At 64.2% G+C, this 57,671-nt stretch carries 48 protein-coding genes, 1 tRNA gene and 1 pseudogene (2 of these 50 cut by a window edge); 32 read left to right on the forward strand and 18 right to left on the reverse strand.

The annotated features are described in order from the left end of the window. Together F6B93_RS02235 and F6B93_RS02240 are read left to right on the forward strand one after the other, a co-directional pair. Nucleotides 1-1,066, forward strand: the 3' portion of a protein-coding gene (locus tag F6B93_RS02235; RefSeq protein ID WP_211697537.1) for an MFS transporter. Its footprint begins 269 nt before the window's first position; only the last 1,066 of its 1,335 coding nucleotides appear in the window; the start codon falls outside the window, past its left edge; its stop codon occupies nucleotides 1,064-1,066. A gap of 23 nt (nucleotides 1,067-1,089) precedes the next feature. After that, the gene (locus F6B93_RS02240; RefSeq protein WP_211697538.1) at nucleotides 1,090-1,704 is read left to right on the forward strand and encodes a muconolactone Delta-isomerase family protein; all 615 of its coding nucleotides are present in this window, start codon (nucleotides 1,090-1,092) and stop codon (nucleotides 1,702-1,704) included. Between the two features lie 32 nt (nucleotides 1,705-1,736). Here F6B93_RS02240 and F6B93_RS02245 read toward each other — a convergent pair whose 3' ends face one another. Then, entirely contained in the window at nucleotides 1,737-2,531 is a 795-nt protein-coding gene (locus F6B93_RS02245; protein WP_211697539.1) for a glycerophosphodiester phosphodiesterase family protein, read from the reverse strand. Nucleotides 2,532-2,688: 157 nt separating this feature from the next. On the opposite strand from F6B93_RS02245, the gene F6B93_RS02250 reads away from it, so the two are divergent. The 4 genes from F6B93_RS02250 to F6B93_RS02265 all read left to right on the forward strand — a co-directional run bounded on the left by F6B93_RS02250 (nucleotide 2,689) and on the right by F6B93_RS02265 (nucleotide 7,152). Continuing rightward, nucleotides 2,689-3,357, forward strand: coding sequence for a flavodoxin family protein (locus tag F6B93_RS02250; protein WP_211697540.1), 669 nt, complete (start codon nucleotides 2,689-2,691; stop codon nucleotides 3,355-3,357). A 386-nt stretch (nucleotides 3,358-3,743) separates the two neighbouring features. Further along, nucleotides 3,744-5,981 carry an MMPL family transporter gene (locus F6B93_RS02255; protein ID WP_211697541.1) on the forward strand — a complete coding sequence of 746 codons (2,238 nt, stop codon included), beginning with the start codon at nucleotides 3,744-3,746 and terminating at the stop codon, nucleotides 5,979-5,981. A gap of 124 nt (nucleotides 5,982-6,105) precedes the next feature. Beyond that, entirely contained in the window at nucleotides 6,106-6,504 is a 399-nt protein-coding gene (locus F6B93_RS02260) for a nuclear transport factor 2 family protein (protein ID WP_211697542.1), read from the forward strand. A 225-nt stretch (nucleotides 6,505-6,729) separates the two neighbouring features. Further along, nucleotides 6,730-7,152 carry an SRPBCC family protein gene (locus F6B93_RS02265; RefSeq protein ID WP_246541078.1) on the forward strand — a complete coding sequence of 141 codons (423 nt, stop codon included), beginning with the start codon at nucleotides 6,730-6,732 and terminating at the stop codon, nucleotides 7,150-7,152. Nucleotides 7,153-7,210: 58 nt separating this feature from the next. Here the strand turns inward: F6B93_RS02265 and F6B93_RS02270 are convergent. Both F6B93_RS02270 and F6B93_RS02275 read right to left on the reverse strand, forming a co-directional pair. Further along, a tRNA-Gly gene (locus tag F6B93_RS02270) sits at nucleotides 7,211-7,284 on the reverse strand. Between the two features lie 28 nt (nucleotides 7,285-7,312). Then, nucleotides 7,313-8,071, reverse strand: a complete 759-nt coding sequence (locus F6B93_RS02275) for a ZIP family metal transporter (RefSeq protein ID WP_211699223.1) — start codon at nucleotides 8,069-8,071, stop codon at nucleotides 7,313-7,315. Nucleotides 8,072-8,283: 212 nt separating this feature from the next. On the opposite strand from F6B93_RS02275, the gene pcp reads away from it, so the two are divergent. Together pcp and F6B93_RS02285 are read left to right on the forward strand one after the other, a co-directional pair. Continuing rightward, entirely contained in the window at nucleotides 8,284-8,952 is a 669-nt protein-coding gene (gene pcp / locus F6B93_RS02280) for a pyroglutamyl-peptidase I (RefSeq protein WP_211697544.1), read from the forward strand. A 54-nt stretch (nucleotides 8,953-9,006) separates the two neighbouring features. Further along, a complete protein-coding gene (locus F6B93_RS02285) occupies nucleotides 9,007-10,257 on the forward strand; it encodes an HNH endonuclease signature motif containing protein (protein ID WP_211697545.1) in 1,251 nt (416 codons plus the stop codon). Nucleotides 10,258-10,299: 42 nt separating this feature from the next. Here F6B93_RS02285 and F6B93_RS02290 read toward each other — a convergent pair whose 3' ends face one another. Then, nucleotides 10,300-11,370 carry an LLM class flavin-dependent oxidoreductase gene (locus F6B93_RS02290; protein ID WP_246540973.1) on the reverse strand — a complete coding sequence of 357 codons (1,071 nt, stop codon included), beginning with the start codon at nucleotides 11,368-11,370 and terminating at the stop codon, nucleotides 10,300-10,302. Between the two features lie 172 nt (nucleotides 11,371-11,542). Between F6B93_RS02290 and F6B93_RS02295 the strand changes: the two genes are divergently transcribed. From F6B93_RS02295 to F6B93_RS02305, 3 genes are all read left to right on the forward strand, one after another. After that, the gene (locus F6B93_RS02295) at nucleotides 11,543-12,205 is read left to right on the forward strand and encodes a VldE C-terminal domain-containing protein (protein ID WP_211697546.1); all 663 of its coding nucleotides are present in this window, start codon (nucleotides 11,543-11,545) and stop codon (nucleotides 12,203-12,205) included. 32 nt (nucleotides 12,206-12,237) lie between these two features. After that, nucleotides 12,238-12,810: a dCTP deaminase gene (gene dcd, locus F6B93_RS02300; RefSeq protein ID WP_211697547.1), complete on the forward strand. Its 573-nt coding sequence runs from the start codon at nucleotides 12,238-12,240 to the stop codon at nucleotides 12,808-12,810. Between the two features lie 157 nt (nucleotides 12,811-12,967). Then, nucleotides 12,968-14,299: a UDP-glucose dehydrogenase family protein gene (locus tag F6B93_RS02305; protein WP_211697548.1), complete on the forward strand. Its 1,332-nt coding sequence runs from the start codon at nucleotides 12,968-12,970 to the stop codon at nucleotides 14,297-14,299. Nucleotides 14,300-14,366: 67 nt separating this feature from the next. Here F6B93_RS02305 and F6B93_RS02310 read toward each other — a convergent pair whose 3' ends face one another. Then, nucleotides 14,367-15,707 (reverse strand): cytochrome P450, encoded by a 1,341-nt coding sequence (locus F6B93_RS02310; RefSeq protein ID WP_211697549.1) that lies wholly within the window; start codon nucleotides 15,705-15,707, stop codon nucleotides 14,367-14,369. Nucleotides 15,708-15,766: 59 nt separating this feature from the next. On the opposite strand from F6B93_RS02310, the gene F6B93_RS02315 reads away from it, so the two are divergent. From F6B93_RS02315 to rfbA, 11 genes are all read left to right on the forward strand, one after another. Continuing rightward, a complete protein-coding gene (locus F6B93_RS02315; RefSeq protein ID WP_211697550.1) occupies nucleotides 15,767-16,378 on the forward strand; it encodes a TetR/AcrR family transcriptional regulator in 612 nt (203 codons plus the stop codon). A gap of 461 nt (nucleotides 16,379-16,839) precedes the next feature. After that, on the forward strand, nucleotides 16,840-17,643 hold the full coding sequence (locus tag F6B93_RS02320) for a nucleoside phosphorylase (RefSeq protein WP_211697551.1): 804 nt from the start codon (nucleotides 16,840-16,842) through the stop codon (nucleotides 17,641-17,643). A 400-nt stretch (nucleotides 17,644-18,043) separates the two neighbouring features. After that, entirely contained in the window at nucleotides 18,044-21,721 is a 3,678-nt protein-coding gene (locus F6B93_RS02325) for a nitrate reductase subunit alpha (RefSeq protein WP_211697552.1), read from the forward strand. 2 nt (nucleotides 21,722-21,723) lie between these two features. Further along, nucleotides 21,724-23,343, forward strand: coding sequence for a nitrate reductase subunit beta (narH, locus tag F6B93_RS02330; protein WP_246540974.1), 1,620 nt, complete (start codon nucleotides 21,724-21,726; stop codon nucleotides 23,341-23,343). 18 nt (nucleotides 23,344-23,361) lie between these two features. Then, entirely contained in the window at nucleotides 23,362-24,036 is a 675-nt protein-coding gene (narJ, locus tag F6B93_RS02335) for a nitrate reductase molybdenum cofactor assembly chaperone (RefSeq protein WP_211697553.1), read from the forward strand. Next, nucleotides 24,033-24,776: a respiratory nitrate reductase subunit gamma gene (gene narI / locus F6B93_RS02340; RefSeq protein WP_211697554.1), complete on the forward strand. Its 744-nt coding sequence runs from the start codon at nucleotides 24,033-24,035 to the stop codon at nucleotides 24,774-24,776. The genes narJ and narI overlap by 4 nt, the downstream gene beginning before the upstream one ends. A 272-nt stretch (nucleotides 24,777-25,048) precedes the next feature. Next, on the forward strand, nucleotides 25,049-26,194 hold the full coding sequence (locus tag F6B93_RS02345) for an LLM class flavin-dependent oxidoreductase (RefSeq protein WP_211697555.1): 1,146 nt from the start codon (nucleotides 25,049-25,051) through the stop codon (nucleotides 26,192-26,194). A 5-nt stretch (nucleotides 26,195-26,199) separates the two neighbouring features. Continuing rightward, on the forward strand, nucleotides 26,200-27,528 hold the full coding sequence (locus F6B93_RS02350; RefSeq protein WP_211697556.1) for an MFS transporter: 1,329 nt from the start codon (nucleotides 26,200-26,202) through the stop codon (nucleotides 27,526-27,528). A gap of 81 nt (nucleotides 27,529-27,609) precedes the next feature. Then, nucleotides 27,610-28,365, forward strand: a complete 756-nt coding sequence (locus F6B93_RS02355) for a maleylpyruvate isomerase family mycothiol-dependent enzyme (RefSeq protein ID WP_211697557.1) — start codon at nucleotides 27,610-27,612, stop codon at nucleotides 28,363-28,365. A 40-nt stretch (nucleotides 28,366-28,405) separates the two neighbouring features. After that, nucleotides 28,406-28,780, forward strand: coding sequence for a nuclear transport factor 2 family protein (locus F6B93_RS02360; RefSeq protein ID WP_211697558.1), 375 nt, complete (start codon nucleotides 28,406-28,408; stop codon nucleotides 28,778-28,780). A gap of 25 nt (nucleotides 28,781-28,805) precedes the next feature. Next, a complete protein-coding gene (gene rfbA, locus F6B93_RS02365) occupies nucleotides 28,806-29,672 on the forward strand; it encodes a glucose-1-phosphate thymidylyltransferase RfbA (RefSeq protein ID WP_211697559.1) in 867 nt (288 codons plus the stop codon). A 45-nt stretch (nucleotides 29,673-29,717) separates the two neighbouring features. Here rfbA and F6B93_RS02370 read toward each other — a convergent pair whose 3' ends face one another. The 13 genes from F6B93_RS02370 to F6B93_RS02430 all read right to left on the reverse strand — a co-directional run bounded on the left by F6B93_RS02370 (nucleotide 29,718) and on the right by F6B93_RS02430 (nucleotide 46,135). Continuing rightward, on the reverse strand, nucleotides 29,718-31,007 hold the full coding sequence (locus tag F6B93_RS02370; RefSeq protein WP_211699226.1) for a pyridoxal phosphate-dependent aminotransferase: 1,290 nt from the start codon (nucleotides 31,005-31,007) through the stop codon (nucleotides 29,718-29,720). Nucleotides 31,008-31,037: 30 nt separating this feature from the next. Beyond that, nucleotides 31,038-33,983, reverse strand: a complete 2,946-nt coding sequence (locus tag F6B93_RS02375; protein ID WP_211697560.1) for a (Fe-S)-binding protein — start codon at nucleotides 33,981-33,983, stop codon at nucleotides 31,038-31,040. Between the two features lie 223 nt (nucleotides 33,984-34,206). Continuing rightward, a complete protein-coding gene (locus F6B93_RS02380; RefSeq protein ID WP_211699227.1) occupies nucleotides 34,207-34,971 on the reverse strand; it encodes an enoyl-CoA hydratase-related protein in 765 nt (254 codons plus the stop codon). A gap of 129 nt (nucleotides 34,972-35,100) precedes the next feature. Continuing rightward, nucleotides 35,101-35,670: a carboxymuconolactone decarboxylase family protein gene (locus F6B93_RS02385; protein ID WP_211697561.1), complete on the reverse strand. Its 570-nt coding sequence runs from the start codon at nucleotides 35,668-35,670 to the stop codon at nucleotides 35,101-35,103. Beyond that, on the reverse strand, nucleotides 35,670-37,379 hold the full coding sequence (locus F6B93_RS02390; RefSeq protein ID WP_211697562.1) for a thiamine pyrophosphate-binding protein: 1,710 nt from the start codon (nucleotides 37,377-37,379) through the stop codon (nucleotides 35,670-35,672). Before F6B93_RS02390 ends, F6B93_RS02385 begins: the two co-directional genes overlap by 1 nt. Before the next feature lie 75 nt (nucleotides 37,380-37,454). Continuing rightward, nucleotides 37,455-38,759, reverse strand: coding sequence for an MFS transporter (locus tag F6B93_RS02395; protein ID WP_211699228.1), 1,305 nt, complete (start codon nucleotides 38,757-38,759; stop codon nucleotides 37,455-37,457). A 135-nt stretch (nucleotides 38,760-38,894) separates the two neighbouring features. Beyond that, nucleotides 38,895-40,760 (reverse strand): Hsp70 family protein, encoded by a 1,866-nt coding sequence (locus F6B93_RS02400; RefSeq protein ID WP_211697563.1) that lies wholly within the window; start codon nucleotides 40,758-40,760, stop codon nucleotides 38,895-38,897. A gap of 46 nt (nucleotides 40,761-40,806) precedes the next feature. Further along, nucleotides 40,807-41,328 (reverse strand): hypothetical protein, encoded by a 522-nt coding sequence (locus F6B93_RS02405; RefSeq protein WP_211697564.1) that lies wholly within the window; start codon nucleotides 41,326-41,328, stop codon nucleotides 40,807-40,809. Nucleotides 41,329-41,364: 36 nt separating this feature from the next. Beyond that, entirely contained in the window at nucleotides 41,365-41,940 is a 576-nt protein-coding gene (locus F6B93_RS02410; protein ID WP_211697565.1) for a hypothetical protein, read from the reverse strand. Between the two features lie 115 nt (nucleotides 41,941-42,055). Continuing rightward, nucleotides 42,056-42,769, reverse strand: a complete 714-nt coding sequence (locus F6B93_RS02415) for an oxygen-binding di-iron domain-containing protein (RefSeq protein WP_211699229.1) — start codon at nucleotides 42,767-42,769, stop codon at nucleotides 42,056-42,058. Between the two features lie 65 nt (nucleotides 42,770-42,834). Further along, complete coding sequence (locus tag F6B93_RS02420; RefSeq protein WP_211697566.1) at nucleotides 42,835-44,301, reverse strand: amino acid permease; 1,467 nt, start codon at nucleotides 44,299-44,301, stop codon at nucleotides 42,835-42,837. 704 nt (nucleotides 44,302-45,005) lie between these two features. Beyond that, on the reverse strand, nucleotides 45,006-45,443 hold the full coding sequence (locus F6B93_RS02425) for a lipocalin-like domain-containing protein (protein WP_211697567.1): 438 nt from the start codon (nucleotides 45,441-45,443) through the stop codon (nucleotides 45,006-45,008). Continuing rightward, nucleotides 45,443-46,135 (reverse strand): TetR/AcrR family transcriptional regulator, encoded by a 693-nt coding sequence (locus F6B93_RS02430; protein ID WP_343232717.1) that lies wholly within the window; start codon nucleotides 46,133-46,135, stop codon nucleotides 45,443-45,445. Before F6B93_RS02430 ends, F6B93_RS02425 begins: the two co-directional genes overlap by 1 nt. A gap of 390 nt (nucleotides 46,136-46,525) precedes the next feature. On the opposite strand from F6B93_RS02430, the gene F6B93_RS02435 reads away from it, so the two are divergent. The 10 genes and pseudogenes from F6B93_RS02435 to dnaK all read left to right on the forward strand — a co-directional run. After that, a complete protein-coding gene (locus F6B93_RS02435; RefSeq protein ID WP_211697569.1) occupies nucleotides 46,526-47,953 on the forward strand; it encodes an aldehyde dehydrogenase family protein in 1,428 nt (475 codons plus the stop codon). A gap of 34 nt (nucleotides 47,954-47,987) precedes the next feature. After that, entirely contained in the window at nucleotides 47,988-49,205 is a 1,218-nt protein-coding gene (locus F6B93_RS02440) for an NADH:flavin oxidoreductase/NADH oxidase family protein (protein WP_211697570.1), read from the forward strand. Between the two features lie 10 nt (nucleotides 49,206-49,215). Further along, entirely contained in the window at nucleotides 49,216-49,692 is a 477-nt protein-coding gene (locus F6B93_RS02445) for a hypothetical protein (protein WP_211697571.1), read from the forward strand. Nucleotides 49,693-49,702: 10 nt separating this feature from the next. After that, nucleotides 49,703-50,092 carry a 4-oxalocrotonate tautomerase gene (locus F6B93_RS02450; protein ID WP_211697572.1) on the forward strand — a complete coding sequence of 130 codons (390 nt, stop codon included), beginning with the start codon at nucleotides 49,703-49,705 and terminating at the stop codon, nucleotides 50,090-50,092. 381 nt (nucleotides 50,093-50,473) lie between these two features. Beyond that, nucleotides 50,474-51,367 carry a lysophospholipid acyltransferase family protein gene (locus F6B93_RS02455; RefSeq protein ID WP_211697573.1) on the forward strand — a complete coding sequence of 298 codons (894 nt, stop codon included), beginning with the start codon at nucleotides 50,474-50,476 and terminating at the stop codon, nucleotides 51,365-51,367. A gap of 7 nt (nucleotides 51,368-51,374) precedes the next feature. Next, the gene (locus tag F6B93_RS02460) at nucleotides 51,375-51,896 is read left to right on the forward strand and encodes a WS/DGAT domain-containing protein (protein WP_211697574.1); all 522 of its coding nucleotides are present in this window, start codon (nucleotides 51,375-51,377) and stop codon (nucleotides 51,894-51,896) included. Between the two features lie 5 nt (nucleotides 51,897-51,901). Further along, the gene (locus F6B93_RS02465; protein ID WP_211697575.1) at nucleotides 51,902-53,536 is read left to right on the forward strand and encodes a GMC family oxidoreductase; all 1,635 of its coding nucleotides are present in this window, start codon (nucleotides 51,902-51,904) and stop codon (nucleotides 53,534-53,536) included. Nucleotides 53,537-53,567: 31 nt separating this feature from the next. Then, nucleotides 53,568-55,040 (forward strand): class I adenylate-forming enzyme family protein, encoded by a 1,473-nt coding sequence (locus F6B93_RS02470; protein ID WP_211697576.1) that lies wholly within the window; start codon nucleotides 53,568-53,570, stop codon nucleotides 55,038-55,040. 54 nt (nucleotides 55,041-55,094) lie between these two features. After that, nucleotides 55,095-56,001: pseudogene (locus tag F6B93_RS02475) on the forward strand (Rossmann-fold NAD(P)-binding domain-containing protein); the annotation flags it as partial. Between the two features lie 244 nt (nucleotides 56,002-56,245). Then, nucleotides 56,246-57,671: the 5' portion of a molecular chaperone DnaK gene (gene dnaK, locus F6B93_RS02480; protein WP_211697577.1), read on the forward strand. Its footprint extends 473 nt past the window's final position; only the first 1,426 of its 1,899 coding nucleotides appear in the window; it begins with the start codon at nucleotides 56,246-56,248; its stop codon lies beyond the right edge, outside the window.

Here is a 57,671-nt window from a genome sequence, read left to right on the forward strand (position 1 = left end):
GGCGCGCATCGCGGTGTCGTGGGGGATCGTTGTCGTGGCCATCGGTTTCGCGCCGAACGTTGCGACGTTGCTAGCCCTGCGGTTTCTTCTCGGGGTCGCCGAAGCGGGCCTGTTTCCCGGGGTCATCTTCTACCTGAGCCGCTGGTTTCCGCGCGGCTACCGGGCGCGCATGATCGCGCTTTTCATGACGGCCAGCCCCATCGCGGCCGCGGTAGGCACACCGGTGTCCGCCTGGTTGATCCAGGTCGGCGATGGGGTTTTCGGGATGGCGGGCTGGCAATTCATGATGATCTGCGAGGGCGTCCCGGCCATCGCCCTCGGAGTGATCTGCTGGTTCTATCTGACCGACAGTCCGGATAAAGCGCGGTGGCTACAACCCGACGAACGGCGCTGGCTCGTCGACGTGCTTGCCCAGGAGCGGCGCCAGGTTCGCAGTGATTTTCGCTTTTCGTTGCGGGGTGCGCTCACCAGCCCACGGGTCTGGGCGTTGGCACTGGTCTACTTCGGTATTGCCTACGGCCTCTACGCGTTGGCGTTCTATATGCCGTCGATCATCTCGGGGTTCCGGAAGACGTTCCGGATCGAACTCTCTATCGTTCAGATAGGCCTGATCACCGCGATTCCCTATGCGTGCGCGGCGGTGGGGATGTACCTCTGGTCGCGCCATGCTGACCGCACCGGCGACCACGTGCGGCATGTCGCGATCGCGCTCTTTGTTGGCGGACTGGCCATTCCGGTCGCGCTGTACCTGCACAGCCCAGTGCTGGTCGTGATATTCGTGGCCATCACTGCGACGGCGGTGTTCGGTGCCATCCCCAGTTTCTGGGCATTGCCGTCGCGCTTCCTCGCCGGCACCGCGGCAGCGGGAGCGATCGGGCTGATCAACTCGATCGGCAATCTCGGCGGCTTCGTTGCCCCCTACGTAACCGGTGCGCTTGAACAAGCCACCGGAACGGACAAGGCCGGCATGTGGTTGGTCGGTCTCGTGATGCTGATGTCGGCGTTGCTGGTTGGAGTCCTGCGCGCCACGCCGACCCGAGACCGGGCGGCAGGTGATACGAACTGAAGACCGATCGCTCGGGAGACAGTATGGAGTTCTTGGTAGTCATGACCACCCGGATTCCCGACGGCGCTTCTCAAGACGAGGTCGCCGTGGTCCGCGCTCGCGACGGTGCACGCTTGCGCGAACTCGCGGCGCACGGCCAATTGCTGCGGTTGTGGCGCCCGCCGCCGTTGCCGGGCGGGATACGGACCTTCGGTCTGTTTTGCGCCGACGACGACCGCCAGCTAGAGCGGCTGCTTGCCTCGATGCCGTCGCGCACTTGGCGCACAGACGACGTCACGGCCTTGCGGACACATCCGAATGACCCGGTTTCCGCGGGGATCTCCGGTGTCCCGGGGAAGGGTCCAGAATTTCTGATCGCGATGACTATGGCGGTGCCGGCCGGGACCCCGGATCATGTCGTCGACGACACAACGGCTCGGGAGGCTCAACGCCACCGGGCGCTGGCGCAGCGGGGGCACCTGGTGCGGTTGTGGTCGCTAGGTGGTGGGCCGGATGGCCCCCATACCCTCGGCCTGTGGCGTGCTCGCGATCCGGGCGAGCTGATGGCCATTCTGGAATCGCTGCCGCTGTCTGGCTGGATGACGATCGAGACAACGCCGCTGGGTCCGCATCCCGATGACCCGATCCGCCGTGGGTGACACGGCGTACTGACCCCAGTCGCCCCCAAGCGCTAGGTGGTGTCCCATTCGCCGCGGCCGACGAGAACATCGCGGAGCAGGTCCGCGCGATCGGTGATGATGCCGTCCACACCCATGTCGAGAAGAGCATGCATGGCGTCGGGGTCGTCGATCGTCCAAGCATGCACCTGGCGTCCCGAATCATGAACTTTCTGAACCATTCTCGGCGTGATAATGGGTAGGCCGCCGATCCGCGGCGGCAGCTGAAGGCAATCACTGTCGCGCAACACCCGCCAGGCGTATGCCTGGCTGGCGGCCGTTCGTGCCGCGAGCAGCGCCAGCAACGCCCCGCTGCCGGCCGACGTGGCCACCCGTTTGGAGAGCAGACGCAACGCTTGCCGGCGACGACGATCGGAAAACGAGCCGATCAGCACCCGGCGGTGGGCGTTGAGTCGCTCGATGACGGCGACCGTGGGTTCGATCGCTGACGCGGCTTTGATGTCGATGTTGACCCGTATGTCCGGCAGTGCGTCGAGGAGGTCTTCCAGGCGGGGGATCGACTCCCCCGCCCCCAACTGTGCTTGGCGGACATCTCGCCAATACCGTCGATCGACGGCGCCGGTGACGCCGGATTCGGGTTGGATTCTGCGGTCGTGCAGGATCACCGCTACACCGTCGCGGGTCGCGCGGACGTCGGTCTCGATGTAGCGAAACCCCAGACTGGCCGCCTCGCGGAAGGCGCCCATACTGTTCATCGGCACACGAAACGACGTAAATCCCCGGTGCGCCATGGCAATCCGTCCCGGACTGCGCAAGAACTCGAGGCTAGGCGCACGGGCATCGCCCATGACGCAAGTATCGCACTCCGCAGAACCGACCGCGCATGGTCGCGGCGGGCCGTGACGGCGACGGCGGTTGGGCTACGCTCACCACAGGCGTCAGCGACGCCCCAACAGTGGCGCCGTATCCACCGATACGGTTCAAATACGATGCGGAGAAGCACAATTGACCCTCAAGGCGCTCTTTCTCAACTGCACGCTGAAGAAGTCACCCGCCGTCTCCAACACCCAGGCCCTCATCGACCTGGTCGCTGGTCTCATGGAGCCGATGGGCGTCGAATGCGAGACCGTTCGACTGGTTGACTACAACATCGCCTACGGCACCGAGTCCGACATGGGCGATGGCGACGAATGGCCCGAGATCTACGCAAAGATCAAGGACGCTGACATTCTGATCCCATCGATGCCGGTGTGGATGGGGGTGCGCAGCTCGCTATGTCAGCTGATGTGCGAGCGGCTCGACGGTTCGTATCGCGATCTGGACCCCCGCACCGGGCAGTACCCGCTCTACGGGAAGGTCGTGGGGGTTATCGTCACGGGCAACGAGGACGGCGCCCACGACTGCTGCGCCACCACGCTCTACAACTTCACGCACTACGGGTGCACCGTCCCGCCCAACGCTGACTGCTACTGGGTGGGCGACGCCGGACCCGGGCCCAGCTACATCGAAGCCGGCCAGGGACACCTCTACACCAACCGCACCGCCCGGTTCCTCGCCAGCGGCACCGTATGGATGGCGAACATGATCAAGGCGAATGGACCGATCGGCACCAACCTGATCGAGCTGACGGCCGAAGCCCAAAAGGTAAGTACCGACACGGCTCCGGCGGGCTGATCCGGAACGTGGCGCTTCGCCCGCTGGTTGCGCCGGCTATGCCCGCTTACCGGCCGCGTCACGCCGACCGAGGCCGGTGGTGAACACGACCGCCGCAGTGGTGGTGGGTTTCAGGCGTGGGTGGAACGCCATGGGCAGCCGACACGGCTAACGCATTCGCGGCTCGACGAAACAGATTTCTAGCGGGCGAGGCAACACCACGTGCCTTGCTGCCTGGCGACGAAACGCACGGCGCGAAGGTATACAGTACCGCGGGTACCGGATTTTAGAACCTGCGGTGGCATCGCTGCGCGGCGACGTGACGATCGTGCTGCAAGCTGCGCGCGAACGTAGTTGACTTGAACACGTCTGACGATGAATCCGCAGGACAGGCGGGAGGGCCAGGCATGCTGCACCGTATCGCGACCCTGGCCATCGCCGCACCGCGCCGCATCCTCGGTCTCGCGGCACTCGTGATGATTGGCGCGGGCGTCTTCGGCGTCCCCGTGGCCGACCATCTGTCCGCCGGCGGCTTCGATGACCCGAGTTCCCAGTCGTCGCGGGCCACCGCGGTATTGCGCGACACCTTCCACCAAAGCGACCAGCAACTCCTGTTCAGCGTGACGGCGCCGGAGGGCACCACCAGCACTGCCGCCCGGACCGCCGCCACCCATATCGTCGACGGGCTGCACGCGTCACCGCACGTGCTGAGCGTCACCTCGGCGTGGAGCGCGCCGGCATCGGCCGCATCGGCCTTGGTGAGCAGGGACGGGAAGACCGGCCTGATCGTCGCCGACCTCGCCGGCGGCGAGAACAAGGCCCAGAAGTATGCGAAGCAACTCGCGGATGAGCTGACCGTCGACCAGGAGGGGGTTACCGTCCGCGCCGGCGGGTCCGCGATGGTGTACTCGCAGGTCAACGACCAATCCGAGCGTGATTTGGTGCGCATGGAGTCGATCGCTGTCCCGTTGAGCTTCGTTGTGCTGGTCTGGGTTTTCGGTGGACTGTTGGCGGCCGCAGTTCCGGCTATCGTCGGTATGTTCGCCATTCTCGGCACGTTGTCGGTCCTACGGCTGATCACGTACGCCACCGACGTGTCGATTTACGCGCTCAACCTCACTACCGCCATGGGCTTGGCGCTGGCCATCGACTACACGCTGCTGATCATCAGCCGCTATCGCGAGGAACTCGCCGAAGGCACCGTCCGCGAGCTGGCGCTGGTGCGCACCATGGTCACCGCCGGCCGCACGGTGTTGTTCTCAGCGACGACCGTCGCCCTATCGATGTCGGCGATGGTGCTGTTTCCGATGTACTTTCTCAAGTCGTTCGCCTACGCCGGAGTCGCGACAGTCGCGTTCGCGGCGACAAGTGCAATCGTGTTGACGCCAGCGGCCATTGTCCTGCTCGGTGACCGTCTGAGCGCCCTGGACGCGCGTCGACTGCTACGCCGAGTGTTGCGGCGGCCCGAACCAGAGCGCCGTCAGGCACATCAGCTCTTCTGGTATCGGTCGACGCGGTTTGTCATGCGTCGCTCCGTGCCGATCGGGCTTGCCGTGGTGGCGCTCCTGCTGCTCGTCGGAGCGCCCTTTCTCGGTGTGCGCTGGGGCTACCCGGACGATCGGGTGCTACCGGTGTCGGCCTCGTCACGTCAGGTCGGCGACGAGCTGCGCAACGACTTCGTCGACGACACGGAAAAGGCGCTGCAGGTCGTCATCACCGGCGCCACAAACCTGAACCCGCACCAACTCAGCCACTACGCCACGGCGTTGTCACAGGTGCCCGACGTCTCGGACGTGTCGGCCCCGTCGGGGACGTACGTCGGCGGCAGGTTGGTTGGGCCTCCGACCGGCCCTACCGGCATGTCCGGAGACAGCGCGTATCTGACCGTGAACAGTGTGGTGGCGCTGTACTCGGACGACTCAGAAAATCAGCTCGATGCGCTACACGCGGTCAGCCCGCCGGGTAGGTGGACGGTCGAGTTCGCCGGATTGGCCCAGGTCAACCGCGACAGCGTGCACTCGATCATTTCCCGGATACCGTGGGTGCTTGGTCTGATCGCCGTGATCACCTTCGGGCTGCTGTTCTTGCTGACCGGCAGCGTCGTGCTGCCGGTGAAGGCGGTCATCCTCAACGTGCTGTCGTTGACTGCCACGTTCGGCGCGCTGGTGTGGATATTCCAGGAAGGACACCTCGGCGCGCTGGGCACGACGTCGACCGGAACGATCGTGGCCAACATTCCTATTCTGTTGTTCTGTATCGCGTTCGGGTTGTCCATGGACTACGAGGTTTTCCTGGTCTCGAGAATTCGCGAGTACTGGCTCGAATTGGGTCAGGACACATCGGCGACCAACTCCCAGGCGGCTAACGATGAAAGTGTGGCCCTCGGCCTGGCCTATACCGGTCGGGTGATCACGGCCGCAGCGCTGATCATGGCGATCAGCTTCGCGGCGCTGACCGCTGCCGAGGTCTCGTTCATGCGGATGTTCGGACTCGGGCTGACGATTGCGGTGCTCGTGGATGCCACGGTGGTGCGGATGGTTTTGGTTCCGGCGTTCATGCATCTCATGGGCAAGTGGAATTGGTGGGCACCACCGCCGTTGGTGCGGCTGCATCAACGCATAGGCATCAGCGAATCCGGGGGCTAGAGCCGTCAGCTCGCAACCAAGGGCTCCAATGGCACGGACCACAGATCCTGGCTAGCGGTCCGGGCTTCGAGTGGAGTTAACTTCTCGACCACCATCGGAGCGGGAAAGGAGTAAAACCGGAATCATGAACAGCGAGAAGGCAAGAGCATTTCTGGACGAGATGGCCAAGGCCGTGTGTGATCCGGACGCTGATTCTACGATCACCGACCGCTATTTCACTGAAGATTTTGAGCAGATTATCGACGACACCAGCATCGGCCGGTCGCAACTCGACGCGCGAATCGATCTTCTCCGGAAGGACTACACGGACGTCAGCTTCGAGTACCTTTCGGTGATCGCCGAGGGTGATCGGATCGCCGATGTGCATCTCGTTCGTGCGACGGCCAAAGACTGCCAGCAGCTCACAATTAAGACGATCAGCCTGTACACGCTGCGAAACGGGAGGATCTGGCGCGCCGAGTCCCTCACCCGCCTTGTCGAAGGGTCGGCGGCGGACCGCCAGTTGCTTGTGCATGGCGAGTGAGGCGACTACCGCAAAGACCTGGCCCAGTAGCTCCCGCAAAATCGAGCCGGCGGGATCGGACACGAATGCAGGCAATCAATGTCGGCCCACGCTGACGAGGAGTCTTGGCGCATCACCCATCCATGAGCCGTTGTGCACCGAATAGGTATCAGCCTCGTCGTGGCCGGCGATGAACCCCGCAGCGACGAGTCCTAACTACTTTCACAAGGAGTGCACGTGATTGAGATGCAGCGTGAGTTGGCCACCGATTCCGCACCGGACGCTGTGTTCGCCTACCTGGCCGATTTCACCACGACCGAGCAGTGGGATCCCGGCACGGTCCGGACGGTACGCATAGCCGGTGATGGTGGAGTCGGAACTCGCTACGCCAATACCTCGCGGTTCGCGGGCCGTACCAGCGACCTTGTCTACGAAGTCGTCGATGTGACACCAGGTAGAGCGATCGAACTCCGCGGCGAGAACGCCTCGCTCATTGCCCTGGACACCATCACCGTCACCGCACACCCGAGGGGCAGCCTGGTCGTCTACCGTGTCAGGTTCGCGTTCCAGGGCTGGCTTCGCTGGGTCGAACCGTTTCTGCGACCTATAGTCGCAGACCTGCTCGATAAGGGCGCACGAGGACTTCGACGCGAACTGGCACGAATCTGAAACGCTCATAGTCCCGCACAATGGCGCCTTCCCGGAACAGCGGTCGCGCGGGTACTAGTGGAGCCGATGACGGGAATCGAACCCGCGTATTCAGCTTGGGAAGCTGATGTTCTGCCATTGAACTACATCGGCGCGGTGCACCGAAGGCTAGCATCTGCGGTCATTCCAGCACGCCCAGGCTGTACAAGATCAGGAATCCCGCGAAGAACATCACCGCCATCCACGGCCGCTCGGGTGTCTCGTGCGCCTCGACGAGGAGTTCCTCCACGACAAGCCACAGCAATGCCGCGGCGGCGAAGGCGAGCACGAAGGTGAGCACCGCCGGTCCGGTCCAGGCGAGCGCGACCGCGCCCAGCACTGCACCCGCGGCGGTGAGCGTGCTGACTCCCGCGGTGGTCACTGCGGCGCGCGTCCTCGGCACCCCGGAGCCCGTGAGTCGCAGCGCCACGGCCAGGCCGAGAAACAACACCTCGACCGTCAGCGCGATCGTGATGATGATTGCGGTTCGGGTCGACACCGTTGCGCCCGTAGCGACAAGCAACCCGTCGATGAAGAGATCGACCCCGACCACGGCGAGGAACCCGATGGGTAGTCGACCGGCGCCATGGTTTTCGTCATGGTCTGCGCCATCACCTTGGTGTGCCTCCTCATGGTCTCCATGGTCTTCGAATTGACGAAACCAGACGAGGAGCGCGACACCCGCGGTGAAGCCCACAACGATCAGCCAGAGCGGACCCCGCTCGCGCAAGTCTGGGAGCACCTCGCCGGCGAGGGCGGCCATGACGACGCCCGCGGCGAAGTGCTGTACGCCGCTGACCAGCGCCGCGGATGGTCTACGCACGACTGCGACAGCGCCGCCGAGGCTCGCCGCGAGAACGGGGAAGACGGCCAACGCGGCGGCCGTTGTCACGTTGCTGATGTCAACCTCCCGGGTTCGGTCGAGGACGCTGCATCGCGCGTGCTTGAACGGTGCTTGAACAACGGTGTTTGAACATTGTGGCGCCTGAACGACGAATGCGGTGACACGACCTGGCCCGGGGCCCCAGAATCGACGAAAAGCGAGTCGCGATGTTTGGAGGACTCCGGGGTGATACCCACGACCGAGGGTTCATCCGCGTAGAAGGGAGCAGCATGTCAAAGGTTCTGGTCACCGGATTCGGACCGTATGGCGTGACACCGGACAATCCGGCGCAATTCGTTGCCGAGGCGCTGGATGGTCGCACGATCGCCGGTGCGACCGTCGTCGCGCGGATCGTGCCCAATACCTACTTTGGGTCGATCGATGCTGCTCAACAGGCCATCGCGGACATTGATCCGGAGTTGGTGATCATGCTGGGCGAATACACCGGCCGTGCGATGGTCACCGTCGAGAGGCTGGCGCAAAACATCAACGATTGCGGGCGCTATGGCCTCGCCGACGGTGACGGCACGGTTCTGGTCGGTGAGCCCACGGATCCCGAGGGCCCCGCCGCCTACTACGCGACCGTGCCCGTTCACCGCATGGTCCTGGCCATGCGCAAGGCCGGCATACCTGCTGACGTCTCCGACGCCGCGGGCACTTTCGTGTGCAATCACCTTATGTATGGGGTGCTGCACCACCTCACCCAGAAAAGCTTGCCCATCCGCGCCGGCTGGATTCACCTGCCGTGCTTGCCCAGCGTGGCCGCTCTGGACCGCAACCTCGGCGTACCCAGCATGTCCGTGGAGACCGCAGCCGCCGGAGTCGCCGCCGGAATCGAAGCCGCGCTCCGACACACCTCCGATACCAGCGAACCGGTGCCGTCGCGACTACTCGTTTAGTCGAAACCTAGTCGGCCGCCGGAAGTTGTCGTAGGCGGCTGCGATGATGCAGGTATGTCCTCGACCGCATCGTCTGGCGCCGCTGTCATGCCCCTTGACCAGCGCCTGGAGGTGCTGTTCGACGAGCTGGCGGAGTTGACCGGTCAGCGCAACGCGATTGATTCGCGCATCGTGGAGATCGTCGCCGAACTCGACCGCGACGAGCTGTGCGGTGCCACCGGCGCGCGGTCCGTGGCAGCGTTGGTGGCCTGGAAGACCGGCACCTCCTCGGCAACCGCTCACACCATCACCACCGTCGCCAAACGGCTGCCGGCGTTTCCCCGCTGCGCCCAAGGCATGCGCGAGGGCCGGCTGTCGCTGGATCAGGTCGGTGTCATCGCCGGGCGCGCACCCGAGGGATCCGATGAGCACTACGCGCAGTTGGCCGGCTGTGCCACGGTCAACCAGCTGCGCACCGCGCTAAAGCTCGAACCGCGACCCGAACCCGATTCTCGACCCGAACCGCAGCCGTCGATCACCACCAGCAGTGACGAGGAGTTCACCTGCTGGCGGATCAGACTTGCCCATCCGGACGCGGCGAAGTTCGATGCAGCATTGGCCTCGCATCGTGATGCGCTGATCGCCGAGTGGAAACGCGATCACGACACTGGGGACCGCGTATCGGATCAGGTGCCGCCGTTGCCGGGCACCGTTGAGGCGTTTCTGCGGCTGGTCGAGGCCGGATGGGACGCCGAAGTCGCCCGCCGCCCACACGGGCAGCACACCACCGTGGTGATGCATCTCGACGTGCACCAGCGTGCGGCGGCGCTGCACTTGGGCCCGGTGCTGTCGGAGTCTGAGCGCCGCTACCTGATGTGCGATGCCACCTACGAAGCCTGGTTCGAACGTGACGGTGAGGTCATCGGCTCGAGCCGTGCGAGTCGTCAGATCAACCGCCGGCTTCGCCGTGTGCTTGAGCACCGCCACCGCAGCTGCGCGGTACCCGGCTGCGGCGCCACCCGCGGTTTGCATGCACACCACATTCAGCATTGGGAAGATGGCGGCCCCACCGAGTTGGCCAACTTGGTGCTGGTCTGCCCCTATCACCACCGGCTACATCACCGCGGCAGCATCACCATCACCGGACCCGCACCCAACATCACCGTCACCGATCGCGCCGATCGACCCCTCAGCGCGGGATCGCTGGCGCGCCCACCGACGAAACCCCCGCCCGCGGTCCCGCCTTGTCCTGGACCTATGGGCGAACGCGCCAACTGGTGGTGGTACCAACCGTTCCAGCCGCACCCACCACCAACAGCCAACTAACGTCTGGTGGCCAGCGTATCGACCGCTGCCGCGTCAGCCTCCTCATACCATTTCGGCCGCATCCCCGGGGGAGTCCCCGATCGCCTCTTTGAGCCGCGGCATGGTGCTTTTCAGAAGCTCCAGGCTCTTCCAGCCTTCCTGGGGCGACAGGCCGCCCAGCAGCGGCTGAAATGAGAATCCGCCACGGTCGGGAAGTGAAGCCAGCTTCTCGATCAGCTGGTCCGGCGTCCACGCCGCAAAAAGACCCGATTGGCGCAGGATCTGGGGATCCGCCAGCCCATGAAAGGGCGAGGCCGATGCTCCGTTTTCCTGGCCTTCCTGCTCGGCCCATTTCGCATATTCGGTCATGACGTGGACGGCGTGCTTCTCAATCGCGGCCCAGCCCGCATCGGGATCCTCGCAAAGGTGGATGCTGAGCGGCAATCCCGCCCGGTAGTACTGCCTGGGCCGCCGGTCGAGCGCGCGGCATTCGTCGAGATAGACGTCGACCAGCTCGGGATTCATTGGCAGGAAACCGATATCAAAATGCGCGGCGCGCTTCGCCGCGGCCACCACCCCGCCACCAACCATCACAATATCCTCGGGCTCTTGCAGCGGCAGCGGGCGAACATAGACCGGCCGCCCGTCGAATTCGAATCTCTCGCCCCGGAGTGCACGCAGGATGGTCTCGATCCCGCGATCCATTAGCTTTGCCCGGTCCTTGAGCGACTTGCCGAACATCGCGAATTCGGTGGGCACATATCCGGCGCCCACAACGACAGAGATCCGACCATTCGACATGAGGTCGGAGACCGCGATGTGTTCGGCGATAGTAATCGGATCATGCAGCGGCAGAACTACCGCACACAGCAACACTCGGGCTTTCTTCGTGACCGCCGCCACACCGCCTGCCAGCGTGAAGGGCTGCGGCAGGTAGCCGTCGTCGGAGCCGTGGTGCTCCATCAGGCCGATGAAATCGATCCCAATCTCGTCAGCGAACTCCGCCATTTCCAGTGCGGCGCGATAGAGTTCCGCTCGCGGTGTGCCCCATTCGGGTGCCCGCATGTCGAAGGAGACGTGCGTTGTGATTTCGCGCATTTCAACCCCTTGACCGCTGCTCTTCACGCCGGGCACCGCAGACAAACTGAAGGCATTCAAGCAGATGACGCCCGGACCGCAGCGGTTGACTATCGAAAGTGATGGTCCAACACGGATGGGGTCCGACTTGCGGCCTTGACGCTGGTCGACCGCTTGGGCGGAAGGCTGATTCTTTATTCTTTCGTTATCGTGTCGTAATCTGCTTGCCGTGGGCCGACATGAATTGACCAAGGACCGACGCAGGGGGCGCCGGGGGTCGGTATTGCTGGGGTCGGTGCTCGGTGCTGCCGCCGTGCTTCTCGCCGCCGGAGCCGACGTGTATCCGGTCGCCGACCGCGAGGAGGTCAAGCCGGCCGACGACGCTGGAGCCTGCTGCTTAGAGATCGTGGCGGCAGTACCGGGTTTCTCGCCGGATATCGCCGGTGGCGATGGCGAGGGTGTGATCACCGGCCGGCTGACGGCCGCATCCCGACTTCACACGCGGTCGCGCTTCTTGCCGGCTGGAGTCGCACCGGAGCGGGGTCTGCAGATCAGAACCATCTTGGCTGCGCGGAGCATCAGCGATGAATTCCCGCAGATTCATCAGATCGGCGGGGTTCGACCGGATCCGCTTCCGTGGCATCCGAACGGTTTGGCGCTTGATGTGATGATTCCTAATCCCGGCAGCGCGGAGGGGATCGCGCTCGGAGATGCGATCGTCGCATTCGTGCTGAAGAACGCGGCGCGATTCGGGATGCAGGACGCGATCTGGCGAGGTGTTTACTACACGCCCCAGGGCGCGCACCGGACCGGAGCCGGCCACTATGACCACGTCCACGTCACCACTACCGGAGGCGGATACCCGACGGGTCGGGAAGTCTACGTGCGCTGAGCCAGCGGACCGGCGGCAGCTAGGCTCGTCGGGTGCTGCTCTCCGATCGCGATCTTCGGGCCGAAATATCGGCGGGGCGGGTGGGCATCGACCCGTTCGACGACTCCCTGATCCAGCCTTCCAGCGTCGACGTCCGGCTCGATTGCATGTTCCGGGTATTCAACAACACCCGCTACACCCACATCGACCCCTCGCAGCAGCAGGATGAGTTGACCAGCCTGGTGGAGCCGGCCAAGGGTGAACCGTTTGTCCTACACCCCGGCGAGTTCGTGCTCGGGTCCACGCTGGAGCTCTTTACCTTGCCCGACGACCTGGCAGGTCGGCTGGAAGGCAAATCGTCCCTGGGCCGGCTGGGACTGCTCACGCACTCGACCGCGGGTTTCATCGATCCCGGCTTCAGCGGCCATATCACCCTGGAGCTATCCAATGTTGCCAACCTGCCGATCGCATTATGGCCAGGCATGAAGATCGGCCAGCTGTGCATCCTGAAACTGACCAGCCCCTCCGAGCATCCGTACGGCAGCAGCGGGGTGGGCTCGAAATACCAGGGCCAGCGGGGTCCCACGCCCTCGCGCTCATACCAGAATTTCATCAGGTCGACCTAGCCTCGGCTGCAGTGACGCATCGGTTTGTGCGGCGATTACCGCACGGTACCCGCGTATTACCCACCGTTCATGTCGCCCGAAGGCTGTCACCTACAGTTCGCCTATCGCTCAGCGTCGCGATGCAGTGAGCTCATCGCGACCACCTACACACGGTGGTATGCGATGTACCGTCTTCGGTACCGGCTATCTGGGTGCCACCCATGCCGTCGGAATGGCGCAGCTGGGGCACGAAGTCGTCGGAGTCGATATCGATCCAGGTAAAGTGGCCAAGCTCGCCGGCGGCGACATCCCGTTCTACGAGCCCGGCTTGCGAGAGCTCTTGACGGAAAACCTCGCCGCTGGACGTCTGCGGTTCACCACCGACTACGACATGGCGGCCGAGTTCGCCGACGTGCATTTCCTGGGGGTTGGCACCCCGCAAAAGAAGGGCGAGTACGGCGCCGACCTGCGACATGTCCATGCGGTCATCGATGCGCTAGTGCCGCGCTTGTCCAGGACGGCGGTCCTCGTTGGCAAGTCGACGGTTCCTGTCGGTACCGCTGCGGACTTGGGACGCCGAGCTGCGGCGCTGGCGCCCAAGGGGGTTGACGTCGAAGTTGCCTGGAATCCGGAATTTCTTCGCGAGGGGTTGGCGGTGCATGACACCCTCGAACCCGACCGCATTGTCCTTGGGGTACAACAGGGCTCAGAGTGCGCCGAGGTAGCGGTCCGCGAGCTGTACCGGCCGCTGTTGGAGTCCGGTGTGCCGTTTCTGGTGACCGACCTGCAGACCGCAGAGTTGGTCAAGGTATCCGCCAACGCCTTTCTCGCCACGAAGATTTCGTTTATCAATGCCGTCTCCGAGGTGTGTGAGGCGGCCGGTGCCGACGTCAGTCTGTTGGCTGATGCGCTCGGTTACGATCCGCGGATCGGACGCCAATGCCTCAACGCGGGTTTGGGTTTCGGCGGCGGTTGCTTGCCCAAAGACATCCGCGCCTTCATGGCCCGCGCGGGCGAACTGGGAGCAAACCAGGCGCTGACATTCCTGCGCGAGGTCGACAGCATCAACATGCGCAGGCGGACAAGGATGGTCGAACTGGCCACCACCGCATGTGGTGGCTCGCTGCTGGGCGCCAACATTGCCGTGCTCGGCGCGGCGTTCAAACCAGAATCCGATGATGTTCGCGACTCGCCGGCGCTCAATGTGGCGGGTCAGCTACAGCTCAACGGTGCCGCGGTCAATGTGTACGATCCGAAAGCCCTGGACAATGCAAACCGGCTGTTCCCCACGTTGAACTACGCGGTCTCGGTCGCCGAGGCGTGCGAGCGTGCGGACGCGGTGCTGGTGCTTACCGAATGGCGGGAATTCATCGACCTCACGCCCGCTGACCTAGCCGACCGGGTGCGGGCGCGCGTCATTGTTGACGGCCGTAACTGCCTCGACGTCGCTCGATGGGAAAACGCAGGTTGGCGAGTACTGCGGCTGGGCGCGGGGCGATCAGGGCGCTAGCGCGAACTCACAACGTTGGGCCTTCGCCGGCAGGGAGCCCGTCGGTGTCACGCGGCCGAGTGGGCCGTCAGACCAACGCCGTTTTATGTCGTGGGGTAATCAGCAAGTTTGCACCATGTTTGGGAACGCTGGTGATGTTGCGCACCCGTGGACTCTCGCCCTTTCCTGGTTCCGACGCGGTGATGGTGAACCGGCGGAAGATTTCTTCCAGTATGACCGAGCCTTCCGTGAGCGCGAATCCGAAACCGAGGCATCGACGCACCCCGCCGCCGAAGGGGAGCCAGGTGTTGGGCGCCACGCTGCTATCGAGGAACCGGCTGGGCCGAAACTCCGTGGGCAAAGGGTGGGAGTCCTTGCGAGCATGGGCCAGCAGGATCGAGGTGCTGATCACCGTTCCCACCGGGAGTCGCCAGCCGCCGATCTCCGTGGGCGCGACGACTTTCCGGGACGCAGAAGCGATGACCGTGTGCAGGCGCATCCCTTCTTTGAGGACAGCCTCCAGGAACGCGTTATCCCCACTCATGGCGGCTGAGGCCACCTGAGCTTGGATGTCCTGGTCCTGCGCAAGTTCCCATAGGGTCCAGGACAGGGCGGCAGCGGTTGTCTCGTGGCCGGCGAGCAGCAAGGTGATGAGCTGGTCGCGGAGCTCGGAATCGGTCAATGCCGTCGCGGACACGTCGTCTGCCTGCAGAAGTCTCGACAACACATCGCTGCGGTCTGCTAGATCGGAAGCGCCACGGCGCGAACCGATTTCGCGGTAGAGCAACTCGTCGATCCTGCGCTGGTTGTCGGCGAAGCCCTTCCACGGGTTCACCCGCCTGAGTGCAGGATAGGGAATCCCAGCGAAGATGACGGGGGATATGTTGATGATGTCTTGCACGCTGCTTGTCAACTCGGCCTTGACTTTTGGGTCAGTGACCCCGAAGACCACCCGCAGAATGATGTCGAGGGTGAGTGCGTTCATGCGCTCGAGGGCATTGATTTGTGATCCGACAGGCCATCGTGCCAGGTGCTCACACGTGACGGCGCTGATCATGTCGCGATATCCGCGTAGCGCGGCCCGAGTGAACGCCGGCATGAGCAGCGATCGCAACCGCGCATGCTCGTCTTCGTCGGTAGTCAGCACGGAGTGCTCGCCCATGACGAAGCCGAGAATGTGGTTGCCTTCGCCCGCGTGCAGCACCTTGGGGTCGGCCGCGAAGATCTCTTTGATGTGCTCGGGGCGGGTATAGATCACGACCTTGTCCGCATATGGCGGTACCTGCAGGGTGAACACGTCTCCGTATCTGCGGTGCATCGCGGGCAGAAACCGTTCCCGAAACCTCAGGTACAGCACGCTTTGTAGGTAGCGCGGTAGCCGCGGCCCGGGTGGCAGGGCAGCTCTCCCCGATTCCCGGTTGATCGTCATGAGCGCTCCGTAGATAAACGAATGTTTGAAACATTTGTTTATCACGCTACGATGAGCGTGTGCAAGAGCCACGGACAAACCGGGACAAACTGCTTGACGGCGCGCTGGTTTGCCTACGGGAACGCGGCTACGGCAACACCAGCTCGCGCGACATCGCGCGGGCGGCGGGCGTGAACGTCGCGTCCATCAACTACCACTTCGGCGGCAAGGACGCGTTGCTTGACGACGCGCTCGGCCAGTGCTTTTCCGGCTGGAACCAACGGGTTCGGGAGGCCTTCGATAGGACCGCGGCCACCAGTTCCCACGAACTGATCCGTGCCGTTCTCGAGGCCACCGTCGATTCGTTCGAACAGATCCGTCCTGCCGTCTACGCGTGCTTGGAGTCATACGCTCCGGCGCTGCGTTCAGAGCTCCTCCGGGAACGCCTCGCCGCCGGATATGCCAGCGTGCGTGAACATTCAGTCGAGCTGGCTCGCGCTGCCCTCGCCAGCACGGATGTGGGCTCGCCTGACGGCCTGCCGAACATTGTCTCGGTATTGATGGCAGTTATCGATGGCCTCATGATCCAGTGGATTGTCGACCCGACGGCGACTCCCCGATCGGCCGAGGTTCTTTCGGCGCTTGCCGACATCGGCGCGTCCGTCACCGTGGACCCAGCAAAGCTGCCGTGAGCCACCGCGCCTCCTGGTTCGCCGGTGTGCGCAGGATCTAGCGGTCGATGAAGCCGGTACGACTTTGTCGCGGCAGCTGTCGGCAACCAGCCGCAAGGCTCAGCCATGGCAACCACGATGGATCCTTGTGGACCGGTGCCCCCTGTCCACTAGGGTCAACAGCGTGTGGGCTATCGGTGACGCCGTTGTGGGGACCCTGCCGAGTGGAAAACCATCCACGATGGCAGCGGCACCGAATCCCGGGCCGCCCACCTTGCCACCCACGACGTCGCGCGCCGTCTCGGCGACGACGCGCCCGAGCGCTGGTTCATCGCGGAGCGTGCCCGCCAGGTCGCGACCGCCGATCGTCCGGTCGCCCGCGGCGATGTGTTACCCGCCCTGAGCCGCGTTCCACAAGGAGAAGGTTGCCGAAGAACACGCCTGGTTGGACCATTGAGACGGATGCCCCTGGCATCAATGGGATGACCGATCGCCGAGACGGCTATCCGCTGGTTGCGCCAAAGGAGTTCGATGCGCCTTCGGTGTTTCGCCCGGTAAACCTGCTGCGCGAATCCCGCCGTCAGAAAGCCCTGCCGGACACTCCGGTCCCCGAGGTCTGCGTTTTGGATCCCGACGGCGACATCGTCCGCCACCTGGCGCGCACCGGGACGGGCTACCGCCACTCGGGCTGGGCCTGCTACCACACCGACATGTGGGTCACCCAGACCAATGGAGTTGAACTCGGGGTTGTCGGGATGGCCGTGGGCGCGCCGTTTGCGGTGTTGGTGGCCGAGCAGCTCGCCGCTTGCAACGCGGCGTTGGTGGTGAGCATCACCTCCGCCGGCCGCATTTCCGGAACCGACACACCACCGTATTTCGTCCTTATCGAGCGGGCGCTCCGCGACGAGGGAACAAGCGCGCACTACGTCGCACCCGGCGAATGGAGCTATCTCGCCCCGGGGTTGCGGCAAGGACTCCGAAATGCGTTCGATGACAACGGTATCCCGGTAATCTCGGGAAGCTCGTGGACGACCGACGCGCCGTACCGGGAAACCGCGGCGGCAATCAAAGAGGCCGAGAGGCGGGGAATCACCTGCGTCGAAATGGAGGCAGCGGCGTTGTACGCCTTCGCCACCCGGGTTGGCCACAACGTCGTCTGTCTGGCGCATATCACCAACACGATGGCGGTCAACGGTGACGACTTCGAAAAGGGTGTCGACAACGGGGTCAACGTTTCCTTGGTGGTCGCATCCGCGGTTGCCACGGCGGTACTAGGACGGCCCTAAGAGGCCACTGCTCGCACCGGCCCGCACCCCCCGCATGCGGTTTTGTGCGTGGTTGTGAGTTTTCGCAGGTCGAGCGCAAATCCACGACGAACCGGCAGCGTCGCCGAGCCGCGCCCAGGCCGAAAAAGAATGTGTTAACAGCAAGAAAAATGCTTCATTCCGCACCATGACGATCGGGCGGTTCGTTGCGGGTGCCACGAGCCCAACCCCATCGCTCTAGCAGTGGCTTTTCGGTCCAAACGGCAACAGCCCGGGCTGGCTTCGACAACGCAATATAACCGTGGTGTTAAAGCAATCGCACAGCCACGCGGGCGGGTCGGTGCGATGTTCTTTTCGACCGAAAACCTCCCTTACGCTCAGTCAATGACCGCGCGGTAGTCGTTGTTCGAGAGGAGGCGCCGTGGTTGATCTGAACCAGAATCGCCAGACCGCCGCCGACACCTTGCTCGGATTCGGCAAATACTTTCATCAGGGCGAGATCTCCCCGGACTACCGAACGCTGCACAAGATCGGTGGCCGGTCGGCGGACGACTTTTACCGGGACCGCTGGGCGCACGACAAAGTGGTCCGCTCAACACACGGTGTCAACTGCACCGGCTCGTGTTCGTGGAAGATCTACGTCAAAGACGGCGTGATCACCTGGGAGTCCCAGCAGACTGACTACCCGACGGTCGGTGCCGACAAACCAGAGTACGAGCCGCGCGGTTGCCCGCGCGGTGCCTCCTTCTCCTGGTACACCTATTCACCGGCGCGGGTGCGCTATCCGTATGTGCGCGATGTCCTGCTCAAGTACTACCGCGAAGCCAAGGAGCGGCTCGAAGATCCCGTGCTGGCGTGGGCGGACATCGTCGACGACCCGGTGAAGTCGAGTCGCTACAAGGCCGCGCGCGGCAAGGGTGGATTTGTTCGGGCCGAGTGGTGGGAGGCCGCGGAGATCGCCGCGGCGGCGCACGTGCACACCGTTAAGCGGTACGGCCCCGATCGGGTCGCCGGCTTCTCGCCGATACCGGCGATGTCGATGGTCAGTCATGCGGTGGGGGCGCGATTCATTTCCCTACTCGGCGGGTCGATGCTGTCGTTCTACGATTGGTATGCCGACCTTCCGGTGGCCTCGCCACAGGTCTTCGGCGACCAGACCGATGTACCGGAGTCGGCCGACTGGTTCGACGCCGGCTACCTGATCATGTGGGGCTCCAACGTTCCGGTCACCCGCACGCCCGATGCGCACTATATGACGGAGGCGCGCTACCGCGGCCAGAAGGTGGTCGTGGTCTCGCCGGACTACGCCGACAACACGAAGTTTGCCGATGACTGGCTTCCCGCGCATCCGGGTACCGATGCCGCGCTGGCGATGTCGATGGGGCACGTCATCCTCAAGGAGTTCTTCGTCGAGCGGACGACCCCCTACTTCTCCGACTATGTCAAGCGATACACGGATCTGCCGTTTCTGGTCACGCTGACCGAGCGCGACGGGCAATGGCTGCCCGGGAAATTCCTCACCGCAGCCGATCTCGGCGACACCAGCGAAGGTAGTCAATCCAAAACGGTGCTCCTCGACGCGCAGGCCAACCCCGTGGTGCCCAACGGCTCGTTGGGCCACCGATTCACGGCATCGGGCGAAGGAAAGTGGAACCTCGATCTGCACGGCACCGACCCCCTGCTTTCGCTGCACGGCAGCCACACCGACGTGGCCGCGGTGCAACTGCCTCGCTATGACGGTGATCGGCCCGGCGTGCTGACGCGCGGGGTCCCAACGAGGATCGTTGGTGGACAACGGGTCACAACGGTCTTCGATCTGCTCATGGCGCAGTACGGGGTGCACCGAGAAGGCCTGCCGGGCGACTGGCCTTCGGGCTACGACGACTCCACGCAGCCATACACCCCGGCGTGGCAGGAACCCATCACCGGCGTGCCGGCCAAGGCGGCGGAACGGATCGCGCGGGAATTCGCCGACAATGCCGAACGCTCACGCGGCAGGTCGATGATTCTGATGGGCGCGGGAACCAACCACTGGTACCACTCGGATCAGATCTACCGCTCATTTCTGACGTTGGTGATGCTCACCGGCTGTCAAGGTGTCAACGGCGGTGGCTGGGCGCATTACGTCGGCCAGGAGAAATGCCGACCTATCACAGGCTGGTCGACACTGGCTTTCGGATTGGACTGGCAGCGGCCGCCGCGCCAGATGCAAGGCACGGTGTTCTGGTACCTGGCGACCGACCAGTGGCGCTACGACGGGTTCACCTCCGAGGCGATGGCGTCCCCGCTGGCCGAAGGTCGATTTGCCGGCCGAACGGCAGCCGACAACATCGCGCAGGCGAGCCGAATGGGTTGGATGCCTAGCTATCCGACCTTCAATCGCAATCCGCTGGATCTGGTCGACGAGGCCGCGCGGCTGGGCAAGGACGCGTCGGCACACGTCGTCGACGGGCTGAAGTCCGGCCATCTGTCGTTCGCGTGCGAAGACCCGGATGCGCCGGAGAATTTTCCCCGCTGCCTGACGGTGTGGCGGTCGAACTTGCTCGGCTCGTCGGCGAAGGGCAACGAGTACTTCCTCAAACACCTGCTCGGTACCGACTCCAACGTCGCCGCACGTGACGAGGATGGCGTGCGTCCCACCGATGTGCGTTGGCGAGACGAGGCGCCGGTCGGAAAGCTGGACCTGCTGTTGTCGCTCGACTTCCGCAATACCAGCACCACACTGTATTCCGACATCGTGTTGCCGGCTGCCACGTGGTACGAGAAGCACGATCTGTCCAGCACCGACATGCACCCGTTCGTCCACGCATTCTCACCGGCGATCTCGCCGCCGTGGGAGACCAAGACCGACTTTGAGGCGTTCCACCGGATCGCGCGAGGCTTCTCCTGGCTGGCCGAAAAGCACTTGGGCAAGCGAAAAGATATCGTCGCGGTCCCGCTGCAGCACGACAGCGCCGACGCCACCGCCCAGCCCGGCGGGCGGGTGCTGGATTGGAAAGCTGGTGAGTGCGAGCCGATTCCCGGCAAGACGATGCCACGGCTCGTTGTCGTTGAGCGGGATTACGCGACGATCGCGGAAAAGATGGCCGCACTCGGGCCGATGGTGGAAACCGTCGGACTCACCACCAAGGGGGTGACGACGCATCCGGACGCCGAAGTTGAGTACTTGCGGGGCGTCAACGGTGCCGTGGTGAGTGGTTCGGCTATCGGGCGGCCGTCGCTGGCCAAGGACATCCACGCGGCGGAGGCAATCCTGGCCCTGTCCGGAACAACAAATGGGCGCTTAGCGGTCGATGGGTTCGAGGCGCTGCAGCGCCGCACCGGCACGGAGCTGGCCGACCTCGCCAAGGAGAACGAAGGTCGCCGTATCACGTTCGCAGACACGCAGTCTCGGCCGGTGCCGGTGAACACATCACCGGAATGGTCCGGCTCGGAGACCGGGGGTCGTCGGTATGCACCGTTCACGATCAACACCGAACGACTCAAGCCGTGGCACACGCTGACCGGACGCCAGCACTTCTACCTTGATCACGACTGGATGGGTGAACTTGGCGAGCAATTGCCGATCTTCCGTCCGCCGCTGGACATGACGGCATTGTTCAACGAGCCCGTGGTGGGTCACAAGGCCGGCGACAACGGTGCCGCGATCACGGTGCGGTATCTGACCCCGCACTCCAAGTGGTCCATCCATTCCGCCTATCAGGACAACTTGTACATGCTCACCCTTTCCCGTGGCGGGCAGTCGATTTGGATGTCGGATGTGGATGCCGCGAAGATCGGCGTCAAAGACAACGACTGGATCGAATGCACGAACCGCAACGGCGTGGTGAACGCGCGTGCGATCGTCAGCCATCGGATGCCCGAAGGCCTGGTGTTCATGTACCACGCGCAAGACAAGGCGGTCGATGTGCCCCGCACCGAAAAGACCGGGAAGCGTGGCGGTATTCACAACGCGCTCACCCGGATCATGATCAAACCGTCACACCTGATCGGGGGCTACGCGCAGCAGTCGTTCGCCCTGAACTACCACGGACCCACCGGGAACCAGCGCGACGAGGTCACCACGATCAGACGGCGTTCACAGGAAGTGGAGTACTGACGATGAAAGTCATGGCTCAGCTCGCGATGGTGATGAACCTCGACAAATGCATTGGCTGCCACACCTGCAGCGTGACCTGCAAGCAAGCTTGGACCAACCGCGGAGGGATGGAGTACGCCTGGTTCAACAATGTGGAAACCCGCCCGGGACAGGGATATCCACGCGGATACCAAGACCAGGAGAAGTGGAAGGGCGGCTGGAAACTCAACAAACGCGGCAAGTTGACGCTCAAGTCGGGATCAAGACTGCGGCGGCTGCTGAGTATTTTCGCCAACCCGGACCTGCCCACCGTGTCGGACTACTACGACCCGTGGACCTACGACTACGAGAACCTGCTGTCCGCGCCGGCCATGGACACCACACCGGTCGCGCGCCCCAAATCGCTGATCACCGGCGAAGACACCAAGGTGACCTGGGGCGCGAACTGGGATGACGACCTCGGTGGCGGGCCGGAGCAGATTGGCCGCGATCCGCTCCTGGCCAAGGTGTCCGACAAGGTGAAACTCGAGTTCGAGCAGACCTTTATGTTCTACCTGCCGCGCATTTGTGAGCACTGCCTCAACCCCTCATGTGCGGCGTCGTGTCCTTCCGGCGCGATCTACAAGCGCAGCGAGGACGGCATCGTGCTGGTTGATCAGGACCGGTGTCGCGGTTGGCGGCAGTGTGTTACGGGATGCCCGTACAAGAAGATCTATTTCAACCACAAGACCGGCAAAGCCGAAAAGTGCACGTTCTGCTACCCGCGGGTGGAGGTGGGCATTCCGACGGTGTGCTCGGAGACCTGTGTTGGTCGGTTGCGCTATATCGGTGTGCTGCTCTACGACGCTGACGCAGTGGCGGCGGCGGCGTCGGTGCCCGACGAGACGGAGCTCTATCCAGCCCAGCTCGGGGTATTCCTCAACCCGCACGACCCGCGGGTCGTTGCCGAGGCGGAGCGCGCGGGGATCTCGAGCGAATGGATCGAGGCCGCGCAGAATTCGCCGGTGTACCGACTCATCGTCGATTACCAGCTCGCGCTTCCGCTGCACCCCGAATACCGGACGATGCCGATGGTCTGGTACATCCCGCCGCTGTCCCCGGTCGTCGACATCCTGGCTGAGACTGGTCATGACGGTGAGAATTCGAACAATCTTTTTGGTGCTATCGACGCTCTTCGCGTCCCGATCGAGTATCTGGCCGAGTTGTTCACCGCTGGCGACCCCGGTCCGGTTCGCCTTGCGCTGCAACGGCTCGCCGCCATGCGGTCGTACATGCGGGCGGCGAACCTGGGAGAGGACTTCGACGACACCATCCCGGCATCGGTGCGACTGCGCGGGGAAGAGATCGAGTCGATGTACCGGTTGCTGGCCATCGCCAAGTACGCCGACCGTTACGTGATCCCCAATGGTGCGGGATCGGACGCTCATCGCCTGGATGCGCTGGCCACCGGATGCAGCCTGGACACCGACGGCGGTCCAGGGATGACGGCGTTCGACGCCATGGCAGACAAGTTCCATCTCACCAACACCAACGGCGCCGCCCCGGAAGAAAACTCGGAAGAAAACTCGGAAGAAAAGCCAGTCCGGGTCAACCTGTTCAACTGGGATGGCAAGAGCACCGATGGCCTAGTGCCCTCGAAGTGAGGGAGCGATGAGCGAGCGATGAAGATGCTGACCTTGGCGCGCCGGCGGTCCGACTATGGAGTCGGTCTGTCCCAGCGCGACCAGCGCCTGGTGTGGCGGATCGCGGCGCTGCTGCTGGACTATCCCGGCGCGCAGACGCTTGCTATGACCGATCAACTCCACGCCGCGGCTACCGAACTACCCGAATCCGTAGGCGCGCCGCTGATCGAATTCCTGGACGCAGTGTTTGATGCGGATCCGCTACAGCTCGCCGCGCGCTATGTGGAAACGTTTGACATGCGTCGTCGTTCGAGCCTGCACTTGACGTACTACGCCTACGGGGACACCCGAAAGCGGGGCATGGCGCTGCTGCGGTTCAAGCACGCCTACCGCCAGGCCGGGATGCAGATCGGCGATGGCGAACTACCCGACTACCTACCGCTGGTTCTCGAGTTCGCCGCAACCGTCGATCATGTGCAGGGCGAGCGGTTGTTGGGCGAACATGTTCCGGTTCTGGAGCTGCTGCGACTGTCCCTACTGGACAACGGTTCTCCCCACGCACTGGTGGTGGCCGCGGTGCTGGCGACGCTACCGCCGATCAGTACCGCGGACCGCCGTCGGATTGCCGAGCTGGCTGCACAGGGACCGCCCGACGAGCACGTCGGCCTGGAACCGTTCGCCTTGGATCCGCTCACCACGGAGGGCCGCCGGTGACTACCCTGCTGTGGATGACCGCGCCATACGTCGCGTTCACATCGTTTGTGCTGGGACATATCTGGCGCTACCGCACCGACCAGTTCGGCTGGACCACAAGGTCTTCGCAGATTTACGAGAGCCGGCTGCTACAGCTGGGAAGCCCGCTGTTCCACTTCGGCCTGCTTGGCGTCTTCGGCGGTCACGTCGTGGGCCTGCTCATTCCGCAGTCCTGGACCGCGGCGGTCGGCATCTCCGAGTCTGCCTACCATCTGATGGCTGTCACGATGGGCTCGCTTGCGGGTTTTGCCGTCGTGACCGGACTCGGAATCCTGCTCTATCGGCGCATTACGGTGTCTGCGGTGCGAAAGGCCACCACCCGCAGCGACAAACTGATGTATTTGCTTCTGGTGGGCGCCTTGGTGACCGGCATGCTCAACACCTTGACTAACGTGTTCGCCCGCTACAACTATCGCGACACGGTGTCGCCGTGGTTCCGCAGCCTGTTCTCGGTGCACCCGTCGGTGGACTTGATGGCCCAAGCGCCGTTGACGTTTCAATTACACGCGCTGATTGTTCTTGCCCTGCTCAGTATTTGGCCCTACACGCGGCTGGTGCATATGTTCAGCGCGCCGATCGGATACCTGGTGCGTCCCTATGTCGTCTACCGCAGTCGCGACCCCCAGAAGGCCTCCAGCAACCGTTACGCAAAAGCCTGGGTGGCACCCGAGGCTCCGCCCGCGCGAAGCCGCTGGGTGTGACGTTGATGCTCGGCGCCGGGCAAATGACGGAGACATAGCTAGCGTCGTCGCAAGGCCTGTCTGATCTGCGGATCCAGCGGGAAACCGATTGTCCGACGGATGGTCGCAGCTACCGGCTCGGCCATCGTGCGAGTGACGGCGATCACAGTTCGCAACCATGGGGCACCCATAAAATCAATCTCACAGGTTTCAACCCTCACGCGCTGCGCTGCCCTCGCGCACCATCCCGGTAGCAAACAGAGCACCAGAAGCGGTGCGGAACGGGAGGGTATATGAGCCTGGCATTTCACTGGTTTCTGCCGACCTACGGCGATTCCCGGAACCTGGTCCCGGGTGGCCATGGCACGCCGATGTCCGGGGACCGGCCTGCGACGCTGCGTTACCTGCGCCAGATTTGTGCGGCCGCCGAAACCAATGGTTTCGAGGCGGTATTGACGCCCACCGGATTGTGGTGCGAGGACGCCTGGCTGACCACGGCGATGCTGATCGAGGACACCGACACGCTGAAGTTTCTGGTCGCGGTCCGACCGGGGCTGACCAGCCCGACCCTGGCCGCCCAGATGGCGGGGACTTTCCAACGGCACTCAGGCGGACGACTGCTGCTCAACGTCGTCACCGGTGGCGAGTCGCATGAGCAACAGGCCTACGGGGATTTCCTGGACAAGCAGTCGCGGTACGCCCGTACCGCCGAATTCCTCCAGGTCGTCCGCCGACTATGGGCTTCAAGTGATCCGGTGACCTTCGCGGGCGATCACATCCGCGTCGAGGGTGCCGAGCTGACCAATCGGCCCGACCCGGTGCCGGCGGTCTTCTTCGGCGGATCGTCAGAACCCGCCGGGTCGGTCGCGGCTAGGCACGCCGACGTCTACCTCACCTGGGGCGAGCCGTTGGTCGCTGTCGGTGAGAAACTGGACTGGATTCGCGGGCTTGCCGCAGGTAGTGGCCGGGTTCTCCAGTACGGCTTGCGGATCCACGTGATCAGTCGCGACACCGCTGAGGAGGCGTGGCGCGAGGCGGACAGGCTGCTGGCCGGTGTCGATGCGGCCGACGTCGAACGGCTGCAGGCCAGCCTGGCGCGCAGCGAATCGGTAGGGCAGCGGCGGATGCTGGAGTTGCACGGCGGAAGCGTCAGCGAGCTGGTGGTCGCGCCCAACTTGTGGGCCGGGGTAGGACTGGTACGAGGCGGGGCTGGCACGGCCCTGGTCGGGTCGCACGACGAGGTCGCCCAACGGCTGGTCGAGTACTCCAACCTGGGCATCACCCATTTCATCTTGTCGGGATATCCGCACCTGGAGGAGGCCTACCGGTTTGGCGAAGGCGTGCTGCCGCTGCTAGAACGCCGCGGCCTCTGGAAGCGGCCGAACGCCGCGGCCGAACCCGAACCCGCGGTTCCGTTCGCGGTCGCCGCCGCGCACTGACCCCGATGGCGACAGCACTACCGGTGCGCCCGACCGGCGCGGGTGAGTCGCAACGGCAGCAGTCCCGGCGCCTGCGCATTGTCGTGGTAGCAAGCTTGCTGGGCACCACCGTGGAGTGGTACGACTTCTTCCTCTACGCCACCGCAGCCGGTCTGGTGTTCAACCGGGTGTTCTTTCCCGGCGAAAGTTCCCTGGTGGGCACCCTGCTGGCGTTCGCGACATTCGCGCTCGGGTTCGTGATGCGGCCAATCGGCGGGTTGGTGTTCGGGCATATCGGCGACCGCGTCGGCCGCAAACGCAGTCTGGCGCTGACGATGCTGATCATGGGCGGCGCTACCACGTTGATTGGGGCCTTGCCCACCGCGGCCCAGGTCGGGGTCTGGGCACCGGTGGGCTTGCTGGCACTGCGCTTGGTGCAGGGTTTCGCGCTCGGCGGTGAGTGGGCCGGTGCGATGCTGCTGGCTGTCGAACACAGCCCAGCTCACCGGCGGGGCCGCTTCGGGGCGATTCCCCAGATGGGGTTGGCGCTCGGTCTCGCGCTTGGGACGGGCGTGTTCGCGTTCCTCCAGCTGGTTCTAGGCCCGGATTCCTTCCTTGCTTATGGCTGGCGTCTGGGGTTCCTACTGAGCCTCGGGCTGGTCATCGTCGGGGTCGTGGTGCGGTTGCGGGTCGAAGAAACGCCCGCCTTCCGTCAGCTGCACGACCTCGAGGTGGCCTCCTCCATGCCCATTCGGCAGATCCTTCGGGAACCCCGCAGCAGGCGCAACACGGTGCTCGGGCTGCTGTCGCGCTGGGCCGAGGGCTCGGCGTTCAACACCTGGGGCGTCTTCGCCATCAGCTACGCCACCGGCGCGTTGGGACTGAATAGGGTGTCGGTTCTGGTGGTGGTGACGGTTGCCGCACTGCTCATGGCGCTGCTGCTCCCCGTTTCGGGGGCACTGACAGATCGTTTCGGCGCGCGGCGGGTCTATCTGATCGGCGTAGCCGGCTACGGTGTTGCAGCTTTTCCGGCATTCGCCTTGTTCGGCACCAAGAACCTGGTCTGGTTCGGGCTGGTGATGATCATGGTGTTCGGCGTCGTCCACGCGATTTTCTACGGAGCGCAGGGCACGCTGTACTCGGCGTTGTATCCCACGGGCACCCGCTACACGGGGCTGTCGTTGGTCTACCAGCTCTCGGGCGTCTACGCGTCCGGGGTGACACCGATGATTCTGACCGCACTAATCGCGGTCCGCGGGGGAACGCCGTGGGCCGCGTGCGGATATCTGGTTGCGACCGCCGCGATAAGCGTGCTGGCCACCGCGTTGATCCGAGAGCATGACCTGCAGCTTTGAGCCGGCCCGCGGCTTCCGGAAACCCCTGGCATCGCCGTCCCGGCGGGCTCGACCACACCGGCGCGACGGTAATCTGAGCAGGTGGATCACGCGGCGCTATTCGTCGAGCACAACCGCCTCTTTTCGGAAGTGATCCACAACGCTGATGAGTCCACGCCGCTGCCCACCTGTCCGGACTGGACGCTCGGCCAACTGATCCGCCATGTCGGCCGGGGGGATCGCTGGGCCGCCCAGATCGTCGGCGATCGACTTGAACATTTCCTCGATCCACGCAGCGTTCACGATGGCAAGCCACCGCCGGACCCCGATGGCACGGTCGCCTGGTTGCACGACGGTGCCCAGCGGTTGCTCGACGCCGTCAACCAGGCGGGCGGTGATACACCGGTGTGGACCTTCCTCGGGACCCGCCCCGCGAAATGGTGGGTTCGACGCCGGCTACACGAGGTGGCGGTACATCGAGCCGACGCCGCGATCGCACTGAAGCGTGATTTCGCGCTGCAACCCGAGACGGCGGCCGATGGGATCAGCGAATGGCTGGAGCGCCTCGCGATCCAGGCCGGAAGTGGGGACGCGGCAGCGCCTCTCGACGGCGACACCACCATGCACCTGCACTGCACTGATCCCGGTCTCGATAAGGCAGGGGAATGGACGATCCGACGTTGTGGAACCGGGATCGCCTGGTCGCACGAGCACGGCAAGGGCACTCTGGCGCTGCGCGGCGGCGCCACCGACTTGCTGTTGGCGATGGTGCGTCGAGTGCGCGTCACCGACACTGCGATCCAGATGTTCGGTGACGATGGCGTGTGGGAAAAATGGCTGGAACGTACCCCGCTGTAAACCTGTGATCAGCCCGGGTCCACACGGTAATTTGCAGAACATGACCACATCGGAGATCGCCACGGTTCTCGCCTGGCACGACGCCCTCAACGACTCCGACCTCGACACCTTGGTGGCTTTGTCCAGTGACGATGTCGATATCGGTGACGCGCACGGAGCCGCACAGGGCCACCAGGCACTGCGCCAGTGGGCCGCCTCGCTCAACGCGACGGCGCAGCTTGGCAGGATGTACGTGCACGACGGCGTCGTGATCGTCGAGCAAGAGATCAGCAATCGGGAGGACCCGGACGCTGTGACTACCGCCGCGTCGGCGTTCCGGGTGGTCCGCGATCACATCACCTCAGTTTTCCGTCATGATGACTTGGCGTCGGCGTTGGCAGCCACCGAGCTGACCGAGGCCGACCGGGTCGAGTGAGATCAGCGAGCCACGAGGAGCGACTATGCGGGGGATCATCCTGGCGGGCGGTTCGGGCACCCGGCTGTACCCGATCACGTTGGGCATCAGCAAGCAGTTGTTGCCCGTGTACGACAAACCGATGATCTACTACCCGCTGACCACGCTGATGATGGCCGGCATCCGCGACATACAGCTCATCACCACCCCCCACGACGCTCCCGGTTTTCACCGACTCATTGGCGACGGCGCTCAATTCGGCATCAACGTCAGCTATGCAACCCAGGACGAACCCGATGGTCTGGCGCAGGCATTTGTTATCGGTGCCAATCACATTGGCAATGAGCCGGTGGCATTAGTGTTGGGGGACAACATCTTCTATGGGCCAGGGTTGGGAACCAGCCTGAAGCGCTTTCAATCTATAAGTGGTGGAGCTGTTTTCGCGTATTGGGTGGCTAATCCGGCAGCGTACGGCGTCGTCGAATTCGGCGCCGACGGCATGGCACTATCCCTGGAGGAGAAGCCCGCCACGCCGAAATCCCACTATGCCGTGCCGGGTCTCTATTTCTACGACAACGACGTGATCGAGATCGCGAAGGGCCTGAAGAAGTCGGCCCGTGGCGAGTACGAGATCACCGAGGTCAATCAGATCTATCTGAACCAGGGCCGGCTGGCGGTGGAGGTGCTGGCCCGCGGGACGGCGTGGCTGGACACCGGGACGTTCGATTCCCTGCTGGACGCTGCCGACTTTGTCCGCACGCTGGAACGACGGCAGGGTCTCAAGGTCAGCATCCCGGAGGAAGTGGCGTGGCGGTTAGGCTGGATCGACGACGAGCAGTTGGCCCAGCGCGCCCATTCGCTGAAGAAATCCGGATACGGCAACTACTTGCTGGAGCTGTTGGAGCGGAACTGATGTCAGGCCGCCAGATACGCGGGTGACCCGCTCTCGATTTGGCGGCTACTGCCGGTAGCTGACCAGGAAGTTACCCAGCCGCTCGATCGCTGCCGCCAGATCACGGGACCACGGCAGCGTTACGAGCCGCAGGTGATCCGGCGTCGGCCAGTTGAAACCGGTGCCTTGAGTGACCAAAATCTTCTCCGACAGCAGCAGGTCCAGGACGAGTTGTTCGTCGTCGACGATGTCGTAAACCTCGGGGTCCATCCGGGGGAACACATACAACGCACCTTCCGGCTTGACGCACGAGACCCCGGGGATTTCGTTCAGTTTGGCCCAGGCGAGATCGCGCTGCTCCAGCAGCCGACCGCCGGGAAGCACCAGGTCTTCGATGCTTTGGTGGCCGCCGAGGGCAACCTGGATGGCGTGCTGTGCGGGGACATTGGGGCACAAGCGCATATTGGCGAGCAAGCTGATCCCCTCGATAAAGCTGCTCGCGTGGTCTTGGGGTCCGGTGATTGCCAGCCAGCCGGCCCGGTACCCGGCAACGCGGTAGGCCTTCGATAGGCCGTTGAACGTTAGGCACAACAGATCAGGCGCGACGGTCGCGACGCTGATGTGCTCGGCGTCGTCATAGAGGATCTTGTCGTAAATTTCGTCGGCCAACAGAAGCAGCTCATGCTTGCGCGCCAAATCAGCTATCTGGGTGAGGATTTCGCGGCTGTAGACCGCGCCGGTGGGATTATTGGGGTTGATCACGACCAGTGCCTTGGTGCGCTCGGTGATCTTGGATTCGAGGTCGGCGAGATCGGGTTGCCAGCTTTGGGTCTCGTCGCACAGGTAGTGCACCGGGGTACCGCCCGCCAACGAGGTCGACGCCGTCCACAGCGGGTAGTCCGGTGAGGGGATCAACACCTGGTCACCGTTGTCCAGCAAGGCTTGCAGCGTCATGGTGATCAGCTCGGAAACCCCGTTGCCCAGGTAGACGTCGTCCACGTCGAATCGGGGGAAGCCGTCGACCAGCTCGTAGCGAGTAACCACCGCGCGGCGGGCAGGCAGGATGCCCTGCGAGTCGGAGTATCCCTGCGCATAGGGCAGCGCCTGGATCATGTCACGCATGATCACGTCGGGTGCCTCGAAACCGAACGGGGCCGGGTTGCCGATGTTCAGCTTCAGGATTCGGTGACCTTCGGCTTCCAACCGCGCGGCGTGCTGATGCACCGGTCCGCGGATCTCGTACAGGACGTCTTGAAGTTTGGACGACTGCGCAAACGCGCGCTGTCGGTGGTGCCCCGAGGCGTGCCAGTGCAGCTGGTGTGTAGTCACGTCAACCATGGTGCCATCACTGTCCAGTGAAATTTGCTGAACGGTGTCAAACCGTGATCAGCGCTTACCTGGCGGACGCGCGCCACGCGCGATACCCAGACCTTTGACCGGCGTCGGCGGCGGGGTCGGCGCGCCGTCGGCCGTCGCGGATGCCTCCGACTCCGGCTGAGCTTCTGGCTTTGCTTCTGGTTCCGGCGGGGCCGCCGTGGTTGCCTCCGCCGGGGCCGCGGAAGCCCTTTTTGCCCCAGGGCGCTTGGCGCCCGCAGCGATACCCAGACCCTTAACGGGCGCTGCAGGCGCCGCGGGCTTGGCCGGGGGAGCCTCGGGTGCCGCGGCGGTGTCAGCCGGCTGCGGGGGTGCAGGTGCTGCCCTGTTGGCGCCGGGTCGCTTGGCGCCGGGGGCCATGCCCAGGCCTTTGGCGGGTGGGGCGGGTGCGGCGGGTGCGGCCGGGGCCGCTTCGGTTGTCTCCGCTGCCGAGGTGGTGGTTTTCTTCGCGCCGGGTCGCTTGGCGCCGGGGGCCATGCCCAGGCCTTTGGCGGGTGCGGCGGGTGCGGCCGGGGCCGCTTCGGTTGTCTCCGCTGCTGGGGTGGTGGTTTTCTTGGCGCCGGGTCGCTTGGCGCCGCCTGCGATGCCCAGCCCTTTCACCGGCGCCGCAGCAGCTGGTGCCGCGGGTGCCTTGGCCGGCGTCGCGGCTGGCGCGCTTGGCGCGGCGGCCTTTGGCGCAACCGTTTCTGCCTCCGGGGCTGGTGCTTGCGAGGCTCGTGCGGCGGCTTCTTGAGCAGCCGTGCCCTTGGCCGGGAGCTTCGCCGTATCGCGGTCGAGCGACTCCAGGAGCACCTGGGCCACGTCAAGCACCTCAACGCCGCTGCGACCGGCCTCTTCGGAGCGGTCGTTGACACCGTCGGTCACCATCACCCGACAGAACGGGCAGCCGGTCGCGATCGTCGCCGCATTGGTGGCCAGCGCTTCGTCGACGCGTTCATGGTTGATCCGCTTGCCGATGTGCTCTTCCATCCACATGCGCGCGCCGCCCGCGCCACAGCAAAAGCTTCGTTCGGCGTGGCGCGGCATTTCGGTGAGGTTGGCGCCCGTGACGCCGATCAGCTCGCGCGGGGCCTCGTAAACCTTGTTGTGCCGACCCAGATAGCAGGGGTCGTGGTAGGTGATGTCTTGAGATATTGGCGCGACAGGCACCAACCTCTGGTCGCGGACCAGCCGATTGAGCAGCTGGGTGTGGTGCAGAACGGTGTAGTTGCTGCCCAGCTGCCGGTATTCCTTGCCGATGGTGTTGAAGCAGTGCGGGCAGCTGACCACAATCTTGCGGTCGACGGCCTCCACACCCTCGAACAGATCATCCAGAGTCTCGACAGCCTGCTGGGCCAGTTGCTGGAACAGAAACTCGTTGCCCGACCTGCGCGCGGAATCACCGTTGCAGGTCTCTCCGGCGCCCAAGACCAGGTACTTCACCCCGGCGATGGCCAGCAGTTCGGCCACGGCTTTGGTGGTCTTCTTCGCCTTGTCGTCGTAGGCACCGGCGCAGCCGACCCAGAACAGGTACTCGTAGCCGGCGAAGCTGTCCACATCGTCGCCATACACGGGCACATCGAAGTCGACCTCGTCGATCCAAGCGGTGCGGTCCGCGGCGTTCTGCCCCCACGGATTCCCCTTGGTCTCCAGGTTCTTGAACAGTGTGGACAGCTCGGAAGGAAACTCCGACTCCATCATCACCTGGTAGCGGCGCATATCGACGATGTGGTCGATGTGCTCAATATCGACCGGACATTGCTCGACGCATGCGCCGCAGGTGACGCAGGACCACAGCACGTCGGGATCGATCACGCCGCCCTGTTCGGCGGTGCCGACCAACGGGCGGGCCGCCTGCTCGGGGCCGTGACCCGGGACCCGGCCGAAGCCGGATTCCGGCACATGGTGGCCCTCGTGTTCGGCTGTTTCGAGGTCGAGACCCTCGAGCGGCTCAGCCTTGTTCGTACCGAGGATGTAGGGCGCCTTGGCCATCCAATGGTCGCGCAGATCCATGATGACCAGCTTGGGCGAAAGGGGTTTTCCGGTATTCCAGGCTGGGCACTGCGATTGACAGCGCCCGCACTCGGTGCAGGTGGCGAAGTCGAGGTTGGCCTTCCAGGTGAAGTCCTCGATCTTGCCGCGGCCGAAAGTGGCGTCGTCGCTGGGATTCTCGAAGTCGATCGGCTTGCCGTCGGACTCCATCGGCAGGAGCGGGCCCAACCCGTCGGGTAGCCGTTTGAACGTCACGTTGATGGGTGCGGTGAAGATGTGCAGGTGCTTGGAGTGCAACACAATCACCAGAAAGGCGAGCATGACGCCGATGTGCAGCATCAGCGCGACGGTCTCGATGATCTCGTTGGCGTTGTGGCCCAACGGTTGTAGCAGTGCGCCCATGGCGTGGGAGAAGAATGCCCCTCCGCCGTAAGGGAATTCATCGCCAAGGGCATTCACCGATGCACCCCGGAAGACGGCGTAGGTCCAGATGACGTTGAAGATCATGAACAGGACCAGCCACGCACCACCGGTGTGCGAACCATAGAAACGGGACTGGCGGCCGTATTCTTTCGGCTCGCTGCGCATCCGGATGATCGCAAACGCGATAATGCCGGTCAGCACGGCCAGCGCAAAGAAGTCCTGCAAGGCACCTAGCGCATCCCAGCGACCGATGATCGGGAGGTGGAAGTTGGGTTGGAAAAGCACTCCGTATGCCTCGATGTACACGGTGAGCAGAATGAAAAAGCCCCACATCGTGAAGAAGTGCGCCAGCCCTGGTAGTGACCACTTGAGCAGCCTTCGCTGCCCGAACACCTCGGAGATCTGAGTCCAAACGCGGGCGCCGAGATCCGTGGTGCGCCCACTGGCCGGCTGGCCGGACATGGTGAGTTTGTATAGCCACCAGACACGCCGCGCAGCGAATACTCCCACGATCGCTGTCATGCTCATGCCCAGTATCAGTCTGATCAGCGTCTGGGTGGTCACAGAAGATCTCCCCAATACCTCGTTACTCTGGGTTCGCGCCGGCGTTGCCGCGCGGCACCCCATCGGTGTCGTCGCGGACAACGCACCCGCGTTGCCCGCTTGACCTGCTCATAGTGACATCTGTGCGGTTTTCACCGCGAGAAAGGCTGTCCTAAGTTAGCCCACGAAAGCTGGGCATGGGTACCGCAGTCCGCTGTTCGGCAAGGCCGGGCGCCGATCGCGGTCACCTGCCGGTAAAGCGTGGTTCGCGCTTGGCGGCGAAAGCGGCCAGGCCTTCTCGGGCGTCGTCGGAGCGGACCACCTCGATCACGAAGCGCTGCTCGATTCTGCGTGCCTCTTCCTCGTCGATCCATCCGCTTTGGAGCACAGCGGCTTTCGCATTGCGTACGGCTAGTGGGCCGTTCGCAGCCACCCGCGTTGCGATCTCGCGCGCTTTGTCCAGAGACTGGCCCGTGGGCACGACATGGCCGACGAGGCCGAAGTGGTATGCCTCAGCTGCGGTGAGTGGTTCGCCGGTCAGGATCATTTCCATCGCTTTGGTGTAGGGAATCTGGCGTTTCAGCCGCACCGTAGAGCCGGCCCCGGCGATGAGCCCTAGCCGTGCCTCGGGCAGGCCGAAGGTTGCGTGTTCTTCGGCGATTCGAATGTCAGTCTGCTGCAACATTTCGCACCCACCGCCCAGGCACGGCCCGTTGACCGCGGCGATCAACGGCTTGGTCAGCGTTCGGGTCAGGAGCAGCCCCTGGCTGATGATGCTCCCGGGCGATGTGCCCGCTGGCACGGCTGCATTGGGTTTGGCTGCGTTGGCTGGCTTCGAGCCCTTGACCATCCACCCATCCGCCAGGTCGCCGCCGACGCAGTAGGACGACCCTTGGCCTGTGATGATCGCCACACGAATGGCGTCGTCGCTGTCGATTTCGTCCCACGCCTGCGCCATGAGCGCGATCATGTTTGGTGTCAACGCGTTTTTCCGGCGCGGGTTGTTCATCGTCAGAATCACCACGTGGCCGTCGCGTTCCACCTTCAACTGCGGTTCGTCTACCACGGAAGCTCCTTTGCTGCTCGATCGGGTCGCTCGCGGGAGCCGGTGACTCCAGCGGCCGCATTGTTGTGCTGCTCAGCGCAGCGGATCGGGCGGTGTCGGTAGGCCGTCCTCGATGGGGATGTCGAACGCGAACACCATGTAGCTCATCGTCGCGTACAGCCCGCACAACACGACGAGCTCGACCACCCCGGCGAGGCCGTGGGCGGCCACAATTCGATCTTGGGTCTCCTGAGGTATCGACCTGTTTGCGGTCACCGCATCAACCGCCGCTAGCACCGCCCGGGACGCGTCGGGGAGGGCCGCGGGGATCTCGCCGGCGGTGAGCTCGGCGATCGTATCGGCCGAGATGCCGGCCAAAGCGGCGGGACGCTGATGATGGCTCCACTCGTAGCCGGAGCCCAGACGGGTTGCGTAGCGCAGGATTACCAGCTCGCGAACATCGTCCGGGAGCGTGCCGTGGAAGCGCAGGTGTTCGCCGAGAGCGCCGACTTTGCCGGCCACAGCCGGATTGTTGAACATCCGCACGTACACCTCGCCGAGTTGCGGACGGCCCTCGGCGTGGGCGCGCACCGAGGCCATCCGGTCGAAGATGGCCCGGTCATCACCGGTGAGCTGGTCTGTGGGATCCGGTAGCGCCGCCATCAATCGTTGTCCTCCCACTCGCGCTGACGTTGACGCCAGGGTCCGACCGGAGTCGGGTGGGTCTTGTCGATGACGAGATCCAGGAGATAGGGGCCGTCCGTGGCCAGCGCGCGGGACACCGCAGCGGCGATCTCGGTCGGTTCCTCCACCCGCTCGCCGTCCGCGCCCACCGAGCGAGCGAACCCCACCCAGTCCATTCCGGCGATATCGGTGAGTCGCTCCGGTCCCGGGCCCATCGCATGAGCCCGGTAGTAGATGTTGCCGTACGACGAGTTGTTCATGACCGCGACGACGATCGGGATCCCTTCGCGGGCGGCCGTGTGCAATTCCATGCCGTGCATCAACATGCAACCGTCACCGGTGGCTACCAGCAGAGGCTGTTGTGGCCGGGCCAGCTGGACGCCGATACCGAGCGGGATGGCACCACCCATGGGGCCCAGATTGGTCAATGAGTAGTGCGTCCCCGGCTGCCGGACATCCCAGTACTCGGCAAACCAGGCACGGTGGGCACCGGAGTCGACGCACAGGACCCCATCGTCGGGGAACGCCGCACGCAGCTCGCTGACCGCGCGGGCGGGATGCATTGGGACGGCGTCGCTGGTGGTGTCCTCAGCCCTCAGATGGCGCGGCCCGCGCCCGCGAACGGTATCGAGAAATGCGCGGCGAGCTGCGCGGCCCGAGTCGAGTGCCTGCGCGTCGACGAACTCGAGAAGCCAAGCCAGCGCCGTCGCCGGGTTGGCGACGACGGCGTGCTCCGACGGCCAGGTCCGACCGATCCGCAGCGGGTCGGGGTCGATGTGGGCCATCCTCTTCGACGGCAGCATTGCCGGGTCCCACTGCAGGGTGTCCCGCTGGGACAGCCCCGAACCGACGACGATCAAGACGTCGACGTCGTCGGAGCGGATGGCGTCGATCGCCCATCGCGAACCGCCGTACCCGAAGACCCCGAGCGCGAGCGGATGATCTTCTTCGATCAACCCCTTGCCGGACAGCGTGGTGGCAACGGGGATATCGAATCGCTCGACGAACGCCCGCAGCTGGGCGGTGCCATCCGCATGGAGCACTCCGGGGCCGGCGAGGACCACGATCCGCTGGTGGTCCGGCTCGGCAAGCGCCGCGGCCAGGTTCGCCAACGCTCGCTCGTCCACGATCGCCGGTGACACGAGATCACGACCGATCCGATGCCACGTCGCGTCGATATCGGCGCGTTGCACGTCGACCGGCACCGAGATATGGGTTGGCACGCGCTGGGTCAGGGCGTGTGTCATCGCGTGGCGAAGATGATGCGGTACGACCGCAGGCGAGGATAGCGACACCGACAACCCGGTCACCGCGCGCAGCGCGGAGATGTCGTCGATCCCGGCCCCCGACGCATCCTGGAACCCGCCCATGCCCTCCCACGACCGTGCCACCTCGCCGCTGATCGCGAGAACCGGTGTCCGGTCGGTCATCGCGGCGGTAAGAGGGGTGACCATGTTGAGCACCCCCGGACCGCCGATACCCATGCACACGCCCAGACCGCCGCCGGCTCGGGCGTATCCGTCGGCCATGTAGGCGGCGCCGCCTTCGAACGCGGCGACGATCGGCCGCACGCCCGAGGTGCCGGTCAGCGCGGGCATGAATGCATCGTTGAGCCCACCAAGGTCAAGAAAAATGTGGCCGACACCTTGCTCGCCCAGCGAACTGATCAGGTAATCCGCGACCTTCATGCGGATCTCCTTCCGTCGTGAAGGTGGGCCGCATGCCATGTTTCCATAGCCCGGAAGCCAATGGCCGTGCGCCGTCTAGGCGCTCACCCGGCTGGTTAGCGATGTTCCCCTGGTTTCGGGAAGTCGGTAGGTACTGACCAGGCTGATCAGCACCAGAATGGCCATCATGAAGCCGATGGTCCAGCTGCCGTAGTGGTTACGCAGTGGGTCAGCCACCATCGGTGGGATCGCGCCGCCGATGATGCCGGCAAGGTTGAGTGCCAGCCCGGCGCCGGTATAGCGATGCCGGGTGTGGAACAACTCGGGTACGAACGCCGCCATGGGAGCGAACGCCAGCGCCACGATGGCGTAGATACCGAGAATGGCCACCGTAAACAGGATGGGACTGCCGGTGTCGATCAACGCAATGGCCGCGAACGACCACGGCACACCCAATGCCCAGCCGGACAGGATGACAGGGCGGCGGCCCCATCGGTCGCACGCGCTGGCTGAACACATGGCGACGGCGATCCAGACCACGCCGCCCAGCATCCCGGCGAACAAGATCGCGTTCTGCGAGAGCCCACGGTCGTGATGGGCGTACGTCGTCAGGTAAGTGCTGGCCATGAAGACAAATGTGAACGCCCCAACCATGCTGCCGGCAGCGAGCGCAACGTTGCGCGGCTGGCGTCGGAAGACCCCGGCGATCGGCGCGCGTGACGGCGTGGTGGTTGCCAATTGGGTCTTGAACACCGGGGTTTCGTCGATGGTGAGTCGTACATACAACGCGATCGCGATCAGTAGTGTGCTCAGGAGAAACGGAACGCGCCATGCCCACTGGATGAAGGTGGCACTGGTGTCGCCGATGGTCAGTTTGACCCCGAGAAAAGTCAGGCTGGTCAGGACCAACGCAATACCGACGCCGAGCGATGTGAACATCCCGTACCACCCGCGCTTGGCCGTCGGCGCATATTCTGCGGCCAACAGTGCAGAACCCGCCCACTCACCGCCAACGGCAAATCCCTGCGCCAGCCGCAGGGCAACCACGATCAACGGTGCGGCCACACCGATCGTCGCCGCGCCTGGGGTCAGCCCCACGGCCACGGTGGACAAACCCATAATCAGCAACGTTGCGATCAATGTCACTTTGCGCCCAAGGCGGTCACCGAAATGCCCGAAGAAGGCCGCACCCAGTGGCCGGGAGAAGAAGGCCGCGGCAAACGTTCCCATTGACGCGACGGTGGCCGTGGCGGGGCTCATATTGGGGAAGAAGACGGTGGGAAACACCAAAGCCGCGGCGGTGCCATAGATGTAGAAGTCGTAGAACTCGATCGCCGTACCTACTGTGGAGGCAACCGCAACGCGACGGAGATCCCGCCGCCCAGGTTCCGGTAAAGTCACTTCCGCCTCGCCGCCGCGCCGGTCGGCTCTGGCTACCTGGGACCCGTTGGCAAGCACCGCATGATGCTACCAAATTCCAAACAAAACAGAATGGTCTGGAATGGACTCGGGTGCGGCCGAGAGCACCGAGGCACGCTACTGCCCGGACGCCGCTGAGGTAGGTGTGATGGGCGCCGCGGTTGTCGTTGGCTGTGTGGTCGTCGGTGGCGCGGTGGTGGTTGCCTGCGAGGACGTGGTTGGTGGGGCCGTGGTGGTCGACGGAGCGGTTGTGGTGGTCGGTGGGGCCGTGGTGGTCGACGCAGCGGTGGTGGTCGTTGTAGCTGTCGTTGTCCCTGTCGTTGTGGTTGTGGTGACAGGCTGGCTGGTCGTTGTGATCGCGGAGGGCGGCGTGGCGGTGGGGGATGGCGTGATCACCGTGACGGTCGGGAGATGGTCCTGCCCGGTCACGGTCACCGTCTCCGGAGACGGCGGCGGCACGGGTTCGGGCGAGCTCGTATTGACCGGTGTGCTGTTGTCTGTGCCCAGGGTCAGTGCCAATACCGCGGCGATCAGGATGGCAACACCAGCGGCGGCCAGGCCGAATATCACGGCTGCGCGCTGATACCACGGCAGCTGCTCAGGTTCGGCGCCGGATCGGTCCCGATCCGCCTGGCCGTATGCCGGTGCGTAGTCGGTTGTGGTTGCGTCTCGCGTGTATTCGCCCGTGGCATCGGGGCCGGTGTAGGGGACCGGTTCGTTGCCGGTGGCGGTGTCCTCGGACCAGGCGAGGGCGCGGTAGGTCGCCGATGCGTCATTGTCGGAGGCCGATTCGTTGGCGGCTGCGCTCGCGGCCCGGTTTGCCCACGCCGTCGGCGAAACCTCAGTCGCAGAGCCGATGCCGCCGACGATGTTGGTGGGCGCGTCCACGGCCGAGCCCGCACCGGTCGGGGCGCTCGCGGCCGATTGCTCCTGGCCGATCAGTGCGGCGCCGATAGCGGCGGTGAACATGGGTTCCGCCACGGTGAGGACGGGCACATGCAGGCGCTCAGACAGTCGAGTCTCGATGAGAGGGATGCTGGCGCCGCCGCCGACAGTCGCCACTGCTGCCACGGTGGCCGGCGGAATACCGTTGCGCTGCAACATGTCTTCGACAGCCGTGGCGAAGTGGTCCAGTGGATCCGAGATCAGTTGCTCGAATTCGCCGCGGGATAGCCGGACATCGTTGCCAGAACTTGGCAGTCCTGCCGCCCCGACCGGGCTCGTCGCGATGGTCGCCATCGTGGCGGTTGAGAGTTGTTCCTTGGCGCGTCGGCAGTGGCCAAGCAGGCGGGTCAATGACCCCATCCGTGTCGCGGTGCCCGAAGTATCGGTGGCATCGGCATCGGGAACGGTGGTGAGAACGTGGTTGACGATGAGCTGATCGATGTCGTCGCCGGAGAACTCGCGATAGCGGACGGTGGGACCGATCGTTTGCAGATCATCCGCGGCTCTCGACGGGGGGTGTGCCAGAGTGACGCTGGTGCCGCCGGCGCCAAAGTCGCACAGTACGACGACGCCGGCGGCGGGCAATCCAGCCCTGGTGCGCACCGCCGAAAGCGCGGCAGCGGCGTCGGAGATCAATCCTGGCGATACCCCGTCGGGCGACAGGCCCGGCTGCGCAATCAACGCCTCTCGCAGCGCCGCTACCTGGTGCTCGGACCAATACGCCGGGGTCGCGACCATGATCGGCGCGCCGTAGCCAACGGCGCGTGCCATTGCATCTAGCGCCTGGACCGTCAGCGCTTCGCCGTGGTACTTCGTCCCGTCGGCCGCGACCAGCGGAGCATGGTCGCCGACCCGCTCCACGAATCCCCGCAGCACCAGGTTGGGTTCAGCCGGGCTCGGATTCTGTTCGGGCAGACCGACTTCAGCCGCGCGCCGGTCGAACAGCCGCAACACCGATGCCCGGGCTACCGGGTCGCGACCCACTCGGGCTGCGACCAGGTTGGCCACTCCGATCGACAACCCGAGCGACTCGGTCATCTCCCACACCCCCCGTGTCCGTTGTCGTTGCTGTTAGGCGCTGCCGCTAGGGAATGTTGGGCAACGTGATAACCGTCGGCACTTGCGGGATTGTGATTTCCGTCGGCAGTTCCGGCAGGTTCGGCAGCTCGGTCGGCAGGCGGGGGATTCTGGGTGCGGGTCGCGTTGGCTGCTGAGCCGGCGGCTGAGCTCCTGGCGCGGTGGTCGGCGCAACGGTGGTGGTCGCGGTCGGTGGCGTGGTGGTTGTGATCGAGGGGGTCGTGGTGGTCGTGGTGGTCGTGGTGGTAGTGGTGGCTGGCTCCTTGCCGGTTCCCTGGTCGCCACCGACCAGCTCGATGATGCCGTAGCTAATAAGCGCGATCAGGATCAAGACGAGCAGTGCCCAGGCGATGACCATTGCGGGCCGGCGATACCAAGGGCTGGGCTCGGCATCCGGGTCGTAGAGGTCGGGTGGCTCGACATAATCCGGCGGTGGGGGCGGCGTCGATCGCTGGTATTCGCCGGTGCCGACGTCGGCGTGCTGGCCGTGTTGGTTGTTGACGTCATCTGGTGGGCCGTACCGTGCCACGGCACCGATGGTACTGGGGTAGCTGTGCGAGCTATCTCAGTACGTGTCGACCTTCTCGATGCTGACAAACATGCCATGGCCGGTGCCGTTGTTCGTGAAGCGAGTGCCGTCGACGGTGGCGTCGATGGTCCAGCCCACGGCGTCATAGGTCGCGTAGTCGATGGTCACGGTCGGGATTGCGCCGAGATTGCCCAACACCCATTGCACGGAGCCGCTGGCGGTGATGTGGACACCGTTGGCGTGCTCGCCATCCTGCATGGGGGAGTCGGTGAACGGCGCTTCGCACCCGACGCTTTCCTCGTTGATCTGGCAGCGCGTCTGGCCGGATTTCGTTTCGATGAAGACATACCCTCTCTCGTCGGGCGGCAGAGGGATGGCGCCGCCCGGCACGGTGGGGCTGGTCGGTGCCGTCGGTTGCGCCGGGGAGGTGGTGGCTGGGGGCGAGATGCTCGGCCGCGGCGTGGGGAACGCCGGCTCGGCGGGTCCTGCCCCTGGTGCCGCGACCGGTCTGCCGGCGATGGTTTCGCTGCAGCCGGACACCGCAACAGTGACCGCCAGCAAGCCCGCCAGGAGGCCGCGAGCCGTCGCCGGCCCTGTTCGCTGCGGAGACATATTGAAATCAGCCTACGCACCGAGTGACGCAAGTGACCGCAGTGACGCGCCTCGATGCCCGGGATTGGTCGTCATTCGGCGACCGAGTTTCCCGCGGTGACTTCCGCGCTCTGTGCTAGTCGGCCATCGCGGCGTATCCGTCGGATAGGCGACGCAACTGCGCGGCGCCGTCGCCGGCGAACGAAGCACCGTGCATCAGCGCCAAAGTGGTTGGCTGTAGCTGCGCCAGCCGCTCGAGGGTAGGCGCGAGATTCGTGGTCAGCCCAGTGGCGTGAAAAAGCGACTCGGCCTCCAGCGCGGGCGCGACACAGTCGGATTCGGTCACTGGCTGGCATTGCCCGGTATGCGCGAGGAGGTCGCCCGCCAGCAGCGTCGACGTTGCCTCGTCGAACCACAGCCCGCTTTCCCAGTTGTGTGGAACATGAGGCGTGGCAATGAACCGCAGCCGGTGGCCGCCGATGTCGTGTGCGTCGTCTTGCGGTGCGACAACTGGTGAGCGGTCGCACATGTCATTCAGCGACAGCATGCACGCCAATGGACCGTGGATAACTTGCGCGTTCGGAGCGGCGTCGAGCAGCAGGTTAACCGCCCCGCACTCGTCGGCCTCGACATGGGCAAAGGAGATCCAACGCAGCCGCTTCAGGGGGATGACTTTGCCGATCGCCGCGGACACGAGCGGAAAGAGTTGCCGCATCCCGCAGTGGAACAAGAAAGGCTCCTCGCCCGTCAACAGGAATTGGTTGAAGGTGAAGCCCTTTTCGGTGATCCCCGGCACCCAGGTGGATATCCGAAAAACGTTAGGCGCGACCTCGTCGAGTTTGGTCTCCAGCCCCGGATTCATAGCCCTATCGTGCACCCTTCGGGTGGACAACAGCTCAAACCCGGGGAATCAACTCAGCGGGGCGGCTCGACCGGCTGTGTGGCAGCGGCATCCGCGGTGCCGGCAATGTTGTTTTCAGCAGCTAACCGCACCCGCTGGCGGACCATGTACCAGCCGAAGACCAGGGCGGGGATGCCGACGATCATCGCGGCGAGCATCCAGCGGCCATATGCGTCGTCGACGAGCATCAGTATCAGCACGCCCGCGAGGAAGGCCAGGGTGAGATAGCCGCTGTACGGCGACATCGGCATTCGGAAGTGCGGCCGCTCCAGCTCGCCAGCTTTGGCCAACTGATGGAACTTGAGCTGGCATGCCACGATAGTGCCCCAGGCCACGATGACGCCGGTGGCAGCGATGTGGAGCACGATTTCGAAGGCCTGGCTCGGTTTGACGGCGTTGAGCACGATGCCGAAGAGGCCGATCGTTGCCGTCAGCAGGATTCCGCCATAGGGCACGCCGCTTTTCGTCATCGGCGCGGCGAACTTGGGGCCGCTGCCGCTAATCGCCATCGACCGAAGGATCCGCCCGGTGGAGTACAGGCCGGCATTCAGGCTGGAGAGCGCGGCGGTGAGCACCACCATGTTCATCAGGCTCCCGCTACCGCCGAAGCCGACCTTGGTGAAGAACGTCACGAACGGGCTCTCGTGCTCGTGGTAGGCGGTGTAAGGCAGCAGCAGGGCGAGCAGGACCGTCGACCCGACGTAGAAGACCGCGATACGGAACACCACTGAGTTGATTGCGCGCGGCATGATCTTTTCCGGTTCAGCAGTTTCCCCGGCCGCGATGCCGACCAGTTCGACAGCGGCATAGGCGAACACCACCCCCGAGGTGACGAGCACCAACGGCAGCAGACCGGTCGGCATGAGGCCCCCGTGGGTACTCCAGAGCGAGAACCCGGTCGCCTGGCCGTCCACCTGGAAACGTCCGGCCAGAAAGACCGTTCCGACGATAATGAACGTCACCAGGGCCAACACCTTGACCAACGACGCCCAGAACTCCAACTCACCGAACAGCTTGACCGAGATCAGGTTCATCGACAGCACCACCACCAGGGCGATCAATGCCAGGGTCCATTGCGGGATGACCTGCACCTGCCTCCAATAGTGGCAGTAGTGCGCGATTGCGGTGGTGTCCACGATTGTGGTCATTGCCCAGTTCAGGAAGTACATCCAGCCCGCGACGAAAGCCACCTTCTCCCCGAAGAATTCGCGGGCGTAGGACACGAACGACCCGGAGCACGGCCGGTGCAGAACCAGCTCGCCGAGCGCGCGCAGGACCAGGAAGACGAAGATGCCGCAGACTGCGAAGACGAGGCACAGCGCCGGCCCTGCTGAGGCAAGCCGACCGCCGGCGCCGAGGAAAAGTCCGGTACCGATCGCGCCGCCGATCGCGATCATCTGAATCTGCCGATTCGAGAGGGACTTGTGATAGCCCGCATCCTCGCGGGTGAGGATCTCGGGGTCGCTGGCTAGCGGTGGCATTTAACTCCTGCGAACTCCTGCGAACTCCTGCCGTCGTGGCCTCCTGGAACGCCGCGACGCGGGCACATCCGACGAACGGACTGGGTGTCAGGCTATCGCACGATCACGTGACGGGAGTCACGCGAGCCGTTCGGATCAGACCGCGACTCACTACCGGCAACGGCGATTCTTGCAGTTGGATCGCGCTGTCGGCGGTGCCTGGCAGAACTGGCTGGGTGGCCCCGAGTGTAGGAAGTCACGGAATCTGTCAAAACCTGGCGGCGCCGGCCTCAGTGTCTTCAGTAACGTGTCGCTAGGAGCGAGTCACGACGTTGTCGGATTCCTCAGTACCGGGGAGCAAATCTGTGACATCTACCGGTTGTCGCGGCAGAAGAAGATGGGAAACCACACAGCGCGGCTAGATCTTGTGGCGATCGGCTTGACTGTGGCCCCGCGAGTTGGCGCACGATAAGCGAGAGCGTTCATTGGTGGGAACAGGTGGCAGCGCAACGGCCTTGGTGCCGGGTAACTCAACGATGAATGGCGCCAGTGGCGGTTGTGTCGTGCTTTGCTGGCTGATGGCGGGCCGTCACCAGAAGCTGTTGACGTTTATGCAATCGTCGAAGTTCGGGGATTCAGCCAACAGCGACAACCAGACGCGGGCTATCTGCACCGGCCAGCCAGCGCGATGTGCGCAGGGGTATGTCGGGGTTCTCGCTCGAGGTTCAGGATGCGACCGCGCTCTCGCGGACCCATGCCAGGACACCCACAAGCACTGCGTCTCCGGTCAGTGGGGTGGTGCTGGGGTCGCTGATGATGTCGAGCGTGTCGTCGTGCAGGGCGAAGTTGCGGGCTTGGTCGGTGCCGACCCAAGGGTGGTACCACGCGACGTCGACGGTAGTGATGAATCGGTTGGGCGGCTCCAGGCGGTAGTGCCCTGAGTAGGCGACCATCTGTCGAAGCGCGTGCGCCTCTGTACCGTCTGGGCTTGGCGGTTGCTGTCCGTCGGGGGTGAGTAGCGCGGTCATGCGTCCCTGGGGAAGGAGGATAAGGACACCCACGGGGTGGGCGCCGAAGGGGTAGATGCGGTCTCCGGTGTCCACGTTCTTCAAGTAGTAGCTGGTTAGGCGCCAGACGCCGCAGATGTCGGGCATGTCGGTCATCAGTCGGTTGCTCTTTCCGGGAGAAGGCCAGTCCCGGTTGTTTCGGCTGTCTTGTATTCGAATAGCTGGACGACGTTGGCAGCCATCCAACGCCGAAACGCGCTGAGCCCTTCTTGTCCAGACGGCAGTTTGAGAGCTTGACAGAAGACCTCGCCTCCTACTGCTTCGCCCATCCACAAGATGGACAGGAACAGGACGAAGAGCCGCACGTCCTCGTCACTTTGAGTGTCAACTCGGCTTCCGAACGATGCCCGCTGCCAGCCGGTTGCGACGCGCACCAGCGGCTCGAAGTCCGGTATGTCGACGTCGTTGACGCGCCCACCGAGGATGAGCCAGGCGAATAGACGCCCGATGCCTTCCTGCTGCACGACGTCGAACACTTTCGCCAGTGCTTCCGCGCGCTGGTCGGGGGCCGCCGCCAGCGATTCTCCGAACGCGCGTGCGGCCCGCTCGACGCCACGCTCGAGCGCGGTAGAAGTGAACGCCTCTATGAGGCCCTCGCGAGAGCCGAAGTGGTGCAAGACGGTGCTGTGATGCATCCCAGCTTGCTCAGCGACGTCAACGAGGCGTAGGCCATCGGGCCCGTCCTTATGAAGGCATGCTTCCGTGGCCCTCAAGATCTCTTCGCGAGCTGCCTCAGTAGTGCGCCTAAGCCGTTTGGCCATGGGTCTCTCCTTGTCGTGGTCTGGCATGCCTGCTGAGTGACCGCGCGAGCCACGGACGCCTTTCGCCGGAGCCTACACACACCATTGTGCACTATATACACATTTGTGTGGATAGTTAGGCCCAAGTGCATGGGACAAGCACGCAACGGTATGCAGAATCTGAAAGTCCTGCGCCTGCGGGCCCGAGGGCTTAGATACTGCGTTGCAAGCTACTTACTGATCTATAAAGTGATGTACCACAACAACATTAGTAGATACGCCGGTCAGGGAGGGGTGAACTCCGGCTGCCCTTCTTGTGCGGGGCGAGGGCTCCTTGTTGACTCAGAAGGTCTGATGCTGCTATAAACAATGGTGTTAGTAAGACTCGGAAGACTTGCTCAGCTCCACTCGAGGAACCCCGACCCCAAGGACTGCACGATGGATTCACAAACTCGCGACACGCCTGCTGCGATCCCGGTCGCGGACGCGGCTGCGCCCGACTCGGTCGTGCGCAGGATTGAGGTCGCGACCGCGCGTTTTCGGCAGGGGCGTACGCGGTCGCTGGAGTGGCGCCGGGATCAGTTGGACAGGCTTGCCGAGTTCGTGTCCAAGGAAGAGCACCGCATCCAGGATGCTGTGCGACAAGACTTGGGCCGGCCTGAGTTCGAAACCTACTTGGCGGAGCTGTGGCCGCTACTGCTCGAGATCAGGGATGCCCGCAAGCACCTGAAGTCGTGGGCTGCGCCGCGGCGGGTGCCCACACCGCTTGAGCTGCAACCTGGCTCGGGTGTTGTTCAGCCCGAGCCGCTCGGAGTCGCGCTGATCATCGGACCGTGGAACCTGCCGGTGAATCTGGTGCTGGCGCCGCTGGTGGCCGCGATCGCCGCGGGCAATTGCGCGGTGCTCAAGCCCTCCGAGCTCTCCCCAACGGTTTCTGCTCTGCTCGCTGAGCGGCTCCCGCGCTATCTCGATCCGGAGTGTTTCCCGGTGGTACAGGGCGGCGTTGCCGAGACCACGGTGCTGCTCAAGCAGCGGTTCGACCACATCTTCTACACCGGCGGCGCACCGGTGGGGCGCCTCGTCATGGCCGCAGCTGCGCTCCATCTCACGCCTACGACGCTCGAGCTCGGCGGCAAGAGCCCGGTCATCGTCGATGACAGCGCCAAGCTGCAGCTCGCCGCCAAGCGCATCGTGTGGGGCAGTTTCATGAACGCCGGTCAGCTCTGCGTGGCCCCCGACTACATCCTCGTCTCCGAACACAAGCGTGACGCGCTGGTCGCCGAGCTCAAGTCGGCGATCGAGGAGTACTTCGGCCCAGACCCGCAAGCGAGTCCCTACTTCGGGCGGATCATCAACGAACGACACTTCGATCGGCTCAGCAAGCTGATCGCTGAGGACAAAGTCGCCCACGGCGGAGACACCGATCGCAGCGACAAGTACATCGCGCCGACCTTGCTGACCGGGGTGACCGAGGACGACGCGGTGATGCAGGAAGAGGTATTCGGGCCCGTCTTACCGATCATCACGGTGCGCGATACCGATGACGCGATCAGGTTCGTCAACAGCCGCGAGAAGCCCCTGGCTCTCTATGTGTTCGCCGAGGATCGCCAGGTGCAGGATCGGGTGATCGCGCAGACCACCGCCGGCGGGGTCACGATCAACCACACCGTGCTGCACATCGCCCACGGTGGCATGCCGTTTGGCGGGGTGGGCGCGAGCGGTATGGGTGCCTATCACGGCAAGTGGGGCTTTGACACCTTCTCGCACCTCAAGCCGGTGCTCAAGAAGGCCACGTGGATCGACCCGCCGATCACGTCCGCGCCCTATAGCGGCTGGAAACGCCGCGCGCTGGGCCTATTCACCTAAGAAATTTCACCTGAGAAACAGAGGAAACCATCGCATGTCGTCACTACAAAAGCCACTCGCGTTGCGGTCCGGATCCGTTCTCCCCAATCGAATCTCCAAGGCCGCGATGAGCGAAGTACTCGCCACCCCGGACGGTCGAGTCACCCCGGCCCACCTGCAGCTCTACGATACCTGGGGCGCCAGCCAGGCGGGCTTGCTGATTACCGGAAACGTGATGGTGGACGGCCGCCACATAAACGAGCCACTCGTTGTCGACGGACTGCACCCGGACAATTTCACGGCGCTGAAGAAATGGGCGCTGCTCGGCCCGAAGCACGGCGTGCACATCTGGCCGCAGTTGAGCCACCCCGGCAAGCAGTCACCCAAGATCGTCAACGACGTTCCGCTCGCACCATCGGCGGTCCCGATCGACAATCCGATGTTCCAGCCGCCGCGCGAGCTCACCGAAGACGAGATCTGGGACATCGTGGACCGGTTCGCGCAAGCAGCGCACCGGTGCGAGAAGGCCGGCTTCAGCGGCGTCCAACTTCATGGCGCCCACGGCTACTTGCTCAGCCAGTTCTTCTCACCCCATCACAACCGGCGCACCGACAAGTGGGGCGGCTCCTTCGACAACCGGATGCGCTTCGTGTCGGAGGTTTACCAAGAGATCCGCAATCGAACCGGCGCCGACTTCAATGTGGCCATCAAGATCAACTCCTCTGACTTTCAGAAGGGCGGTTTCACCCAAGAAGACTCGCTGCGGGTGGCCCAAGCGCTCGACGCCATGGGTATCGATCTGATCGAGATCTCCGGCGGCAGCTGGGAGAACCCGGTCAATCGTCGCGGCACCAAAGAGAGCACGCGACGCCGCGAAGCCTATTTCCTCGACTACGCCGAAAAGGTGAAGAGCCTCATCGACGTCCCGCTGATGGTCACCGGTGGCTTCCGCACCAAAGCCGCGATGGAGTCCGCCATCGACAGCGGCGCGGTCGACATCATCGGCCTCGCTAGGGCTTTCGCGGTCGATCCGTATGTCGCCCGCAATGTCTTCAACGACAACGAGTACACCTCTTCGGTACAGCCCATCACCACCGGGATCAAGAAGGTCGACCAGATGGCGGTAATGGAGATCAGCTGGTACACCATGCAAATCCACCACATCAGCCAAGGCAAAGCACCCCACCAGAAGGCGCACGGGGCGTTCTCACTGCCGCAGGTGCTCTTCAATTTCTGGAAGAACGGCCGAGCCGTCAAACGCGTTCGAGCATGAAGGAGAAGTCATGAGCCGCAAACAGAGATTCCTTGTGGTGTGTTCTGCACACGCGCGGGGGGAATCGCTGAAGAACACCAAGATTCTCGAGGGTGATTTGCAACGGATCTATCGCCAGCACTTTGGGTCGGACACGTCGATCACGTTGATCTGGAATGTAATTCCGGAGGGGCAAGCCTTCATCGCCGGCGCACCGTCCACGGCGACGACCGTCCTAACTCCCGTTCCAGACCACGCTGGTCAGGATCTGCGCGAGAGGTTCATGCGTGACATCTGCACCTCATGGCAAGGCCGAACGGGCTGCTCGATCAACGAAATCATTGTCACGGCAATGAATGTCACCGAGGCAAAGCGCTACGCTCAGATGTCGCGGCGCCGCTTCGATCCACGAAAAGGCAAAAGCTTGGCGGTCAAGGTCGGCGTCGGAATGCTCCACTCTCGCGCCACCAAAGGCTACCTGTCCAACACCCTGAACATGCCGAGTTAGGACTAATACCATGCCGCTTTACACCGTTTCCACCCGTCGTCCGCTGCCTCTCGATGTGCGCGAAAGCGTCGCGATGATGATCACCGACGTGCACTGTGAACACACGGGCGCACCCCGCACGTTCGTGAATGTCTATTACTCACACAACGTGCCGCTGCGCCCGGGTATCGAGCTGGATGTCTTCGGCTCAGTACGAGGCGGACGCACGCTACAAACCAACGACAACGTCGAGGACGACATGGTCGACCAATTGGCGAAACTCACCGGCATCGCGCCGTCGCGGATCGACTTCTCGATCTTCCCGGTGCCGGCAAGTTGGATCATGGAGGGAGGTGTTGTGCTGCCCGAACCCGGTGAAGAAGACTCCTGGCTCAAAGAACACGGCCACGCCGCCAAATAGCCCCGCCCGAACCATGCGCCCCTGAGCTGCGCACCGTCGCCACCAGGGAACTACCGATCCGCGGACCCGGATTTCCATCAGCGTGCCGAGTCTCATCGGCGTGCCCAACTGCTTACGAATCGTCTTGCCAGAAAGGTCGCTCAACCATGAGGACAACCCTTTTCAGTCTTGTCACACTCATTGTCTATTTGTTCACGATATTGCTTCCGGTCATCATCCCGGCCGTGCTCACGGCTTACGACGCGATCGCGGACCGTTCACGGTCGAGATCAGCCCGAGCTCTTTCCGCACAGCCGAATCTGTAGGGCCCTCAACCCGCCGGGCGGCCCCCGGCAAACGTGAATTGCTTTTCAGTCCAAAACAACTCGTAAGGCGAACCCCATGACCTCGACACCGCCCGGCGCACCGGTGCGCAAACCTCCACCCCAGCGAGGTCTGCTGCGGAAGCTCATCGCAGATCGGATCAGCGATGCCAAACCGCAGGCCGCTCCAAACGAAACCTTCATGCGCTACGTACAGAATCCCGTCTGGAACTTCCTGTGCGATCATTATTTTCGGTTGGAGATCGACGGATGGCACCGGATCCCCGACGAACCGTCGCTGCTGATCGGTGTGCACTCGGGCGGGTCACTGACGATGGACGCCTGGACGCTTGTGCATTCGTGGTATCGCCGGTTTGGCGGGGGCCGGATCCTGCACGGCACCGCCCACGACGTCCTGATGGCCGCGCAGGTGCTCGGTGACTACTTCAAAGCCGTCGGGGTGATCCCGGCCTCGCGCCACGGGGTGACCACCGCCCTGGCCACCGGCCACGACGTGGTGGTCTGGCCGGGCGGCGTTGACGACTCGATGCGCGCCTGGCGCAACCGCGACAAGGCGGTGCTGGGTGGTCGCAAAGGGTTTGTCCGCCAAGCCATTCGCTCCGGGGTACCGATCGTGCCAGTCGCAACAGTCGGCGGGCACGACACCGTCTTCGTGCTGTCCGAAGGTCGGGCGCTCGCACGTTTGAGTGGGCTGGGCGACCGCTTGCGCGGCGCGACGATGCCGATCATTTCCGGGTTCCCGTTCCCGCTGGCAGTCGAGGTCCTGCCCGCACACCTACCGCTGCCAGCCAAGATCCGCACCGAATTCCTGGATCCGGTTCGGGTCGACACCGACCCCGCGCGCGCCGACGACACCGACTACCTCGACACGATCTATCGCCAGATCGAGGGCTCAATCCAAGACAGCATGGATCGGTTGGCCCGACGTCGCAGCTTCCCGGTGTTCGGGTGAGGTAGCGATGCGCCAGCTCACCAGCCTCGATGCGCAGTTCCTCGCAGTCGAAGAAGACGGCCGCGCTCACGCCCACATCGGCGCGCTGAGCATCTATGACCCCTCGACTGCGTCCGGGGGCGCATTGACGCTGCAGGCGGTGCGCGATCTGATCGCGAAGAGGATCGAGCGGCTGGGTCAACGTGCGGTGTTCGATCCGCCGGCGCCGCCGGCCAACGTCGTGATCTCCAACGTGCCGGGTTCACCCGAACCGCTGTATCTGGCCGGCGCGCAGCTACTCGCTCAGTACCCGGTCTCCATGATCGTCCACGGCGCCGGACTCAACATCACCGTCTCGAGCTACCGCGACTCCCTGGACATCGGCGTGCTCACCGACCGGGATCTCATCGACGATGCCTGGCCCGTGCTCGCCCACATCAAGGCCGAGCTGGCCAAGCTGTGCACCCTCATCCCGACTCGCGGACGGCGTAGGCGCAAACCCGGAAAACCCTCCGCCACCGCACGAACACGCAATACGGAACAGAGGTGACCGACATGGGTGGCAGCGTGAGTGACACCACCCCGGGTGGACGTGTGGTGGCCGGACTCGACTACGACTGGCTGGTCATCGGCTCGGGCTTCGGCGGCAGCGTCGCGGCGTTGCGACTGGCCCAGAAGGGCTACCGGGTCGGGCTTGTCGAGCGTGGACGCCGATTCGCTGACGAGGACTTCGCCAAGTCCACCTGGCAGCTTTCCCGCTATTACTGGGTGCCCAAGCTCGGCCTCAAGGGCATCCTGTCGATGACGTTATTCCGCGACATCTTCGTCGGTTCAGGCAGTGGTGTGGGCGGCGGTTCGCTGGGCTACGCCAACACCCTGTATCGGGCGCGGTCCGCCTTCTACGGTGACGCGCAATGGGACGGGCTCGCCGACTGGGAGACCGAGCTGACCGAGCACTACGACACCGCGGAGCGGATGCTCGGTGTCACCGAATACGACGAGGACACCCCCGCGGGTGAATTGCTGCGCCAATATGCCACCGCCAACGGCTTCGGCGATACCTATTCTCGTACCCGGGTGGGCGTGTTTCTGGGCACCCCCGGAGTCACGGTTCAAGACCCCTACTTCGACGGTGCGGGCCCCGAACGCACAGGCTGCATGCGCTGCGGATCCTGTTTGGTGGGCTGCCGCCACGGCGCCAAGAACACTCTGGTCAAGAACTACCTGTACTTCGCCGAACGGCACGGCGTCGAGATCGTGCCCGAACGGCAAGTCGTCGACATCCGGCCGCTCGGCGCCGCCGACGGATCCGACGGGTACGCGGTAAGCCATGTGCGCTCCGGGGGACTGGTGCGCACCGATCGCCGCACTATCACCGCCGGCGGTGTGGTGGTCGCGGCCGGAGCGCTCGGAACCAACCGGCTGCTGTTCCGCAGCAAACTAGCCGGCTCGCTGCCGCGAATCTCGGATCGCCTCGGCTATCTGGTGCGCACCAACAGCGAGTCGATCCTCGCGGTGACCGCCAGTGACGACGCCGTGGATTTCAACCGCGGTGTCGCCATCACTGCCAGCATCTACCCGGACCCCGACACCCATATCGAGCCGCTGACCTACGGTAGCGGCGCGGACTCGCAATCGCTGCTGTTCACGCTGCTCACCGAGGCGGGCACCCGACGCACCCAGCCGCTGCACCTGGTGCTCAACCTCGCGCGTCGCCCACGAACCGCACTGCGTACGCTGCGCGTCCGCAACTGGTCACGGCGCACGCTGATTCTGCTGGTGATGCAGACCCTCGACAACGCGATACGGCTGCGCGTGAAGCGCCGACTTCCCGGTGGCAGCGTCGTCTTGACCACCGAACAAGACGCCGACAGCCCCAACCCCGACAAAGTCCCGGCGGCCTACCGCGCCGCGGAGTGGATCAGTGAACGGCTCGGCGGCACACCGCAGGCCGTGTTCACTGAGGCCATGTTCTCGATCCCGACCACTGCCCACATCCTCGGCGGCGCGGTGATCGGCCGCGACGAGCGCCACGGTGTGATCGACGCATCCCAGCAGGTATTCGGCTACCGCAACCTCCTGGTGTGCGACGGCGCCGCCGTGCCGGCCAACGTCGGCGTCAACCCTAGCCTGACGATCACCGCCATGGCCGAACGCGCACTGAGCCACATCCCACCCGCCAGCTCCTAACACCGCAGCCGATCAATCCAGGAAGCAGACCATGAACCTCACCACCCTGCCCGACCTCCGTGCCCAGCAAGCGCCCACGGCGCCTGCGATCGCCGACGACACCATCGACATGAACAACGCCGAGTTTCTCGACGCCGTGCGCCGAGCCAGCGCAACACTGGTTAACAACGGCGTCCAGGCCGGCGATGTCGTGGCCATCATGCTGCCCAACCACACCGGCTTCGTGGTGGCGTTGTTCGCCGCCTGGCGACTCGGTGCAGCGGCCACGCCGATCAGCCCCACATTGGTACCGGCCGAAATCGGCTACCAGGTCAAGGACGCGGGCGCACGAGTCGTCATCGTCGACACAGCGCCGAACTACGACCTGCCGACACAGGTGGTCCTCACCGCCGAGCTCACCGCCGACGACGCCCAACCGGGTCAGACATGCGCCGAGCACGACAACGACGCGCTGGCGCTGCTGATCTACACCAGCGGCACCACCGGGCGCCCCAAAGGCGTCATGCTCGACCACGCGAACCTGAATGCCATGTGCCGCATGGCCGTCGACGCCTTCGCCATGTCAGAAAACGATCACAGCTTGCTGATTCTGCCGTTGTTCCACGCCAACGGCATCATCGTCGGTGCGTTGTCCGCGCTGGTCGCCGGGGGCCGCATCACGATTGCCGGCCGATTCAGCCCGCACACCTTCTTCGATCGGCTCGAACGCTGTCGCGCGACCTACTTCTCGGCCGTTCCAACGATCTACACCATGCTCGCCGACCTGCCCGACGAGTTCAAACCCGACACGTCCTCGGTGCGTTTCGCGATCTGCGGCGCCGCGCCGGCCAGCGTCGGGTTGCTCAGCAAGTTCGAAAACCGCTACGGCATACCCTTGATCGAGGGCTACGGACTCTCGGAAGGCACCTGCGCAAGTACCGCGAATCCCCTGAACGGGGCCCGTAAACCAGGCACCGTCGGGCTCGCGCTGCCAGGCCAGGAAATCCGCATCGTCGGTGCCGATCACCGCACTGTTGCACCAGGCGAAACAGGCGAGGTCGCGATCAAAGGGCCCAACGTCATGCGGGGCTATCTGAATCGTCCAGACGAGACCGCGAAAACGATCATCGACGGCTGGCTGCACACCGGCGACGTCGGTCGCCTCGACAAGGACGGGTACTTGATCCTCGTCGACCGGGCCAAGGACATGATCATCCGCGGCGGCGAGAACATCTACCCCAAGGAGATCGAATCCGTCGCCTACCAGTTGCCCGAGATCGCCGAGGCCGCGGTCATCGGACGCCCCAGCGAGCTCTACGGCGAGGAACCCGTCCTCTACGTCTCCCTCAATAGCGGCAAAGACATCACCGCCGACCGCATCCGCGAGCACCTGCGCAACTCCCTGTCGAAGTTCAAGCGCCCCGTCGACATCACCGTCCTCGACGAGCTACCCAAGAACGCGGTCGGAAAACTCGACAAACCAACACTGCGGAAGTCCCTCGCGACCGAGCGATCGGGAACCTAACCGCAGTCGCGATCCTCAGCGCGACGATCACTCCAGAAGGAAACGGAGGTACAGATGCAACAAGTCAAGACGGGTTCAGCTGTCGCCGGTCAGGGCACCACGACCGTCGGCGTAGTCGCCGAGTCGGTTGACGGTGAGCGGCGAGTAGCGTTGGTGCCCAAGGCCGTCGCCGGCTTGGTATCGCGCGGGATCGCCGTGGTGGTCGAGTCTGGTGCAGGTCAGCGGTCGTTGTTGCCCGATGAGTTGTATCAGTCCGCGGGCGCGACGATCGGTGACGCATGGTCCGCCGACGTCGTGGTGAAGGTGGCCCCGCCCACCCCGGCCGAAGTGAACCGGCTGCGCGAGGCGCAGACGTTGGTGGGGTTCCTCGCCCCCCGCAGCGCCGACACAACCATCCCGGCGTTGCGGGAGCGGGGGGTTTCAGCCTATGCGGTGGAGGAGATTCCGCGGATCTCGCGGGCACAGGCGATGGATGCATTGAGTTCGCAGGCCAATGTGGCGGGGTATAAGGCGGTGTTGGTGGCGGCCTCGGAGGCGACGCGGTTTTTCCCGATGTTGACCACGGCGGCGGCACGGTGAAGCCGGCCAGTGTGTTGGTGCTGGGTGTAGGGGTTGCGGGGTTGCAAGCATTGGCGACGCCAAGCGGCTGGGTGCGCGGGCGACGGGGTACGACGTACGCCCGGAGGTCGCTGAGCAGGTGCGGTCGGTGGGCGCCCATTGGCTGGATCTGGGAATCGCCGCCGCCGGTCAGGGTGGATATGCGCGGGAGTTGACCGAGGCAGAGCGCGCTGATCAGCAGAAGAAGCTTGAGGAGGCGATCACCAGGTTTGATGTGGTGATCACGACGGCGTTGGTGCCGGGGCGCGCTGCTCCGCGGCTGGTGACCGCGGCGGTGGTCGAGGGCATGGCTGCTGGCAGCGTGGTGGTCGATCTGGCCGGCGAGGCCGGCGGCAACTGCGAGACACGTTGATGACTTTCCGACACGCTCCCGACAGCTCAATGAGAATCCGACAACTTGTGCGGCTTCCTACACCGAACGCAGCCCTGGGGAACAAGAACCGAACACCCAACGTTGGCATAGTCGACAAGTTGAGTGAGACAGACTCAAGCCCAAGTTGACAGCCCCGTGGCGTCACAGGCAGGCTTGAGCGGGGTTCACTCAGCATAGTGCGCCACAAGGCTCTATTTACTCAGGAGGATTCACCATGGCTCGTGCGGTCGGGATCGACCTCGGGACCACTAACTCCGTCGTCGCAGTTCTGGAAGGTGGCGACCCTGTTGTCGTCGCCAACTCCGAGGGCTCCAGAACCACACCGTCCATCGTTGCGTTCGCACGTAACGGCGAAGTGCTGGTTGGCCAGCCCGCCAAGAACCAGGCGGTGACCAATATCGATCGCACCGTGCGTTCGGTCAAGCGGAACATGGGCACCGATTGGTCTATCGAGATCGACGACAAGAAGTACACCGCCCCGGAGATCAGCGCCCGGGTCCTGCAGAAGTTGAAGCGGGACGCCGAGGCCTACCTGGGTGAGGACATCACCGACGCGGTTATCACGGTGCCCGCGTACTTCAACGATGCTCAGCGTCAGGCGACCAAGGACGCCGGCCAGATTGCGGGGCTCAACGTGCTGCGCATCGTCAACGAACCGACCGCCGCGGCGCTGGCCTATGGCCTGGACAAGGGCGAGAAAGAACAGACCATCTTGGTCTTCGACCTTGGTGGCGGTACCTTCGACGTCTCATTGCTGGAGATCGGCGAGGGCGTGGTGGAGGTCCGTGCCACCAGCGGTGACAATCATCTCGGCGGCGACGACTGGGACGACCGGATCGTCGAGTGGCTCGTGGACAAGTTCAAGGGCACCAGCGGCATTGACCTGACCAAGGACAAGATGGCCATGCAGCGGCTTCGCGAAGCCGCGGAGAAGGCCAAGATCGAACTGAGCTCGAGTCAGTCCACCTCGATCAACCTTCCCTACATCACGGTAGACGCCGACAAGAACCCGCTGTTCCTCGATGAGCAGCTGACCCGCGCGGAGTTCCAGCGCATCACCCAGGACTTGTTGGACCGCACCCGCAAGCCGTTCCAGTCGGTGATTGCCGACACCGGTATCTCGGTATCAGCGATCGATCACGTGGTGTTGGTTGGTGGTTCCACCCGGATGCCTGCGGTGACCGAACTGGTCAAAGAGCTCACCGGCGGCAAAGAGCCCAACAAGGGCGTCAACCCCGACGAGGTCGTCGCGGTGGGTGCCGCGCTGCAGGCCGGCGTGCTCAAGGGTGAGGTGAAAGACGTTCTGCTGCTTGATGTTACGCCGCTATCCTTGGGGATTGAGACCAAGGGTGGCGTGATGACCAAGCTCATCGAGCGCAACACCACCATCCCGACCAAGCGGTCGGAGACGTTCACCACCGCCGATGACAACCAGCCGTCGGTGCAGATTCAGGTCTATCAGGGCGAGCGTGAGATCGCCGCGCACAACAAGTTGCTCGGTTCCTTCGAGCTGACCGGTATCCCACCGGCGCCACGCGGTGTTCCGCAGATCGAGGTGACGTTCGACATCGACGCCAACGGCATCGTTCACGTCACTGCCAAGGACAAGGGCACCGGCAAGGAGAACACGATCCGTATCC

The sequence above is a fragment of the Mycobacterium spongiae genome, assembly GCF_018278905.1.
Taxonomy (GTDB): domain Bacteria; phylum Actinomycetota; class Actinomycetes; order Mycobacteriales; family Mycobacteriaceae; genus Mycobacterium; species Mycobacterium spongiae.

What these genes read in the sequence shown, in the direction of transcription:
- F6B93_RS02440 (WP_211697570.1), top strand. Translation starts at nt 47,988, where the DNA reads ATGTCGTCACTACAAAAGCCACTCGCGTTGCGGTCCGGATCCGTTCTC.
- narJ (WP_211697553.1), top strand. Translation starts at nt 23,362, where the DNA reads ATGAAGATGCTGACCTTGGCGCGCCGGCGGTCCGACTATGGAGTCGGT.
- F6B93_RS02425 (WP_211697567.1), bottom strand. Translation starts at nt 45,443, where the DNA reads ATGACCGACATGCCCGACATCTGCGGCGTCTGGCGCCTAACCAGCTAC.
- narH (WP_246540974.1), top strand. Translation starts at nt 21,724, where the DNA reads ATGAAAGTCATGGCTCAGCTCGCGATGGTGATGAACCTCGACAAATGC.
- F6B93_RS02385 (WP_211697561.1), bottom strand. Translation starts at nt 35,670, where the DNA reads ATGGCGGCGCTACCGGATCCCACAGACCAGCTCACCGGTGATGACCGG.
- F6B93_RS02285 (WP_211697545.1), top strand. Translation starts at nt 9,007, where the DNA reads ATGTCCTCGACCGCATCGTCTGGCGCCGCTGTCATGCCCCTTGACCAG.
- F6B93_RS02445 (WP_211697571.1), top strand. Translation starts at nt 49,216, where the DNA reads ATGAGCCGCAAACAGAGATTCCTTGTGGTGTGTTCTGCACACGCGCGG.
- F6B93_RS02380 (WP_211699227.1), bottom strand. Translation starts at nt 34,971, where the DNA reads ATGAACAACCCGCGCCGGAAAAACGCGTTGACACCAAACATGATCGCG.
- F6B93_RS02260 (WP_211697542.1), top strand. Translation starts at nt 6,106, where the DNA reads ATGAACAGCGAGAAGGCAAGAGCATTTCTGGACGAGATGGCCAAGGCC.
- F6B93_RS02265 (WP_246541078.1), top strand. Translation starts at nt 6,730, where the DNA reads ATGCAGCGTGAGTTGGCCACCGATTCCGCACCGGACGCTGTGTTCGCC.
- F6B93_RS02310 (WP_211697549.1), bottom strand. Translation starts at nt 15,707, where the DNA reads ATGACGATCAACCGGGAATCGGGGAGAGCTGCCCTGCCACCCGGGCCG.
- F6B93_RS02465 (WP_211697575.1), top strand. Translation starts at nt 51,902, where the DNA reads ATGGGTGGCAGCGTGAGTGACACCACCCCGGGTGGACGTGTGGTGGCC.
- F6B93_RS02305 (WP_211697548.1), top strand. Translation starts at nt 12,968, where the DNA reads ATGCGATGTACCGTCTTCGGTACCGGCTATCTGGGTGCCACCCATGCC.
- F6B93_RS02430 (WP_343232717.1), bottom strand. Translation starts at nt 46,135, where the DNA reads ATGCCAGACCACGACAAGGAGAGACCCATGGCCAAACGGCTTAGGCGC.
- F6B93_RS02350 (WP_211697556.1), top strand. Translation starts at nt 26,200, where the DNA reads ATGGCGACAGCACTACCGGTGCGCCCGACCGGCGCGGGTGAGTCGCAA.
- pcp (WP_211697544.1), top strand. Translation starts at nt 8,284, where the DNA reads ATGTCAAAGGTTCTGGTCACCGGATTCGGACCGTATGGCGTGACACCG.
- F6B93_RS02240 (WP_211697538.1), top strand. Translation starts at nt 1,090, where the DNA reads ATGGAGTTCTTGGTAGTCATGACCACCCGGATTCCCGACGGCGCTTCT.
- F6B93_RS02410 (WP_211697565.1), bottom strand. Translation starts at nt 41,940, where the DNA reads ATGTCTCCGCAGCGAACAGGGCCGGCGACGGCTCGCGGCCTCCTGGCG.
- rfbA (WP_211697559.1), top strand. Translation starts at nt 28,806, where the DNA reads ATGCGGGGGATCATCCTGGCGGGCGGTTCGGGCACCCGGCTGTACCCG.
- F6B93_RS02255 (WP_211697541.1), top strand. Translation starts at nt 3,744, where the DNA reads ATGCTGCACCGTATCGCGACCCTGGCCATCGCCGCACCGCGCCGCATC.
- F6B93_RS02390 (WP_211697562.1), bottom strand. Translation starts at nt 37,379, where the DNA reads ATGAAGGTCGCGGATTACCTGATCAGTTCGCTGGGCGAGCAAGGTGTC.
- F6B93_RS02345 (WP_211697555.1), top strand. Translation starts at nt 25,049, where the DNA reads ATGAGCCTGGCATTTCACTGGTTTCTGCCGACCTACGGCGATTCCCGG.
- F6B93_RS02245 (WP_211697539.1), bottom strand. Translation starts at nt 2,531, where the DNA reads ATGGGCGATGCCCGTGCGCCTAGCCTCGAGTTCTTGCGCAGTCCGGGA.
- F6B93_RS02450 (WP_211697572.1), top strand. Translation starts at nt 49,703, where the DNA reads ATGCCGCTTTACACCGTTTCCACCCGTCGTCCGCTGCCTCTCGATGTG.
- F6B93_RS02320 (WP_211697551.1), top strand. Translation starts at nt 16,840, where the DNA reads ATGACCGATCGCCGAGACGGCTATCCGCTGGTTGCGCCAAAGGAGTTC.
- F6B93_RS02400 (WP_211697563.1), bottom strand. Translation starts at nt 40,760, where the DNA reads ATGACCGAGTCGCTCGGGTTGTCGATCGGAGTGGCCAACCTGGTCGCA.
- F6B93_RS02360 (WP_211697558.1), top strand. Translation starts at nt 28,406, where the DNA reads ATGACCACATCGGAGATCGCCACGGTTCTCGCCTGGCACGACGCCCTC.
- F6B93_RS02455 (WP_211697573.1), top strand. Translation starts at nt 50,474, where the DNA reads ATGACCTCGACACCGCCCGGCGCACCGGTGCGCAAACCTCCACCCCAG.
- F6B93_RS02435 (WP_211697569.1), top strand. Translation starts at nt 46,526, where the DNA reads ATGGATTCACAAACTCGCGACACGCCTGCTGCGATCCCGGTCGCGGAC.
- F6B93_RS02420 (WP_211697566.1), bottom strand. Translation starts at nt 44,301, where the DNA reads ATGCCACCGCTAGCCAGCGACCCCGAGATCCTCACCCGCGAGGATGCG.
- F6B93_RS02460 (WP_211697574.1), top strand. Translation starts at nt 51,375, where the DNA reads ATGCGCCAGCTCACCAGCCTCGATGCGCAGTTCCTCGCAGTCGAAGAA.
- F6B93_RS02470 (WP_211697576.1), top strand. Translation starts at nt 53,568, where the DNA reads ATGAACCTCACCACCCTGCCCGACCTCCGTGCCCAGCAAGCGCCCACG.